Origin of the sequence: Marinitoga sp. 1135 (assembly GCF_013363245.1) — a bacterium.
In the GTDB taxonomy this organism is placed as follows: Bacteria; Thermotogota; Thermotogae; order Petrotogales; family Petrotogaceae; genus Marinitoga; species Marinitoga piezophila.
On sequence record NZ_LBEZ01000005.1, the window covers coordinates 1 to 57,671 of the forward strand.

A 57,671-nucleotide genomic window follows, 5' to 3' on the forward strand; every position below is an offset into this window, starting at 1 on the left:
CCAGGATCAAACCCTCCATCCAAGATTTCGAGTTCGATCTTAACTCTTTGAATCTACTTCCGCTGGGTGTCTCTGTTCACTTGTCAAGGAGCTTCTCTTCCTCTTCTCTTTTTCTTCCAGACGCTCTCACCCGCGTCCGAGTATATATATTACCACCTTCTTCCTCTTTTGTCAACTTACAGTTTCGTTAATTTCGTTAAGCATCAGTGAATCAATACCATTTTTTAGTTTATAATAACTTATCTTATTTTCTAAAATACTTTTTTATTGCCTCTTTAATCAATTAACCATTTGATTATATTTAACATCAAAATTCTATCATTACCATAACTATATCCATCATATAATTTATCTCCAGATGTTCCTGTACCATCATCTATAGGCGAAGAATCGCCAATTGCAACAAATTTTCCATTTCCATATTGTCCTGCTATAACATATGCACCCCAAGTATCTCTTTTATAATAGATAACTGCTTTGATATTTTTTTCATCCATTATATATTCCAAAGTTCCTGCCCATGCTCCTGTTTCTTTTACTCCTTCTGTTATTTCATGTTTTATTATTTTAGTTATTGGATCTTCAGAATACTGTTTTTCTCTAAATCTAAAACCTAATCTTCCAACAAAATCATCCGAATATCTTTCTTTACTTTCAATTGTATGCGTTTCTTTTAAAAAACCATTGAATATTTCCACAGCATCCCAACCATCATTATTTCTATCAGCACCTATATGATCCGCAATAAAAAATACACTACCTCCATTTTCTATATATCTTATTATTGCATCTTGTTCGTTCTTTGTAAATGGTATATTGGGTTCTGGAATAACATACATATCATATTGAGATAATATATCATAAGTTATACGATTATCGTCATCTCTTTGATTACTTCCATATTCATCATTACCCCATTGTTTTACCGTTGCACCATAATTCTTTATATCATCTGCAAAATCAGAAAAACCTCCTGTAATCGTCCAATCAGCATTTCCAGCTGTTTGCGAATGCGCATTATCAAAAAGTACTTTTTTATTGTTGAAATAATAATCAGAATCAATTTTATCTTTCACAAGACAACCTGATAAAACAAAAATTATTGTAAATAATACTATTATTAAATATACCGTTTTTTTCATATATTTCCTCCATTCATTTCTCTAAAAAAGAAAGCCCCTGAGGGCTTTCAAATTAATTATTTCTCTGTTACAAATGATGGGTCTCCAACAAATACTTTAAATCCATGATAGTAACTCAATATTCCTTTTATTTCATATGTTTTTCCTTCAGTAAAAGTAGGTACTTCAGAATATTTATAAACAATAATGTCAGCCTCACTATTATTATCTATATCAAATTCATAATGACCAAAACCATCTTTTCCTAAATATGAGCCTTCAAATACAACAAGTCTTTCTAAATTTTCATAATTATCTTCTGTTGGTAAATTATCTGCAGTTAATGTCACGGCTTTATCCCAAGGGATTTCACTATTTTTTTCAGCAACAACTATTTCTTCATCTGAACGAGTAACTTTAAAATTATAATCAAAGAATTCGTCATTTGTATATTCATCATAATACGGTCTACCTGTAACAGTAATCTTATCATTTAAATTGATATCTACATCTTCATCAACTTCTAAATAAAGCCCTAAACCATTTTCATTTACTGCCATCACATCACCAAAACTCGATGCATCATAAACAACTACCATATTTTCTATCTTTCTTAAAGGTACAATTTCTGAATTTCCTGTATCCCAACCATCTGTCTGATCTTTGTAATGTTCTTCAATTTCTTCTCTTATATCTTCTACTGTTGAAGCTTCTAAAGTTATTTCTTCTTCAGAACCTTCTTCAACTAAAGTTACCCAAGATTCATCTCCTACAAATACTTTGTATCCATAATTTTGCCCTACAACTCCTTTTATAGTATATGTAGAATTCAAAGTTAAATTAACCGGAAATACTTTATAAATCCATACTTCTTCTCCATTTACAATAAACTTTTTATTACTATAATCATCATCACCAATATATTTTCCTGTGAAATTAACTAAATTACCATAGTCATCTTCTTCTAACGCTGATGTAACAATTTTAGCTTTATCAATAGGAACTCCATAATTTGATTCTACAACAGATATTTCCCCTCCATCAACATTAACAGACATTCTATAATCTGAATATTTATAATAAGGAATACCCTTTATTTTAATTTTATCTCCAACATTAAATTTTCCACCAAATTCATCTTTATCTAAATAATAAATATCAATACCATTTTCTCCATTTTCATCAACAACATAAATAATATTATATTTTGGGTCATTACTTGAAATAGTTAAAAAAGCTATAATTCCTTCTGTTTCATATATTGTATTATGAGAATTAAAATCTGTCCAAACATCTTTATTTTCCAAAATCTTTGCTCTTAATTCTGCAAGTGTAAGTGTTGTATCTGTCGATTCTTCTTCTACCTTCTCTTTTGTCAAACAACCTGTTAATAAAAAGATTCCAAGAATACCTGCCAATAAAAATACCAATGTTTTCTTCATACCTCTACCCCCTTTGTAAGATTAATTTAAAGTTTTAAAAGATTATATTCATTAAAGATCTTTCTGTAATAATAAAATCTGTCCATGTTGTAAAACCCAATACTATTCTTTGATTTCCATCGGCTCTACCATTTATATCTTCAGCGGCAATTTTTAATGAGATGTTTTCTCCTATTAATTCCACACCATAATTTACTATGTAATCTGTAAGTATTCCTTCATCTAATGAATTTCCCTGCGCAAAGACTTCCATTTTCCATGGCTTTGGTAAATAATATCCAAATCTTACTTCATATAACCATGTTTTTCCTATAGGATTATTAGTTGCTGCATCAACATCTAAATAATATTGATTATCACCATTTTCATCCATATTGTAATATACTATTCCCTTTAAATAATATGGATAATAATTTACCTTACCCCCTACAACAACTTTTGGTATTGGTAAAATTTCAATTATTTTATCAAAGTTGCTTACAATTTCTGAAAATTTTTCAACATTTGAATTTACAGCATATCCAGCACTATAAAATAATTGTGTTATTAATTTTCTATTCCATCTAATTGAGTTGTATCCAGCTAATGATACTGAAAGTTTGTCGTGCTTATTATCCTGAGAAAGATAGAACATATATTTTTTATATCTTTCATCTAACCCCAAATATGCATAAATTGATTTATCTTCTAAACTATATGCTCCTCCAAACTTCAAATCGCCTATCGGTTTTATATATCCCCCAATTGCCATTTTCATAGGATCTAAATCATATTTACTATCTCCTAAATCGTCTCTAAACCCTCCAATTCTAAAAGAATAATATCTTCTCATATCGTAAGGATAATCTTTAAATTTAAACTTTCCAAACATTAATAATGCATCATATCCAACCTTATATTGTAAATAATAATATCTTGGAAGTTTAAAATCTAATGTTTCATCTTCGTTATAATCAATGGACATAGTAGAAGAAGATAAAGTAATATAATCATTGAAACGCAAAGAAAGATTATCTGTTAATCCAATATCAAAATATGCAATTGGAAAAACATCAACAAAATTCCTGGAATCATCAAGATTCATTGTATATATCCCCAACATAGAAAACTTTGTACCACTAAACGCCCCGAAAATTGTAATAAATGAAATAACAATTAATAAAAACAATACACTTTTTTTCATTGAACAACCTCCTCTATTTTGTTGTTGCTAATTTACTTTATTTACCTTATTGACATTCATCATTTTTATGATATAATATTCAGGCAACATGAATTTAACATTACATTATACCACAAAATTTTAAAAGGAGGAATGTTAAATTGATAAAAAAGCTTCTTATATTTACTGTTATTCTGTCATTATTACTTGTAACTATCTCTTGTTCCAAACAATCCACATCTGAAATTTCTTTTGAAAAAAGTTATTACGTCTCAAGAATTATTGATGGAGATACTATAAGAGTATTTTATGAAGGTGATGAAGTATCTGTTAGATTCATAGGTATTGATACACCAGAAACACACAGTGGCGATAAACCGCTTGGCGAATTAGGTGAAAAGGCTTATTGGTTTACAAGAAATAAAATCAATACTGAAAACCTTAATAAATCACGTGTTTTTCTTGAATTTGATTCTGATAAATCTGGATATTATGGAAGATTATTAGCTTATGTGTATTATAAAGATAAAGAAGGGAATTTGCATTTTTTAAATAAGGAAATAATGGAAAATGGCTATGCAAGACCTCTCTTTTATGACGACACCTCAAAACATAAAGAAGATTTCATCAAAGCATACAAAAGTGCTTTTGAAAATAGAAAAGGTATTTTTTCTTTTTATGATTCAAAAGATAGAGAGGTTTTAGACACACAGTTATCAAAAGATGACATTGGAAAAATTAGATGGGTAATATTTAATGTAAAAAATGTAAGTAGTTCAGGAAGTTTCTTAAAAATAGAATCCCAGGATAGTAGTTTTTATGTAACTATAAGAAGAAATGAATACAATGCTTTTTTTGATAGTTTAAATATTTATGATTTAAAAGATAAAAAAATAAAGGTTTATGGAGAAGTCTGGAAAGATAAATATGGAAAATTTGAAATCCTTGCACGCGCTGAATTTGAATTTGTCGTAATAAAATAACCAGTGCAATTAAGCACTGGTTATTTTATTATTATATTATATTTCTCCTAAAAGTTTAGCTCGACTATAACAGGCTATAGTTTTTGCATCGGTAATTTTATTTTCAAGTATCATTTTTTCAAACTCTTTTATCTTTATCTTTTTTATTTCAAGGAATTCATCCTCATCTGGATTTACCTGTGTGTTTTTTAAATCTTTTACAAGATATAAGTGTATCACTTCATTTGAAAAACCCGGAGTTGTATGAATATATCCAAGATATATCCATTTTTCTGCTGTTTTTCCTATTTCTTCTTCGAGTTCTCTTTTTCCGCATTCAAGAGGTTCTTCCCCAGGTTCATCAAACTTTCCAGCTGGCACTTCAAGCAATGTTTGGCTTATTGGAAATCTATATTGTTCCACAAGATATACATAATCATCTTCCACAGGAAGCATTGCAACAGCCCCTGGATGTACAACTATTTCTCTTGTTGATTCTTTTCCATTTGGAAGTTTTACCGTATATTTTCTAACATCGAGTAATCTTCCTGTAAATACTTTTTCTTCATTTATTGGTATTTCAGTTAAATCCATTTTAATACCCTCCTATTAGTTATAGCAAGATAAATTCATTATTGTTCTTCAATAAGTTTCAAAAGAGCCTTTGCTGCATATACTGGCCCATCATCCTCAAAACCTGAAACACCTAACTGTGTTTTTATTTCCCCAACCTTAACTCCTGTTTTTATCATTTGTTCTATGAATTTTTGGGCTATTTTTTCATGTACTTCTTTTCTTTGTATTGCTCCAAATGGATTGGCAAAATAACTATAGGTTAATCCTACTTCTGCTGTTGTTCCTTTTGCCATTCTTGCACCTTTTGAAAGTACCTCATACGCTGAATCGCAATCCTCAAAGAATGAAATGTATTCATCATTTTCAACTTTAGTATAATTATTTGCATATAAGAAATAGTCTATCTTTGTTGGCATAATAATTTCCTTATAATTTGAATATGGCACTATAACTCTTGCATTTGTTTCATTTGGATTCATAAATATACTTCTATCAATTGCAGAATATGCATATCCGGGCTGTAAATCATCCAATCTTACAAAAGCCCCTGTTTCAGTTCCATATGCGACCACATTTCCGTTATCATCTATTTCCAGTGATCCCATATCATCAATTAATATATTAACCTCTGAAACATATTTAGATAATCTATTTAACGCATCAAGCGTTTCAGATTTTCCAGCACCGCTATCTCCCATTAACATTACATTTGCTTTTTTACCGTTTCTCAATACAATTTCTGCAAGTGCTCCGTGAATAGGAAGATTTCCTGAATCTATTACTATTAAATTATGAATTGTAAGTATCATCTTTTTCATATATCCAAAATAATCTATATAATCATCTCGGCCAACCATTCCAACATATGTTCCATCTTCTTCTTTAAAAATAATGCCATTTCTATATTCATCTTTTTCAAAATATTTATCTTCAAGTCCATAAAAATAAATTCCATCGGGTTTTCTTCTTTGAACTATTCCATATCCAGCTAATTCAAAAAGATTTGTTAATCCTGCAGCCATAGCAAGAAATTCTTTATATACATATACAAGAATATATTTCTTACCCACATGAATTGGAAATGCAAACCAATCCTCAGGATTATCAAATTCTATATTTTTCAAAATTGGTTTATCAAAGACTTTAAATAATCCTTTACGCTTATTTGACTTAGTATAAAAAATCACAGGCGGTTCAAAGACAACTCCCCAGACAAATGGTGTTTTATATAATGATTTAGAACCGTTTAATACTTCAGATTTAAATTGCGGATAATCAACAGAAAAGGCTACCTGAGCACCACTTGGCAATTGTCTTAAAACTTTTAACCTTTCATCAGATACGTTTATCAAAATCTGTCTATAAAAGTTAGTAACAAGGCTTTTGAAATCTGTATTATTCTTCACAAGTATCATTTCTTTATATATTTTTTGAATTCCATTTGATACATAGGCAGTTTTTTGAATCATAAACCTGTGTTTATTTCTCCAGAGATTATAAATACTTTCTACAAATTTTATAATCTGATCCTTTTTATCGCTTAGTTTTGGGAAGCTATAAAATGGCGATGAATCAATTTCATCAATTTTTTCAGCGGAAAGAGCAAATAGCATTTTTATAATTTGGTCTAAATCATATCTTTCTTCAATATCTACAGCATCTTCATTTTTCAAAAAAGACATAAAAAAGGTCAATAAACTTTCGTTTCTTTCTTCAAGATCTTCGAGATATTCAATAAGCAGTTCTTTCAAAATTTTACTATGAACAATCTGAGCATTAGACGAATATGATACACTACCGTCAATTAAAACTGTTCTTGGCATAAAATCTCCCCCTTTTTCTGGATTATTATTTATATTATACCACAATTAATTATTCTGCAATAGTAATTTTAATTTTAAATACAAGAAATAGTGGTAGAATATATAATAGAAATTATTGATAGGAGGTCTTGTGAATGTTTAGAATTCTTTTAAAGGGTAAGATTCACAGAGCTACAGTTACAGAAAAAAATATTCATTACGAAGGCAGTGTAACAATCGATGAAGAATTAATGGAATTAGCAGATATTGAAGAAAACGAATTGGTTCAAATAGTTGATATAAACAACGGCGCTCGATTTGAAACATATGTTATTAAAGGAGAAAGAGGTTCAAGAATCATTGGTTTAAATGGGGCAGCTGCAAGAATGGTTGAGTTAGGGGATAAAGTAATTATAATGGCTTATGGTTTATATGAAAAAGGAGAGAATTCAAAACCAAAAATCGTTGTTGTTGATGATAATAATAATCCAAAAATTTTAAAGGATCACGAAGAACCAAAAACGGAGTGTTAATAAATAAATGAAAGTACTTGGCATAATTGTAGAATATAACCCATTCCATAATGGGCATTTTTATCATCTGGAACAGGCAAAAAAATTAATAAATCCCGATTTTACCGTTGCTGTAATGAGTGGAAATTTTGTGCAACGGGGGGAACCTGCTATTTTGAATAAATTTTCAAGAGCAGAAATAGCCTTAAAAATGGGAATAGATATTGTATTTGAACTTCCATTTTTATATTCAATTCAGGATGCTGGCGGATTTGCTCTTGGCTCCATTGGAACTCTTAATAGAACAGAGGTTGTAACAGATATTGTTTTTGGAAGTGAATCCTCTGATGTAGAAACTTTAAATGTTATAGCTGATATACTACATAATCAACCTGAAGAGTATCAAAAACTTTTAAAAATAAAATTAAAAGAAGGATATTCATTTCCAAATGCAAGAAAATACGCACTTATTGATTATTGTATAAAAAACAGTTTATTATCAGAAGAAAAAATACTTATAATAGAAAAATCCAATGATATTTTAGGTGTTGAATATTTAAGAGCTTTAAAAGAATATAATTCAAAAATCATTCCCCATACAATAAAAAGACAGGGTGCAGATTACAATGAAGATAAATTCAAAGGAAAGTTTTCAAGTGCTACAGCTATAAGAAAATTATGGAATGAAAAAAAATATGATCTTATAAAAGATGCAGTTCCAGATATTACTTTTCAAAAAATATTGGAAGAAGAGAAAAATGGAAGGGCACCTATTTTTCTTGAAGATATGGAAATCTCTTTTATTTCGCATCTTAGAACACTTGATAGGGACAAATTAAAAAAATACCATGGTATAAAAGAAGGGTTAGAGCAAAGAATCATCGAAGCAGCAAAACATAATTATACTATTAAAGGATTATTTGAAGATGTAAAAGCAAAAAGATTCACCTATACAAGAATCAAAAGAAGCATATTAAATATTTATTTTGGAATAGAAGAGAAATTAATTACAGAAGCAAATAAAAAAGGGCCACAATATCTAAGAGTTCTTGGATTTACTGAAAAAGGAAGAAAATTACTTTCAATTATGAAAAAAAAGGTAAAATACCCTATTATTACAACACCTTCAAATTATATTTCTATAATAAAAAAAATCGAAAGAGATACATCGAATAATAAAAGAATGTGGAATATAGACAAAAAATTATATTTTGAGATGATAAAATACGATTTTAAGGCTACTAACGTTTATTCTTTATACTATAAAAATAAGGAATATTCTACTTTTGAAAATGATATGAAATTTGGAGCACTATATTTGAAAGGAGATAATACGTGAAAAAATATATTCTTATAATTTTAGTTTTATTACTTTCATTAATAGTCTTTCCTATAAAAATTTCTTTTTATTATACTCAAGATGCATCAAATGTGTATATAACAGGTGATTTTACGAATTTTTCACCTGTTCCTTTAAATAAAACCCAAACAGGCTTATGGAAAACTACATTTAATTTATCAGAAGGCATTTATAAATATCTTTATATAATAGATGGAAAAGAAACTCTGGATTATAAGAATATCAATACAAAATATTTTAATGGAAAAATTTATTCATTATTGATTATAAAAAGAGAGGGTGAAAAAATAGTGGCAGTTGGTGATGGAATAATAAATCTGGCAAAACATGAATTAAAAAGGAAATATATTAATCCTGTAAAAAAAGGCGAAATATATTTAGCTGTTGAAGTTAAAAAAAATGATGTTGAAGATGTAATATTCGTTGGCAACGGAGAGATTTTAAATAAAGAAATAATAGATTTTTCAGATACATTATTATATAGATTTCACATAAAAACCCCTTCAGATATATTAAAATACCATTTTCTCATAAAAGACGGAGAAACAACCATCCAAATTCCCGAAAATAATTTTTTCTTTGATTTTGAAAATCCTGCTATTAAATATTTTGACGTGCCAGAATGGGCAAAAGGAAGAATATTCTATCAAATATTTCCTGAAAGGTTTAGAAACGGCAACAAAGATAATGACCCGATATATACAAATAACTGGAATGGACCATATACTCAGGAATCACTTGGTTCACATGGTTTTTACGGCGGGGATTTACAGGGAGTTATAGATTCTATTGATTATCTTACAGAACTTGGTATCGAAGGAATATATTTCAATCCTATTTTTGAGTCAGTTTCAAGTCATAAATATGATACAAAAGATTATTTAAAAATTGATCCGCATTTTGGCGATGATAATTTATTTGCAAAACTTGTAAATAAACTTCACGAAAAAGATATTAAAATTATTCTTGACGGTGTTTTCAATCATTCGGGTGATGAATTCTTTGCCATGGAAGATATTTTCAAAAAACAGGATAATTCAAAATACCTCAATTGGTATTATATAAAGAAATTTCCTGTAATAAAATCACCTGAAAGTTATGAATGCTGGTGGGGATATCCAGATTTACCAAAATTAAACATAGACAATCCAGAAGTAAAAGCTTATTTTTCAAGAATAATTGGCAAATGGATGGAATTTGATATTGACGGTTGGAGACTTGATGCTGTAGAACAAATTAAAGACTCATTCTGGGAAGATTTTTTTAGGCCTTTAGTAAAAGGAATTAATGATAATGCACTTATAAGCGGTGAATACTGGAAAGATTCCACACATTATTTTGAAAAACCCGCATTTGATACAGTAATGAATTATCTGTTTAGAGATGCTGCTATATTATATGCAAAAGGTGGAAGCGCATCAAATTTTATAAAAAATACCAATGACTATTTAAAAAAATATCCACCTCAGGTATGGCATATATTATGGAATCTTCTTGATAGCCATGATACACCAAGAATTTTGCATGAATTAAACGGCGATGTGCAACGCTTTAAAATAGCTGTAGCCTTACAAATGACATTTATTGGAGCACCTTTAATATATTATGGAGATGAAATTGGACTTGATGGTGGTGGAGACCCCTGGTGTAGAAAGCCTTTCCCATGGGATAAAAGCAAATGGAACAAAGATATTTTAAACTACTATAAATCATTAATAAAATTAAGAAAAGAAAATCCTGCTTTGCGATACGGTGATTATATTATATTAAAGAAAAAATTAGGCACTTTAATTTATAAACGAGTTTATAATAATAACGAGGTAATCGTTATTACCAATTCGAGAAAAACACCTGCAAAAATAAATCTCGAACTTAATAATGAATATATAGATTACTTTACAAAAGAAAAAATTACCAAAATCAATAAAGTAAATGGATTGGAAATAAAAATCTTAATAAGGCAGTGAAAATATGTATCACTATTATGAAATAGCCGTATTTGAAACATATACATATAACACATATACATACAAATCAACAAATCAACTAACACCCGGCCAACGGGTGTTAGTTGATTTTAGAAATCAGCAAAAAATAGGCGTTATACTTTCAGAAACCTCTGAAAAACCTTATAATGTAAAAGAAATAGAATTATTACTCGATGAAAAACCTTTAATCTCGCAAAAACATATTGAATTAATAAAAGAAGCTTCTATAAAATTTTTAATGCCAATAAGCGAGATTGCAAAAATTGTTTTTCCGCCAATTTCTTCTGATAGAACTCGCATTAAAATAATACCAAAATCGCCTTTAGCTCCTATTGAAAAACCTATTTTTATAAACGAATTTTATAAAAAATTCAAAACAAAAAAGGAAGCAAACAAAAAATTAAAACAATTGCTTGAAAATCATATAGTTTCTCTTGAATTGTACTATAAAAGAAAAATCGAAAAAAAAGATAGGTATATATCCTTAAAATTAGACTTAAATCAATTACTTGAACAAAAAGTTTCTCAGGCTGGAATGAATATAATAAATTTTCTTCAGGAAAACAACGGTTGTGTAATAGAAAAAGAATTATATCAAAATAATATAATAAAACCTGGGTCTACCGCATTAAAAACATTAATAAAAAAAGGAATTATTTCTTATACAGATTATAAAAAGGAAACACCTTTTAAGGTTTCACTTACTGAAAAACAAAAGGAAATACTTGAAAAAATACTATATTCAAATAAAAATATAGAGTTATTATATGGAGTTACCGGAAGTGGTAAAACAGAAATATTCTTTGAAGCTATGGAATCATACTTTAAAAACGAAAAAAAAGTCATGATATTATTACCAGAAATTTCTTTAACCCCACAATTAATCTCAAGAATAAATAATAGATTCCCTGATAAAAAAATAGGAGTTTATCATTCTGGTATTTCTCCTGCAGAAAAAATCAAAACATGGTATGAAGCTGTAAATGGTGAAATTGATATACTTGTTGGAGCAAGAAGTGCTGTATGGATTCCCCTGAAAAATCTGGGACTTGTTATTGCCGATGAAGAACATGATCAATCATTTTATCAATTTGATCAATTATCCTATGACGCCATAGAAGTAATATATTTAAGATCAAAAATAGAAGATATAAAGGTTATATTATCTTCAGCAACTCCAACAATACGTGAAATGAAAAACGCTTTTGAAGGTAAGATAAATCTACACAAACTTCAAGAACGTGTATTTACGCAAATGCCGGACATAGAAATTATTGACATAAAAAAAGAAGAAAAGGTTAGCTGGATTTTTACAAAAAAGGTTATAAAAGAAATTAGTAAAACGCTAAGCAATAACAAAAAAGTGCTTATCTTTTCTCCCACCAAGGGATATGCAAACTATTTGATCTGCACAAATTGTGGTGAAATAATTAAATGTAAACATTGTGATATTTCACTAACCTATCATAAACATACCAAAAAGCTTAAATGTCATTATTGTGGATATGAAACAAATGTACCACCAGTATGTCCAAAATGTGGTTCTCCAACTCTTCAATCACGAGGATATGGAACAGAACGCGTGGTAAATGAAATATTGAGATTTTTCCCTTCAAGAAAAGTAGTTAGAATTGATAGAGAAATTATAAAAACTCACGAAGACTTAGAAAACGCTTTTAACGAAATAAAAAAAGAAGAACCTATGATTATAGTTGGAACAAAAATGATAACAAAAGGATTGGATATTAGTGACATAAAATTGGTAATAGTTTTAGACAGCGACAGATACTTGAGCTTTCCAGAATATACATCATTTGAACATACCGCATCATTATTAATTCAGGTTGCCGGTCGTTCTGGAAGAAGAGAAAAAGGAAAGGTTATAATTCAAACCTTTAAATCTGGAGAAGATTTTTTTGATGCTGTCAAAAATCATGATTATGATAAAATCATAGATTTAGAACTAAGCAATAGAAAAAAATTCAATTATCCACCTTTTTCTCAATTAATTATCTTTCTCTTTTCAAATGAAGATAAAAATAAAGCTTATAAAGAGGCCTTTGATTTTTATGAAGAAATAAATGACTTATTTGACAACTCAATTGAAATTCTTGAACCAACAGAACCGTTAATTCCTAAATTGAGAGGATTATATAGATATCAGGTTATTATTAAAGATAATATTAATGATCAAGAAAAATTAATGGAAATAATAAAAGAATATGGTAAGAAATGCTATATATACGTAAATCCTCCTACAACTTTATTATAAATAACAAAAAAGGGCAGAAAATCTGCCCTTTTTGCTTTACATTATATTTAAGGAGATTGCAATATGTTTAATACTGATGCTGCATTCATCTGACCTGTTTGACCTAACAACATTGTACTCATCTGTTGTAAATTTTGAGTTTTCATGTATTCTGCCATACTTCTTGCCATTTCCGTATCAGCTATTCTGCTATTAGCAGCTGTTGTATCTTCTACATTTCTTAAAACATTATTTGCAGCTGCTTCTAATCTTCTTGTATATGTTCCAACCTGAGTTCTGGTTCCATTCAACTGTTCCAGAGCCTGATCCAACGTTTTAATTGTAGTATTGATATCATCTGTTGTATCCAATTTCAAATCATTTAAATTAAGTGCTTCAGGCCTTAAATCTGCAATCTGTGCATTTAAATTATTACTTCCATTCTGATCAAGAGTAATATTAACATTAAACTCACCATTTAGCAGTTGTTTATTATTAAATTGTGTATTTCTTACGGTATCTCTAATTTGCATTTTTAACTGCTCAAATTCCTGCTGAATGGCATCCTTTTCTTCAGCAGTTAACGTCCCATTTCCTGCTCTCACAGCCAATTCTCTCATTCTTCCAACAGTTTCCTGAATCGAACCAATTCCCTGATCTGCAACATTCATTGCACCAATACCATCATAAATATTTCTTGCTGCTTGATAACCTGATCTAATCTGATTATCCATTTTCTGAGCAATAGCCATACCTGCTGGATCCACTCCAGCATTAATCAATCTATTACCACTTGCTAATTGTTGTGACTTTTTTAATAACAAATTAGATAGTGTCGATAATTGATTTGTTTGATTTAAATAATTATTACCAATTCTCATATGGGATCCCTCCCTTTAATTTCTTCCTATACCCTTAGACTAATTATACCAAAAAAAGTTCAATATTAACATAAATTTTACTTAAAACTTTATATATTATGTTAGGTATTATAAAAAAGTGCGCATAAATGCGCACTTTTTTAGTATTTAAATCTTTGAACAAAAGAATTCATTTCATCTATCATATCTTCGAGATTATCAATTAAAGCATCAAAATCTTTTATTTTAACCTTCTGTTTTTCCATCATTCCAGAAACTTCTTCAACCTCTTCAGTTATATTCTGTATTGAAACTGAAATTGCCTCTATTGCTTTTGTTATTTCAGAAGTAGAAACTTTCTGTTGATTTGAAATATTTGCAGTGTGTTCAACCATTTCAGAAATAGAATTAATCTCTGTCAAAATATTTTCCATTTGCATACCTATATTCTTTACAGATTCAACTATGGTATTTACTGTTTTAGTTATATTTGAACTTTCTTCAAGTGCTTCACTTGCATCATCAACTAACTCTTTTAAATTTTCTGTTATACTATTTGCCGAAAGGTTTGATTCATCTGCCAATTTTCTTATTTCATCAGCAACAACAGCAAAACCTTTTCCGGCTTCTCCTGCTCTTGCAGCTTCTATTGCAGCATTTAATGCTAATAAATTAGTTTGCTTTGATATCTCTGTAATCTTACCAACAATATCTTCAATTTCTTTACTCTTGTCAAATAGCTTTATAATCATAGAATTACTTTTTTCAATTAATTTTTCAATACTTACAATATCATTTATCATAACCTGTATATCTTTTTTACTGTTTAACGCATTATTTGATATTTCAAGTGTTTTATTATTTAAATCCTGAGCAGCATTTGAAACCATATCTGCTCCAGATGTAATCTCTTCAATATTTGCAGTTGTTTCTTCTGCAGATGATGCAACAACTTCGAGATTTTCTTTAATTCTATTAAACGATGTAAATGTTTCTTCTGAAATCTTGCTTAACTCACCTGCTGAAGCATCAAGATTATCCTCTACGCCTCTTAATGTTTTTGCATATTTATTAAATGATTCAAGTATATTTTTTATTGTAGCTTTTAACTGATTAAATAAGTTAGCTATAAGACCTATTTCATCCTTACGCTTAATATGCAACTCATCTCTTAAATCGCCCGTAGTAACCTTTTTAACATTAGTTTCTATTTTCTTTATTGGTTTAGTCAATGAATTTGAAACAACAATTGAAATAATAACCGCAAATACTATAGTAACTAAAATAATTGAAATTAAGATACTCTTTAATTTATTTACAATATGAAATGCCTCAGATTCGCTTTCTTCAATAATTAAATACAATTTTTCATTTTTAAGTTTAATCTCACCTTTTACACCAACCACAGATTTATTCTCAAAATTCTTATATGTAACCAATTTCTTTTCCTGGCCTGGAAGCAATTTATTATCTATAATACTTCCTGTTTTCAATCCATCAATTGAAGTTATAAGCATATTGTTTGCATTTACAATATAGATATTTAAGTCCTGAGAATTATTTAATTGTGCAAAAATATCCTTTACAACTTTTTCAAAATTCACAGCTATAACAATATAACCATACCTTGCATATCTATAAATAAATGGCTTACCAATAAATAAAATAGGCTTATTTTGTTTATACTTATAAATTTCTATATTGGAAAAATCTATATAAGTCTTTTCATCATTTTGCTTTTTTAATGCTTTATATAACTTTCCAAGAGCAGTATTTGAAAGTTCGTTATTCTTTTCGAGATTCTCTGTAAATTCTTCACCTTTTTTTAAGGAATAAATTATATCTCCTTCTTTGTTTATTAAATAAATATCTGTGATATACTGTGAAAAAGCAAATTGAACTAAATTTGGATGATATTTTCTATGCAAAAGATTATAATCAGAAATTGAAAATTCATCATCGCCATATTTTTCAAGATTATCTTCATCAACAGAAGTCAATTTATATCTTTCTTCAATTTTATATGGATTGGATGTTGCATAAACATCTTTTAAATTTTTTATATCTTCAAACCCTTTAAAATATGAATTCATACTTTTAATCATAATTGGAAGATACTGGAAATTTTCGATGCTCTTAATTGCATTTTTATATTTATCAATAAGCATGGAAATTTCAAAATTTCTCGATTCCAAAATATTAACAAAATTTGTTTCTATCTGTTGTGTCATCATATCCTGAGAATTTTTTATGGAAAAGTATCCCAGAATAAATAAAGGAACCAATATTCCCAGAAGAAAAATCAAAAGTAATTTATACTTTAAATTCAATTACATCACACCCTTCCTGAATTTTTTATTCTACATTACGCATTATACAAAAAAAACCGCCTTTCTAAGTTAACCTAATGATAACTATTTTTTAAGAGAAAATATATTTTTTCAAACAATTCGATTACCAAACTAATTTATGAAAAAGTTATATAAATGCAACAAAAATAAAACGATATAAAAATTATATTGGTATATATGAAATACAGTAAAATTATGATATAATATGAATATAGAAACTAACATGGATATAAGGAGGGAGAATTATGTCTGTTGAATTAAAAGCTGTAAGTTTTAGTGTTGATGATGAAAAATTTGCTATTGATATTAATCACATCGACACAGTTATCGAATATCAAAAAACAACAAAAATTCCTGAATCCTCAGATTTTATTGAAGGAATTGTTAATTTCAGGGATGGAGTAATTCCTATAATTAACTTAAGGGTTAAATTTAATTATCCACAATTTGAAGATAAATTGAAAGCCAAAGTTCTGGTAGTTAAAATTGAAGATAAAAAATATGGTTTAATGGTCGATGAAGTAAAAGAAGTTATGACAATAACTCAGGAACAAATTGAAGAAGCACCAGAAGTTGGAGGAACAAAAGCAAATTATATAACAGGTATTATAAAAACAAAAGACAGTATGATTTTCTTAATCGATGTTGAAAAAATACTTACAGAAGAAGAAAAAATCGAAATAGAAAAAGCAATAAAATAATTATTTTATTCTAACTGCAAAGATATCCGGTTCTCCATTTTTATAATACAGAGAAAATAAAACTATATCATTATAAATTGACGGATAAAATGCGTCATCAGAGATTCCAAGAGTTATTGGAATCTCTTTTTTGGTTTTATTGTTATATAAAATTATAGTATAGTAACCTTTATACAATCTTGAAAAAACCAGATTATCTTTATTTCCAAAAGGGTCAACTTCATTTAAATCTGTATCAATTAATGGATAAATACCTTCTTTTCTCTTTTCATATATTCCAAATTGCCCGCTTTTTGGATCTTCCATTTGAAAAATAAGTTTATTATTCAATATTCCTGGAATATATTTTGTTGTACCTTCCAGGTTTGTAATTTTTTCTAACTCATTGCTTTTTATAGAATATTTATATATTTCCGTCCAGATTTTACCATTTAATTCTTCAATTGAAAAATACACATTTCCATTTTCGTAATATGGACTATATGCATTAAAAGATTCATTTGAAATTCTTTTAATTTCTTCTGTATCCGGATTATACATAACAACATCCCATTTTCCATAAAGAGAAGTTTGAAAAATAAAAGTTCCATCTTCAGTAATATTCGGAAAATACTCTGAAGAAAAATCAAGTGAAACATTAAAATATTTCTCTTTTTCAAAATCATATCCCCAGATATTTCTATTTCCAATATATCTATCTGAAATAAAAATCAGTTTATTTCCATCTTTTGACATCTTAGGATATTCGTCTATCCCGTCCCAATAAGTTAATTGTAAAATATGCCATCGTTTATCTTTCTTATAACGTGCAAATGAAATTTTCTCTAAAACCCTTACAACAAAATTATTCAACCATTTATCGTTATCCTTTATTCTTTCAGATAAATCAATTTCTTCATCTTCAAAATTCGCAACTATTCTTATAATATTTTGAGATGCATCATCTGAAATACCTATTTTTAATGCCACATTATCCAAAGTCATATTATTTGTATCTTTTTCAATAGACTTTGTATAAACCCTATATGTATACGATAACTTATCCTTCAACAAATCAAAAACACGAGAAGCAATCCAGGAATCTGAATTGCTCTCTAAAATTGCTATTTCTTTTTTAAATGAAATCTGTGAAAATCCTAAAACTACCAGACTAAAAAATACAATTAATAAAAATTTCTTCATATATTATCCCAATAATTTTTTAACAATTTGATTAACCTTTTTACCATCAGCTTTTCCTTTTAATTCTGCCATAGCCTTTCCCATTACCTGACCAAACTTTGCTCCTTCGCCAAGTTCTTCTATAACCTTTTTAACAACCTTTTCAATTTCTTCATCTGACATTTCTGGTGGTAAATATTTTTTCAGTATCTCTATTTCATATACTTCATCATCAACTAAATCTTCTCTACCAGCATTTTTATACTGTTCAATAGAATCCTGCCTCATTTTTATTTGTTTTCTGATTAATGCAAGAATTTCTTCATCTGTTAATTCTTCTCCTTTATCAACCTCTGCCTTTTTTATTTCTGTTTTTAAAATTTTTATAGCGTTTAATGCTTTTGTATTTTTCTCTTTCATATATTTTTTTAAATCTTCATTTAATAACTTTTTCAATTCCATCAATACCAACCTCCACAAATATTATTTATATAGTTATTATATCATATTTATTGAATTTATCAACCTCATCTCCATTAACTAAACTTGACACTTTTAAAAAAACATGATATAATTTTCGAGAAAAATGACTGATGGTCAGGTGAAAATATGCCAAGAAGAAATTTAAGCGAAGAAGAAATACAAAGAAAAAAAAGAATAATAATGCATGAAGCAAAGAAACTTTTCTTTGAAAAAGGTTTTGAAAATACATCGATGTCTGAAATTGCTAAAGCTTCCAAAATGGCAAAAGGTACTATTTATTTGTATTTTTCAAATAAAAAGGACTTATACTTTTCTCTTGTATATGAAGGCCTTGAAATACTTGAAAAATTAATAATTTCATATATTCAAAAAGAAAAAAATGCACTAAATAAAATTTTATCCATGGGTAGAGCATACATTCAATTTTATAGAGAATATCCAGACTATTATAGCTTTGTAATAAAATATGAATCTGAAAAAGCAGATCTCGACCCTGAAGAACCAAAAGTTGTATCCACTTATGAAAAAAGCGAAAAAATATATGACATATTAAAACTACTTATTTTAAAAGGCCTTGAAGATGGCTCTATTAGAAAAGATATAGATAAAGATAAATTAGCTGCATTACTATGGCTACAAACAATAGGTATAGTCCAACAATATGAATTAAGAAAAAAATTATATGAAAACTGGAATGAATTTGTAGCAGAATCAATACTGGATTTTTATATTGATTTTATGAAAAAAACATTAGAACCAAGGGATTAATCCCTTTTTTCTTTAAAAAATAAATGACCACCGGTCATCAAAAAGGGGTGAGAATATTTTCAAAGGTTTAAAAATAGGAGAATTAACAACAAAATATCCGCTTGTACAGGGAGGAATGGCTGTAGGAATTTCACTGGATAATCTTGCAGGAGCAGTAGCTAAAGCTGGAGGAATAGGTGTAATAGGTACAGCAGGAATAGGATTATTTGAAAATATGAAAAATTATAAAGAAGCAAGTAAAATTGCTTTAAAGAAATTTATTAGAAGTGCTAAAGAAAAAGCTAATGGTGGAGTAGTTGGGGTTAATATTATGGTGGCACTAACTAATTATTCTGACATGGTAAAAACAGCTATAGATGAAGGAATCGACATTATATTTTCTGGAGCAGGATTACCATTATCTTTACCTTCATATTTAACAGAAAAAACAAAAACAAAATTGGTTCCTATAGTATCTTCTGTAAAAGCTGCACAGGTAATTATAAAAAGATGGGTTTCAAAGTATAATTATATTCCCGATGCAATAGTTCTTGAAGGTCCAAAGGCAGGAGGACATCTCGGTTTTAAAAGCAAAGAGGAAATCTTTTCAGAAAAAAATTCGCTTGAAAATCTTGTTCCACAATTAAAAGAGTTTTTGATTTCTATTGAAAAGAAATACGGAAAAAAAATTCCATTAATTGCCGGTGGAGGTTTATTTTCAAAAGACGATGTAAAAAAAATTTTAGATCTTGGAGCAGATGGCGTTCAAATGGCTACAAGATTTATTGCAACAGAAGAATGCGATGCACATGAAAATTTCAAAAAGGCCATTATCAATGCAAAATCCGATGATATAACAATAATAAAAAGTCCTGTAGGAATGCCTGGAAGAGCTATTAAAAATAATTTTATTGTTGCTGTTGAAAACGGTGAAAAGAAACCCTTTGAATGCAGATATCATTGTATAAAAACCTGTGATTTTAAAACAACGCCTTACTGTATAGCAAAAGCTTTATATAATGCAGCAATTGGTGATCTTGAAAATGGTTTTGTATTCACAGGCGCATCGGTTGAAAAAATAACAAAAATAGAAAAAGTTGAAAATATTATTAAAGAATTATTTGAATAACTTCAAGGAGGTATAAAAATGGACAGAAAAGAATTATTTGAAAAAGTAGCAGAAATTATATCAGAAAGTTTAAGTATTGACAGAGAAAAAATCACAGAAGATGCTGTATTAACAGATGATCTTGAACTTGATTCATTGGAATTGGTTGATTTAACAATGGACTTTGAATCAGAATTGGGGATATCAATTGATGATTCAGAATTAGAAAATATAAAAACAGTGGGAGATATTGTAGAAATATTATCAAAAAAAGCTGTTTAATAAATTAACCATTCTGGAATCCTCAAACAAAAAGCCCACTTTTTAAAAGTGGGCCTTATTTTTTTAAATATCCAAGAACGACTTCTCTAAAATCAGGAGTTCTTCCAATATCTTCATTGGTTTTTACCAGAATACCATCATCAAGTGGCATAATTATTTCCATTTCTTCTGTCATTTCGCTTTGCTTAACTATTTTATGCGCATTTAATGCCTCCTGTATATCACCCTCAAATGTAGTTTTTCCGGAGTTTATAATTGCAAATCTACTTGAAATAAGTTCCACTTCTTCTATATGATGGGTTGACATTATTACTATATTCTCGCCATTAGAAACAAATTCTTTCAGCAATTTAAGTATTTTGTCTTTTTTTACAGGGTCTATATTCTGTGTTGGCTCGTCCAATATCATTATTTTTGTATTTGATGCAAGCATGAGAATTATATAAAATAATGTTTTCATCCCAGAAGAATAGGCATTGAGCGGCTTTGTAATAGGCAAATTAAACTCCATCATCAATTCCTTATATCTTTTATCATTCCATTTAGGATAAAGGATTTTCCACAATTCTGCATAATCATAGGGGTATAACCCCTTAAACACCACTCTGTCTTCTAACAAAACAGAAATATTTCTTTTTCTAAATTTATTTAATGTCTTTCCATCAATTAAAACCTTTCCATTATCAGGTTTTAAATCACCATATATACATTTTAATGTTGTAGTTTTTCCAGCACCGTTTGGACCAACTAAAACATATATATCTCCTGAATTTACTGTTAAATTCACATCTATTAATGCCGGTTTTGGTCCATATGATTTCTCTAAATTTATAACCTCTATCATAATTTCACCTCTATTATTTTAAGGTATTAAATAAAAACCACGCTACAATTATTAATATTATCCCTATACCCAGCAGTGTAAAAATTTTATTCTTACTTCTTGTATAATTTGAAGAATCGGTAAAATGAAAAATAAACATAGACGCAAAAAACAAAAATACTGAAATTATATTTATAAAAATATTTTTTTGCATAACTACACTATAATCGCTTATAACACTATTTGATTTCAAGAAGAGATCTATAACCCATATTACAATTGGAACATATATTCCTCCCAGTCCTTTTATTGAAGATAAAACGCTTAACCCATAAAAAAAAGCAAAAAAAAGCAAAGAAAGCATCAGTGTTTTTAAATCGTTATTTTTGGTAATTCCAAAATATATTCCCTTAGATAATAAAAATATACTGGCTCCAAAAATATAATAAGAAAGGTATATCTCATACTTTGATACTGGCAAAGTTGAAATGAGAGCATAATTTTTTGTTTCTAATTCCCTGGTTAAAATTGTTGATGCGAAAATAACAGCAAACAAATTACCAAGATCTCCCGGTAGAAATAACAATGCAGAAATAATTATTATTATATATGGTTTTTGCCTTAATTCTTTTTCAAAAACAAAACGCAATGTTCTATACATTTAAATCACCTCATTTTTTTAATATTAGCATAAACTCAAATGGTGGCATAAAATTGGTAATTATTAGCAAAATCATAATAAAAAACAAAGCAAGATACAACCATTTACCTTTTTCAAAAACCATAGAAAAAGCAATAACAGCAAGAGCTTCTATGATAATTGGCAATATTGGAATTGTAGCGAAAAAAACACCTATTAACGATATTACCAAAGCAATTACAACCCATAATAACCTCATAAAATCTCCCCCTATTTTTGAATATTAAAAACTTCCTGAAGTTTTAATAACCCAAAAAGTTTTTGAATTTTATCATCCATATTTATCAATAGCAATTCCTTACCATGTTCTTCCAAACGTTTTTGATAGGAAATCAATTGTCCTATTCCAGTGCTATCAATAGTCATAAGATTTGAAAAATCTATTATAACCCTGTTTATATCTTTCTTATTCACAAATTCATTCATTTCATTATTAAAGTCATGAATATCATAAAGGGTAAATTCACCAATAAGCTTTGCTGTAACCAATTTATTCCTCTTAACTATAACTATTTGCATAATCTCCCTCCACAAATATTATTTTCTATACTTTTATTATATCACATAAACAACTTCATAACCTTTATATAAATTTAAAATCAGATAATATTAGTGGTAATAATAATAAGGTATTATTAATAGAAAATTCAAACGGAGGTGAAACAGTGAAATTCTATATTAAGACATTTGGATGCCAGATGAATGTAAATGAATCAGAAATTATGACTGGTATCCTGGAAAAAGAAGGCTTCGAATGGACAGAAAATCCACAAGAAGCCGATGTTATTATCTTAAACAGCTGTGCTGTACGTGAAAAAGCAGAAAATAAATTATATGGCGCCATTGGAAGTTACGGAAAGTTAAAAAAGAAAAAAGAAGACCTTATTATTGCTGTAGGTGGTTGTGTTGCCGAAAAGGAAAAAGAACATATTATTCAGAGATTCCATGAAGTAAATTTCGTTTTTGGAACAAGAAATTACATGAATATCAAAAAATTCATAGATAGAGCAAAACGTTCAAAAAAACGTTTTGTTGATTTAGGCGATGAAATTGATAAAATATCAGCTGATTTACCAAAACATCCATACAGCAAACATCATGGCTGGATTAATATAATATACGGTTGTAATAAATACTGTACATACTGTATTGTTCCATATACAAGACATCTTGAAAAAAGTAGACCCGTTGAAGATATTATAAAAGAAGTAAAATACTATAACGATAATGGATACAGAGAAATTACCTTTTTAGGTCAAAACGTTGATTCTTACGGAAAAGATTTTGGAGACGGAAAACCAAAATTAAATATATTAATAAAAGAAGCTGCAAAATACGATTCCATAGAAAGAATATGGTTTTTAACTTCATATCCATCAGACATTACAGACGATTTAATCGAAGAAGTTGCAAATAATCCAAAAGCTGCAAAAAATTTCCATTTACCTGTACAGGCTGGAAGCAACAATATCTTAAGAGCAATGAACAGAAAATACACAAGAGAATATTATCTTGAATTATTGGAAAAAATTAAAAAAACAGTTCCTAAGGTTACCATCTCAAGTGATATAATAGTTGGATTCCCTGGCGAAACAGATGAAGATTTCGAAGAAACTGTAGAACTTGTAAAAAAAGCACGTTATGAACGATTAAACCTTGCTGAATATTCACCACGCGAAGGTACAATTTCAGCAAAATACTATGAAGACAATATTCCAAAAAGGATTAAAAATAAAAGATTTCAATATCTTATGAATATTCAAAAACAAATTAACCACGAAGAAAATGAAAAATATCTCGATAAAGTTTTAACCGTTATACAGGAAAATAAAACAAAATCGGGAGCATACTTAGGAAGAACGATAAATAATAAAGTTGTAATATTCCAAAGCAATCCTGAGCTTTCCGGAAAGTTTGTAAAGGTTAAAATCAATAAAATTTCAGCTGGTCCATTATATGGAGAAGTTGTGGCTATCGAAGGAAGCTCCGAATTTAATAAAATAGAAAGTTATATATAACTTAAAGGTCCCGTTCGGGACCTTTTTCATAACTCGAATATATTGTTAAACAAAAGCGTTAGTAATAGTAACATTTATATTTTATCATTTATGTACATTATTTTTTGTGGGAGGGAAAATTATGGAAGTTAACGAATTGATAAGAGAGGCTGCTAAAAAACTTGAAACACCATTTTTGGTTCTTGATATTGAGCAGGTAAAAAAGAATTATATTAGATTAAAAAATTCCATGAAAAAGGTTGATATCTTTTACGCCGTTAAAGCAAACTCACACATTGAAATCTTAAAGGCATTAAGGGATCTTGGTTCATCATTTGATGTAGCTTCTGTGGGAGAGATAGATAAATTATTATCCATTGGAGTTAGTCCAAAAAGAATGAGTTTTGGTAATCCGATAAAAAAAGAAAAAGACATTGAATACGCCTGGAAATTAGGCATTGAATATTTCTCCGTTGATAGCGAAATGGAAGTTGAAAAGGTTGCACGTAGAGCTCCAGGAGCTAAAGTATATGCACGAATAGCAACAAGTTCAAACGACAGTGATTGGCCTTTATCTGGAAAATTTGGAACAGATATCGATCATGTAATATCAATATTAAAGTGGGCAAATAGAAATGGACTTGTTCCATATGGAATAAGCTTTCACGTTGGTTCTCAATCATATAACAAATATAAATGGCAGGAAGCTATTCTTGAAGCAAGTGTTGTATTTAATAAATTAATGAAAAATGGAATTGAATTAAAAATGCTTAATTTAGGTGGAGGCATTCCTGTAAAACATACAAAACCAATTCCAACAGTTGAGGAAATAGGAGAGGTTGTGGACGAATCAATACAGGAGTATCTATGGAAACATAAAGATTTGATGATTATTACAGAACCGGGACGTTCAATGGTTGGCGATGCAGGTATACTTGTCTCAAAAGTTATTTTAAAAAGCAGAAAAGGTGCAAAACAATGGGTATACCTTGATGTTGGCGTTTTCCACGGATTAATGGAAACAATAGAAAACTTTCAATACGAAATTCAAGTTGAAGGAAAAAGTTATGACAAAACTGGAGTATTCACTCTTGCAGGGCCAACCTGTGACAGTGTAGATACAATTTACGAAGATATTTTATTACCTGCTGATATAGATTATGAAGATATTGTTTATTTTATAAACGCTGGTGCATACACCGTTGAGTATGGTTCTTCATTCAACGGTATAGAACCACCAAAGGTTTATACAATTGATGAATTAAAAGAATTGATAAAATAATAAGACAAAATAATATGAATAGGTGAAATATATGGTTAGAAAAGACGCTTACATACTCTTGCGAGAATTTGAAAAAAAACATTATATTCCTCAAACATCATTTGAATACTTCAATAAAATATATTCAAATGAAGATATGGCATTATTAAAAAATCTCGTATGGGGAACCATTAGAAATTTAATAAAAATTGATTGGTATTTAAGCTTTTTAGTAAAAAATCTTAAAAAAACACCCCCAGCTTCAAAATGGATGTTAAGGTTGGGCGCATATCAGATTTTAAACGGTTTCAAGGAATATGTTGCTGTAAATGAAACGGTAAAAATTGCAAAAAATAAGAGAATAAGGGGATTTGTAAATGCCACTCTGAAAAATCTCATAAGAAAAAAAGCTGAATTAGCTCTTAAAGAACCAATATGGGTAAAATACTCTATTCCAGAATGGCTTTATAATTATCTAAAAAAATATTTCCCGGAAGATTATGTTATGGAATTTATGAAAAAAAGTTATTCTGTAAATCCCACTACATTACGAACCAACACATTAAAAACTAACAGAGAAGAATTAATCTCATTATTAAAAGGGATTAATATAAACAGTACAGAATCAAAACATTCACCATATGGAATAACAATAGATAAAGCGGGAATGGCCATTGAAAAAACTGACTTATATAAAAATGGATATTTTTATATACAACATGAAAGTTCTCAAATAATACCTTTAATACTTAATCCAAAATCTAATGAAAGAATTTTAGATATGTGTTCCGCACCTGGCGGAAAAACTACAGAATTAGCTCAAATTATGAATAATTCAGGAATAATAGATGCATTGGATATAGATATTGACCGTCTTGAACTTGTCGAAAAAAACGCAGAAAGATTGGGAATTAAAATAATTAATACAAAACTTATCTCAGGTGATGAATATATTGCTGAAAAATATGATAAAATCCTTTTAGATGCGCCATGTTCATCGGCTGGCACTTCGTCAATACATCCTGAAGTTTTGCACAGGATAAATATTGATGATTTTGTTAATTATTCCAATATACAGAAAAAATTACTGGAAAATGCCATTGAAAATCTTTTAAAACCTGGAGGAACATTGGTATATTCAACATGTACAATTTCAAATGAAGAAAATACACAAAACATGAAATACTTATTTGAAAAATATAATAATATAACCTTTGAAAAAATAGATTTATCGTTGTATAATATAAAGGGCTATTATGATGGCTATGGATATTATTTTTATCCTGATGAAACATTAATTCCATTCTATGTGTGTAAAATTGTAAAAACTAATTAAAAATAACCAATTTCCATTTAACTTAATTATTAAACACGGGAGAGGACTTGATATTATAAAAGAAAGGGGAATTACTATGAGCAAAGTGGCAATTATTACAACTGGCGGTACTATAGCAATGGTTCACGATCCATTACTTGGCGTGATTCCTTCAGATGAAAGAAATAAACACCTAAATGAAATCCCACAACTTAAAGAAATTGCAGAAACAGAGCTAATTGAATTTACCAACATACCAAGTCCTCACATGACTCCAACAGTAATGTTTGAATTGTCAAAATTCATAAAAGAAATAATAAAACGTGATGATATTACAGGTGTTGTTATTACACATGGAACAGATACACTTGAAGAAACTGCATATTTCTTAGACCTTGTAATGAATGAAGAAAAACCTATAGTTCTAACAGCAGCTATGAGAAACTGGAATGAACCAAGTACAGACGGACCTGCAAATTTAATCTCTTCTGTAAGAGTTGCAAAATCAAAAAATGCAAGAAACAAAGGTGTTCTTGTATGTTTAAATGATGAAATACATTCTGCAAGAGAAGTAACAAAAACATATACAAGCAATGTTGCAACATTTGATTCACCTGGCTACGGACCATTAGGTATAGTAGACGAAGATGCTGTAATTTTTTATAGAACATCTTTATTGAGAATGCATCTCGACACAGAAAGGGTTGAAGAAAAGGTTGCACTTATAAAAACATATACAGGTGATGACGGTTCAATATTAAGGGTATTACCTGAATTGGGATATAAAGGCGTGGTAATTGAAGGCTTTGGAAGAGGAAATGTCCCACCAAAGGTGGCTGATAATATAGAATGGATAATAAAGGAAAAGAACATCCCGGTTATTGTTGTATCAAGATGTTTTAAAGGAAGGGTTTTAGGAGTTTATGGCTATCACGGCGGTGGAGCAGATTTGAAAAACAAGGGTGCAATTTTTGGAAATGAAGTATCCGGTCAAAAAGCGCGAATAAAATTAACAGTTGCTCTTGGAATTACAGATAACATAGAGGAATTAAGAAAATACTTTGAATTCAATGGAGATGATTAACATGAAACTAAGTGCCAATTTAAAAGGGGCTTTATTTTCAGCATTTTACTTTTCTCTGTTTATAAGCATAGCCTTTATTTCAAAAGATGTCTTTACAATTATTATATTCACCATAGGATTTGTTCTTGCCATAAACCTTATGGCAAAAGCTTTGCACAGGATCAAAGTCCCCATGAAATTGGCAAATATAATTTCCTTAATCGCTTCATTATTCTTTTTATATTTATTGTTGGTATTATTAATACCAACGGTAACAAGAGAAATAAGCAATTTTATCGTATTTCTAAATGACTTTTTCCAGAATGCTCAATGGAAAATACTTTTACAAAATCAACCGGAATCCATTGTGAATAATGTAGAAGAATTTATGAATTCACTTCAACCCAAAGCTATAGAAATGCTATCGAGATTTATAGAAGTTATTCCAACATACGGTCAAAAAGCGTTTACATTCCTGTTCTTTTTAACCATTGGAACCATTTATTTCACTTTCTACTTTGAATCATTTAAAGCAAAATTGCAATATCTTTATCCAAAATCATTAAGAGACACAGCCAGTAAATTTTACAATGAAACCTTTAATCAAATTGAACACTACGTTGTTGCTACTTTATTAGCATCGGCTTTTGTTGGAATATCTGCATTTTTTGCAATGTCTATACTTGGAATAAAATATCAATTACTTTTAAGTTTCTGGGCAGCAGTAACAAATTTTATTCCTGTTATTGGGGTTATTCTTGAATTTATCCCTATGATTATTGTTGGGGTATCCAGCGGACTTACTACAATGCTAATATTTTTACTAACAATGTCCATAATACACGGAATTGCATTTATTATATTTATTAGCATAATGAAAGATTATGGGAGGGTTAATCCTGTTATTACAATATTTTCATTATTAATTTTAGGTTCTATAATCAGTTTAACTGGAGCTTTAATTGCAGTTCCAACTGCAATGATAATCCGTGTATTCTGGGATGTTTATATAAAACCTGAACTCGAAAGGAGCTAAAATGCGGGGGAAATTATTTATTATTATTTATTTATTATTATTTATTATCTTATCCTTTTCAACATCGATTGAGGATATAAAAAATCTATCAAAAATGCCATCTACTTTAGATGATGCATGGGCTGAATTTGTAAAATACCTGGCAGAAAATCCAGGTGATCCTTCTATTGGAATTATTGGAGAAGTAATATCTGCAAAACAGTATTTTTATAACAAATATAAAAATTCTCCTTTTATAGAACCTTTAATTGAAGAGAGGTTTAACAAATTTTGCAGTTCTCTTGGACTTTATAACTCAACATTCTCGGAAGATGAAACAAATTTGATACTAAAAATATTTCCACAAATTCCATTGGTTGTCAAAAGAACACTGGAAACAGGAATTATGGAATCAAACGCATATAAATACCTCTACAAATTAAATGGCCTTGAAAAATATGTAATGCCATTTTCTTATACTGGTTTTTTACAACTTTTTGTTGATAAATCCATTACATCACCGGTATTTTTGGATAAAGATATGGAAAAATTTGTATCAAAATTTGTACCTCATTCAAAATTACAGGATATAAACAGTATATTAAATAATTCCACTTATTTTCTCGATGAAAACAATTATCTTGGTGGTTTTAAACTTCTGGATTTCTTAAAAAGAGAAGGTATAATCGATTCAAAAGAATTAAAAACTTATTCTTTGCTAAAACAATATTTCGATTTAAAAAAAGAAATAGGGCAATTAGCTTCAAACATATATCTTGTAGATATCGATAAACTAAAAGATTTTACAATAAACGTACTTGATTTAACCAATAAAGTTATTAATCTCGATATAAAAAAAGAGTCTTTATACACCCTATTAAATGGTGTTATAAAGACTATTAGAATACGTATTGAAAGCTCAAATAAAATCATTTTCGATACTGTTCCAGAAAATCTCGATAAATTAATTGACAGTTCTTCTGATCCATTAAAAAGCGAATTATTAAAGTTAAAAGAAGTAATTGTTGCAGCATCAGCAAGTAGCAAGGCTAAAAGTCAAAATAATAACACAACAGAATCTACTACATCTCAAAAAGGAAATGAAAACAAATCAACCGTCGTATCCAAAAACGATAATAATACTAACTCAACAAAAAAGCATAGCTTAATAACTTATATTATTTTAATTGCAATTCTCGTTATAGTATCAATATTAACAATTCCATATTTCTTCGTATCTCATAAAAGTATAGAATTCTATATGAAATTAAAAATGTTTAAAACAGCTCTAAAACTTGCTGAAAAGCTCGTCATAAAAAATCCTGATGATTATAAAGCTTATATATTAATGGCACGCATATTGGAAGAATTAAATGAAGTTGATCAGGCAATGATGGCATATAAAATGGCTCATAAAAAAAGACAATCTCAAGATTCCTTAAAATGAGCATCTAAAAATAAATGAACAAAAAATCCAAATACTAAAGCTGTAGAAATATATACACTTTCAATATCTATGCTATAATAATTTTTGGTTATTAATGCATAAAGTATTATTCCCAAAAATATTCCGGTTATGGGGCTATGCCATTTCCCACGATGCTTTGTTATTTTATTAAACAAAATACCCATAATTCCGCCTGCTAAAATTCCCAGAATAATATATATTGTCTTCAGAACATATAATCTCATATGTAAAAAAGAGAGAAAATCATAATAATATGAGATCTTAAAAACAATTTGTATTCCTATGCCTACGAGTAAAATTCTAAAAAATTTATTTATCAAAGAAAAATTATGATCCACATCAGGAAGATCGCTCCCTAAAACAAAAATAAAAAATCCTGATAAAATAACCTTTAATGAAGAAATAAAATCAATACTAAAAAAATCAGCAATTAAAGAAAAAAGCAAGAAATATAGAGGATATAATATTATTCCTGTAATAACATGCGTTCTAAAATTTGGCAATATAAAAACTCCTTTCTATGGTGGTGATTAAAATGAATATTTTAGGAATAGATGCTTCAAACAAAGGAATAATTATAGCATTAAAAAAAGATAACAAAATTTTTGTGAAAGAATCATATGAAAAAAATTCCGGTACATATATTATAACCCTGATAAATGAAATTTTAAAAGAAAATAATTTGACAATAGATGATATAAATCTTTACGGATGCACAATAGGACCGGGTTCATTTACCGGAATACGAATCGCAATTGCCGCTATCCAGGGATTATTATTTAATAGAAACAAAAAAGTGGTGCCAATTATTTCAACTGAAATTTTATTCAAAAGCTCTTCTCATTTAACTCACCAAAAAATCGCCATATTAAAAAGAGCTCGTGTTGACGCTGCTTATATACATATTTTTAATAACGGTATCTCAGAATTTGGTCCTGAATTAGTTGAAATTTCAAAAATCCCTGAAATAACCGATGGTGCAATTCTTTTAGGTGAAGAAGCTGAATATTTCAAAGAAAAATTAAAATTGCCAAATATCTTAGAATATGCTAAATATAATCCTGAAAGCCTTATTGAACAAATAATTGAAAACAATGAAAAATCTGTTTCCCCTTCAGAACTAAAGGTTTTATACTTACAAAAACCCTTAGCTGTTGAAAACTTTGAAAAGAAACATAATATTTCCATAGATAATGAAATATATAATTAGGTTGTTCATACGAACAACCTAATTTTTTTCAAGATCTACATCAATTGAAATTGTATTATAAAAATTACAGTAAAAAAATTCCACATCAAACTGAACTTTCTTCTTTAAATTATCCTTTAAAAAAACCCTAAATCTGTTATTTTTAATATAAACCTTTTTTCCATTATAAAAAACTGATACACTCTCAGGTTGAACACTTTCAGAATTCCAGAAATATATCCTTGGATTTTTCAATAAAAACTCTGCATAATCGTTATTATAACCAAGAAACTCTATTTCTACAGATGTATTTGATATATTTTTTGGATTATCAATTACTTTAATTTTTGAACTTCCGGCAATCTCTTTTCCTTCAATCTCAGCGCTATACACAATTGTATATTCACCGGAATTTTTAAATTCATTTAAAAATACTGTATTATCAAGATAAGAATATTTTATTTCCCTATAATCTCCCAGTACCTTAAAACTTAAAAAATCTAACTCTGGCATTTCAATTAAATTACCATATTTATCATACATTTTTAAAGACTTTATGTGCAAAATTTCAGGAATTTCTGTATATATTATATCCTTATCAAATTCTATTTTTAAACTATATACTCTATCTGGAAAAACTCTTAAAATTATTTCCTTCATTCTAACTTCTTTATCTTCAACAAATATATTAATAGTATATTCTCCTGATTTAAATACCGGAGGTATCCATATTTTTAACATTCCATTCTCATCTGTCTTACCTGAATACACCTTCTCATTATTATTAATACTATAAAATACATGAATCCCTTCAGCTGGAACCGTTTTATTATACGCTTTTACATAAAAAGATATCTTTCTTCCAGCAATTACACTTATATTATCCGGAGTATCAATATATGTGAAATTCTCATTTCCAAACTTTATCAAGGAAAATTTCAATCCAAAACCAAAGGAAACATTAATTTTATCTTCTTTATAAATATCCGAAAAAAACAATAAATTCTTATATCTTAAATTAATCCCTGTATATACCCCTTTATTAAAAATATATCTAAAATAAGGTTCAAGATATACGCTTTTTAATACCATCATACTCCCAACAGTAATTTGAGGATAAAAATTATTATCGTACAAAAATCCTCCTCCAATATTTAAAGGAATATTACCACCATCAAACCCAATATGCAATAAATGCATATTGGGATTAACAATATCTTTTGAATAAAAAGTATAATCATATTCTGTATAAATATTACTCAATCTTCCAAAAATTACTATTCCTAATATCAAAAATGCCGCAATTGCTATTCTTTTCATTTTATCCTCCTTATTTTAACTTTTTATTCGGGAGTGCTCCAACCTAACAAATTGGAATCTGTCTTTATAATATATGAATTTCCGTTAGTCTTATCATCAAAAGACTTCGTTTTTCCAAATATAATATATCCGCCATCAGAAGATTCTATAATTCCATTAGCCACATCTTCTCCTGTTCTTCCAAAAATAACCTGTTTTTCTATATTCATTGAATCGTCTGTTTTTAGTACTTCTATATCACCATCTGTTGTATTTAACAATATAACAAAACCATTATTACTCTTTAAAAGATTTCCATTCTCAGAACCATAACTATTTTCTATAATTGGACTGTACAACTCATTTCCCCTATAACTTATCTGTTTAAGAACAATATTCGTATCCTTATACCCAAAAATCCAGAAATCTGGATCTGTATCCACAATAGATACTATTTTATCCATATCATCAAATTCTTTTTCAAATATTATCTCACTAAACGCATTATCTAACTTTGCTATATATCCTTTGCTGCTTTTACTTCCAGCTACTATATATCTTTCATTACCATCTTCATCGGTAATTTTAATAACATCATATAATGTTGTATCGCTAATTGTTGTAGCAGCAATAGATATTGAATAATCTTCGTTGAATTCCACCAATATAGAGTCAGAATTATATGTTCCTACGATATCTATTTTATTATCAGAATTAATATAAATACTCTGAACTTCTGAAATATCCACAGTTGTGGAATATGGATTAGTTGCTGGCGGATTTGTAGTTCCTGAAAGATCTGATGCAACCTCTTCAAAACTTATTTTATCATTACTATCTTTACCAACAACAACTATATGATTTGAAGTATTTTCAAATAACTTACACGGCTCTGATAAATTCACATTATAAGTATCTATACTATTACCATTAGAATCTACTTTCTTTAATTCATACGAGGAATCTATTTTCTCTAAATAAACGAAATTTCCATCGCTTAATTCAATCATATCAAGTATTTCTTCTACTTTATCTGAATCACCAGATTCTTTTGTGTATATATTTGTATCAACAGTTGGTGTATTATACTCATATGTACTTTCACTTATATCTCCTTTATCATCTATAGCTCTAACTTTGAAACTATAAGTCTTAGCTGGAGTTAATCTTTCCATAAAATATTCAGTATCGCTAATATTATATGCAACTGTGCTATAATCACTTGCTCCCTCTTCCTTTTTCAATACATCATATGTTATACTTTGATTTTCAGGATCTCTTGAAGACCATTTTAAATTAAATTCCAGTAAATCTTCATCTATATTTTCGATTTCCGGTGTTACTGGAGGACGATTTACCGTAAATTTCAAAATTTCTGATGATGTTTCTCCACCATATTTATCCTTTGCAATTATCTTCCAGTAATATGTCTTTCCGTTTTCAAGATTAGAATGATTATAATATGCTAAACTTTGATCTGCTAACTTTAATAGAGAATCTATTGCATCACCAAACCATATTTCATATGTCAATTCTCCAGAAACAGCATCACTATCACTACATTTCCATTTTAATGTTACATTTTTATTAATTCCAACCTCATTATTCTGAGGACTAAATGCTGTTTTATCAAATTGAGGCAATGCATTAGTTTTAAATGAAACAACATTAGATTCAACCTCTGCTCCTTTTGAATCTATTGCCTTAACTTTCCAATAATATGTTTTATTGGAATCAAGATTATTAACAACTAACTCATTATTTTCCGTTTCGCCAAAATACTTTAAAGAATTTGAACTTTCGCCGAGATAAATTTTATATGTTAAATCATCATCATCTGGATCAAAAGCAGTCCATGTAAATTTGCTACCATTTGTAAAATGATTAACTGTGCTATCAGGATATAATGAATCATTATAAATAACAGGACTTCTTGTAGTTTTAAATGAAATCTCCTTAGTGGTTTTTGCTGATTTATTGTCCTCTGCTGTAATTACAAATTTATATTCGGTATTCACTTCAAAATCCAGTTTTATATAATTTAACGTTCCAAGATCTTTTGTATAATAAGGCGTTCCTTCGCCATTCTTATATACCTCAATTTGATATTCAAGCAAATCCCCGTCTGGATCCTCAAAATCCCAGCTTATTTCAACATCATTAACAGCCTCATTTGTTGAACCATCTGTAATTCCTGTTATACTCTTAAATACAGGAGCATGTGTGGTGGTAAAACTTCTAATATCAGTTTCTGTTACACCATACATTTCATCTTCAAGTTTTAATTTCCAGTAATATTTTTCACCTGGATCTAAATCTTCTGTTATTGTATATTCTCCACTCATTGATTGTCTCTCTATCTTCACAGAATTATTGAGATTATTTTCATCTTTTCCATAATAAATATAAACATCAACATACGAAGAATCATTATCTTCAGCTATCCACATTATTGTTGGATTCAACTTAACATTATTATCATCCGATCGCGGAGAATAATCCATAACTTTAGGATTAGCATTTATTTTTAAATTAATACTCTTACCTTTTAATACCATTCCTTTATCATTAATTGCTTCCACATAAACTGTATATGTTTTTCCATCTTTAAACTCAACAATTGCGCTATTTGATGTTAAATTATCTGCTAATATTTCTTTTTCATCTAAATATTCACCCACTATTCTGTATTTAATAGAACCATTATATGGATCGCTACTTGGATTCCATATCAACTTTAATTTTGATGGATATTTACTTTCATTAAATGTATATTTTTTATCTGGTTCATAATAATCATAAATATCTATAATATCAGGAGAGTTTTCTGGAGCCTGAGCTGTTATAAATGTTGCTACATCAGAAACTGCTGTAGCAAATTTACTATCCTCAGCCACAACATACCAGGAATATTCTGTATCTGGTTCAAGATCCTTAACCTCTTCAAGACTATACTCTTTTTCAGTTGTGGTACCTTCCAGAGTATCATTAAGATACACATAATATAACAAAGAATCACCATCAGGATCAGAAGCATTCCAGCTTAAATTTTCTGATGCGGCTACACCTTCAACTCCAGATGGATCAAGATTTGATACTGTTGGTTCTTGAGATGTGGTAAATGAAAACTCATCAGAAACATTTGTTGCAAATTTGCTATCCTCCACCTCAATATACCATTTATATTCACTATCAGGTTGCAATAACAAGTTTATAGATATATTTGTATCTGTAGTTTCTTCGGTTAATACAACATTTTCCTCTGAATCTTTTACAACAACCTTATAACTCATATCTTCATCATTATTATCAGGATCTTCTGCAGACCATGACAATATTGGTTTTAAAGAAATGTTATGAGCTCCATCGGCAGGAGACATTTGGGAAATATCAGGCTTTTTAGTTGTTTCAAAATACAATTCCCCTGAATCAGTAAAATCACCACATGTGTCATAGGCTATTACTTTCCATTTATATTTAGAATCAGAATCCAATAAATCTTCTATTTTATATTTTGTATCTGTAACAGTAGCTATTAATGTAAAATCTTCCGAACTTTTAGCCAGATATACCTGGTAATATGAAAGATTGGAATCTTCAAATTCCCATTCAAGCTCAGGTAATAAAGAAATATTATTTTCATTATTTACAGGAGTTGCATCTTTAAAAACAGGTTTTGCATTTGTCATAAATGTTGCTACAGAACTTATAGTAGATGCTCCTGTATTATCAACTGCTTCAACCCACCATGAATATTCCTTATTATATTCAAGATTATTCAAAACATAATAATACACACCTTTATTTTCATCATAATCCTTTGAAGATGCTGATTTCTCAAATGGATGAACAATAAAGGTTAAATTACCGTCTGGATCATATGTTTTCCAGGATAACGTTGCATTTTTAGTTGGATAATCTATTGTTCCAGATTCTGGTTTTAAATCATACGGTTCCTGCGGATCAACATTCATTCTAAATTTTATTCTCTCTTCAACCTCATTTCCTTTACCATCATTTGCTTTTAACAAAATACCATACCACATTCCTTTTTCCAGAGGAATGTTAGATGTATCCAATGATTTTTGATTTGTTGTTGTCTCATATATACATCCATTATCAAAATCAACATATTTTAAAATATCGCTTTCATTTATCTTCTTTATTTTTATATTAAACGAAAGAGAATCATTATCCACATCTGTAGCCTTCCAGGTTATTGAAAATCCTTCTGGAACACCTACTTCATTATTTTCTGGATATGTAATTTCTATTTCAGGTTTATACGATGTTGTAAATGTTGCTATTGGACTCTCAACATTTTTCACTGTATCAATAACATACCATGAAATTTCTAACCCCGGCGGAAGATTATCTATTATATAGTACGAATTTGATGTTGAAACTCTTACAACATCATTATTATCAATAGAATTATTTGGAGAATAAACAACTTCAAACTTTGAAGGCTTTGAATATTTCCACTGTAACTTTATATTGTTAATATTAACGCTTTTACTTCCTGGAGCTGGGGAAATAATTTGAAAAACATATGACTTTACAGAAAATTCATATGTTTTATATGACCAAATATCATTGGTATCATAGGCAACAAGCTTTAAATAATATGTTTTCCCATAATCGAGATTTTTTAATAAAAAACTATTAACAGATGCATTAAATTCATTAATCTGTGTTTTATCTTCTGGAAAATCTGGATCCTCTGAAAAATACAACATAATTTTTTTTATACCGTTATTATCACTAACCTTCCATTTCACTTCATACTCCGTTGTTTCAATAACATTATCTTCCATTAAAAATTCAATTTTTGGAATATCAGAAGTTTTAAGCTCATATATATCAGAATCTGTAAATTGACCTTTCTTTACCGTTCTAATCTTAAAATAATAGGTTGAATTATCCTCAAGACCTTCAATATTTATAGATGTATTCTGTGTTGAAATAGTCCCTGTAAAATTATCTTTTGATTTACCATAATAAACTTCAAATGTAAATTCATCTGATGACGCATTACCTTCAAGATGCCACGACAACAAAAAACTCGTCGGCAAATTATCCCGTTGTGAAGGATAATCCAGAATGGCTTTAGGCGGTTTAACAAAAAAACAGCCATTTAGCAAAAATAAAATTACTACTATTAAAAATATATAAAGAATTTTTTTCTTAAATATTTTACCCATATATAAATCACCCCTTATTATTATATTCGTCAATATATCATTCTACATTACATAACAAATTTCTTAAATTTCCAAAATAGTTTCTTCCTCAACAAATAATATTAAAATCAAATTACAACCAGCCGCATTTATATCCTTATCTATGTAACCGATTACATTTAATTATATTAATTTTTTCAAAATTTGTGAATGAAAAATTTTTCATTCATATTTAAATTTACAATTTATTAACTTGAAAAGAATTTAAAATTAGTATATAATTTATTGTCGGATATATCACAAAAAGGGGGTTAAAGGATGAAAAAGGGTAAAGTGGTGTATTTTATTATTTTAACGACGGTTATTCTCTTAACCTTTACATCATGTCTTAATGTTAAACCTATTTCAGTTTCAGTTAACACAAGCGCATTTAGTATCAACGGAATTGTTCCAGTAAAAACACCTGTTGATGTAAAATGGACTGTAAAAGGATTGGATGATTTCACATCAAAACTCGTTGTAACATTTAATGATTCTGTAGTTTTCGAAAAAAGCGGAGCTAACATGACAACTGCCACTATACCTGAGGACAAACTCATAAAAACGGGAACATACAAATATTACGTTGAAGTTACTTATGATAAAAAGTCCATAAAAACCGATGAAATGATTTTCAAGGTTGTCCCAAGTATTAAGGAAATTAGAGTAGTAGGCGGAGGACTTATTCCTGCAGGAAATTCAAAATTAATAAAATGGGATACATTTAGTTATGTTGAAGATAGAAATTATGAATATTCAGTTATGGTATTAGAACCAGGGAAAAAAGAATATACAGAAGTAGCCACTACAACAAACGATTATTATGAATTACCTACAATTTCTACAGCCGGTGAATATAAAGTAAAAGTTGTTGCTAAAGAATTAGATGATATTAAAGTTGAAAGTCCTGAAGTATCATTTTATGTTGTTAGCGATTCAGAAAGTTTTATCTCTACGAAGTTTGTTGAATATAGTTCAACAACACCATGGTATATAGAAAAAATCCCAGCAGAAATCTCCAAACAGGCAACAGATATCCTCTTAAAATTCTTTAAATACTCAGAAGAAGATATTGATAATACAACAGAAACAATCAGTGAAAGGAGCAAATTAAACCTTATAGATATCGATAAAGATGGAATCTATGATCAATGGAAAGAAGTTTCAACATATACAGAACACGACTGGATTCAAATACCTTATAAACTATTTGAATATGAAACATTATGGATTGTTGATAAAATTGTTTATAAAGAAGATGCTATTTTTATAAAATACGCTGGTGCTGCAGGTAAATATGCAGGATATGGAATAGATATACCTTTAGCAACTGTTGGATTTGATTTAAATACATATTATAGCGTTTATATGCTTACAGTAAATTATAAAGCAAAAGACTATAGACAATTTATTTTAGAAGAAAGATATGATTCTGATACCAAACCTGTATTTAAACTAAAATCAGATGCGAGCAAAGTTGCTACTGGTTCAGAATTCAAGGTGACAATAAATGCTACAAATGTTGCCGAATTCGCAAAATCAAATGATGTAAGATATATGCAATTAGCTGTAAAATACAGCAAATACTTAACCTTAGAAAATGTTGAATTCCCTGATTTCATAGACAGTGATAATGGCTATGCAGATTTTTCTGCTTATAAAGTTTCAGATAGTGCAACATCTGTAATCCTTTATAAAGGCTTCACACTTGATACAGATGAAACAGAACCAGCAAGCGAAAACTTCGCTGTATTAACCTTTAAAGTAAGCAATGACGCAACTGGAACGCTGAAAATTAATCTTGCTTATGAAGGCTATCTTGATGATTATGATACATATATTGATGTTCCAAATCCTATATTCAAAGACAAGGATAATGTAAATGTGGATGGATTTATTGTAGATCATACAGATCTTTCCGTTACTGTAAGCGGAGGTGATGAAGAATGAAAAAATTAATTATTCTTACAATCTCATTATTAATGATAATAAATATTTTTGCACGAAATATTGTAGATGAAATGAAAAGCAAAGTTCCGGAAATAAAAAGCAATGTAGAAAATTTAAATTTAAAATGGATTCCAGGAACAAATGAAGGCTTTTATTCATTCTTTGAAAGATTTGATGGAGTTACATTAGAAGATGTAAATAAAAGATTAGCCGCTTATAAGGAATTACCAGACGCCATTAAAGAAAAACTTTTAAACCATTTTAAAACTTTAAACAGTTTCCCTGGCGGAAAAATATTACCAGATGAGTTAGTTACAACAGACGATAGAATAATGTCCTCTCTTATAATGATTAAACCAGAAAATATTTCTGATAAAACTTTCTATAGATTAGAACCTATAAGAGATCAATATCTCCATGGTAGTTGCTGGGCATTTTCTACAGCAGGTATGATGGAAAGTGATTATGCAGTTCAGGTTTTGGGAGAAACAACAGATGGAAATAAGAATAATTTGGTAGATTTTTCAGAAAGATGGGCAGCATATCATAATATAGACTGGGATGTATATTTCTACTCAAATTATGAAATTGTCCAGGATAGAAATTCATTGGAAGGTGGACTTGTTTATTTTTCATCATATAATATGATCAGATATGGTATGATAGAAGAAAAATATGCTCCATATTCAGATGTATTCTTAACCGATGAAGAACAAATCCCACTTCCACCACAGGCATATGGTGCTCCAAGATATAAGGCAAATAAAACCATAATGATTCCTGACGCAATTTCTTCAAAAGAATTAGGTTATACTTATGATGATTATATTAATATGATAAAAACAGCATTAAAAAATTATGGTTCTTTAGCAGTTTCATACTTTGTTCCTGATGATTTTTATTCTTACACAAAAGGAATTTATACACCAACAGTTTCACCTTCTGGAGGTCATGCTGTAACTTTAGTTGGTTGGGTTGCTGCTGAAGATCTTGACGATGTAGTTCTTGCTGAAAAGATTAATCCAGAGGCAACACCAATTCTTGAGACAGAAGTTTCAAGCTATACTTATTATGACCCAACAGTTGAGGCAACATATACAGCAGATTTATTCTGGATTGTAAAGAATTCTTGGGGATATAACTGGGGTGATGGAGGATACTTTGTAATTCCAGCTATAACAAAAGAAGCATATGATAATCCTAAAAAAGATGAAGACGGAAATTATATAATACAATGGTGGAATATCAATTCAAGACCAATGTATGCTTTAGTATTTGATTCAGAAGCAAAGCATAATACCGTAGATCTTGATATTAATGGCGACGGTACAGTTAATCTTGACGACTTTAAGGCTTTAGTTAACAAAGTCGGCTCAACAGATGCTGATGATATTTCAAAATGTGATATTGGATATCCAAAAGATGGTAAAATAACAGGCGACGATGTTTCAACATGGATTTATCTTTACAATAAATCTAAAGAATAATAATACTTAATTCCGGGGCCTTTCGCCCCGGAATATTCTATTGGAGGGATTTAAATGAAAAAAATTATTATTGGATTATTATTTACTCTTTTAAGTATTAATTTATTTGCCAATATACTCATTCATGAAAGCTCTTTCTTTCCAGAGAATGGTTTTAATGTTATAAATAATGACAATTTTCATATTGAAATAATTAAATTATACGAAGATAATAATTCCAAAGCTTTTTTAATAAGAGCTGATAAAATCTATTTTGATCCAGATTATAAATTTGTATTTAAATTGAAGATAATAACAGAGAATGAAACTTATGAAAAAAACTTATATCCTGACAGAACAGATAAAAAATCATTAAAATTGTCTCCACAATTGATTATAATGCCATCAAAAGCTAAAATCTATTTAAATGATATTCCTTTAGAAAAATATTATGCATTTCCAGATGCAAAAAGCTTATCAGAGATATTAAAAGATATAAAAATCCACACTTTTTATTTTTATAAAAAGGTTTCCGAAGATAAATACATACCTGTTAAAAACTTTGAAAAAAATGAGGAAGTATATTTACTTTTTGCCGGTAATCCACAATTCACAAATAAGGCTATTATTAATATAAACAATGGAAAAATGAATATATTGACATATCCAGAATTTAAGATTTTAAGTGGAAAAAGCTATGTTTTTCAAAAAATTGGAAAATTAACAGAATCAAAGTATATAATTACTCTCAAATACGACAAAAGATCATATAGCTATGAAATAACAATAAAATAACGGACCAGCAACGGTCCGTTTTTATTGTGATTCAACTTTACTTATATTCTCCACCACGTGGTGCAATATCAACAACCAGTATAATCAATTCATCGTTATGCATACTAAAAATCACACGATAATCTCCAACTCTTAATCTCAATAATCCTTCAAATTTTCCACGGAGAGTTTTCACATCAGGTATAGCCACATTCCTTTTTCCATCATAATAATCTATCATATCTCCTATGGCATCAAATATACGATTTTTCATTCTGGTATCAAGTTTTTTGAATACTTTTTGAGCTCGTTTTGTTAATTTAACGGTGTATTTCATAACTTTCAACAACCTTTAGATCATCTTCGGTCAATGTTTCTAACATTTCAGTTAGCTCTTTATTTTCTTGATCATCACATGCTGGCACATTAGCCATCATTTTAAAATATACTTTATTGTACTTATTAGTTTCGAGAAAACTGTTAACAGCTTCACGTAAAATAGCACTTATACTTTTGTTTTGTATACGTTTCAATTCTTGAAGAATCTTCCATGTTTCCGGATCAATCATTATGTTGTGACGTTCTAAACTCATATAAATCACCTCTATTGTGTATGGTGTGTAATTACACATAAAGTATATCACATACAAATAAAAAAGTCAAGGTAAATATAGATTCTAAATTGTAATAAAAACGGACCAGCAACGGTCCGTTTTTATCGTTATTCAACAAGATATATTTTAGCTTCTCCTGGATTTAATGTTATATTCAACCATGCCCCTTCATCCCATTTGAATTCACAGCGCCTATAATTTTCCAGTAAAAGGCTTATTTTATGATGTCCTCGCCATGTATGATACCCTAAATCATATGCAAAATTTACAGACTTATCAAAATTAAGGTTTACAGGTATTAATAATCCTTTATTTCCATCCCAATAGAATATTGAAAATACTTTATCCATATGATCGGTATATCTGAAGTTGGATATATTTGCAATTAAATCTGCATGTTCTTTCTTTATTTTTCCCAATGCCACAAGCAATCTTACCATATGCCTGTCTGTATCCCAGTGAAGTGCATAATAATCAAAGAACGCAAGTTTTCCATAGAATTGATCTGTAGGTTCTAAGTATTTAAATCTTTCTTCTTCTGGTTTCTCAAAGTCAAGCCCTAAATTCATTGGCTGTTTTTCAAAAATTTCGCTTCCTGAGTTTATAAATGTTATTCCATTTGGCATAAATGTATTAACAACTGCAGAAAGTTTTGAGAATAATTCTCCGCCATCTCTTGTTACTGCCCTTGGAGAATCAGGTGTTTCCGCTGTTGCAAATGATGGAACAGATAATGCTGGCATTATATCTCTTGTTGTTTTTATAAACCAGCTTTCTTTATGTCTTGGCTCTGCCCACCATGTATTCCCAAGAATCGCATCATATCCGCTATTTTTTGCCTTTATATGATTATCCATTGATAATTCTTCTGCTATTATTGCAAATGAAGGATCATAATTTTTCGCATTTGATATAATCTGATGTTCTAATTCTTTTGGAAGTGCATGTCCCATATCAAGTCTTGCGCCATCTATACCAAAATTTTTCTGGAAATATGGCATTATATTGGAAATCATTTCCCATAATCCCGAATTTATTTCTTTTCCAGGAAATTTGCTGGATTTCACAACGTCATATAACACATATGGTGGTTGTTCCTGCGGATTTTCAAGATATTTTTCTGATTCTTCTGGATGACTCATAAATAATCTTAAGAATGTAACGTCATCCCATGTTGGTTGTGGATCATTTATCCAGTCAGAAAAACCTGGAACTGTAATAACCTTAAATTCTCTTACTATTTCTTCAAGAAAATCTGGATTATTTTTGTTTTTCTTTACAAAATTTTCCCATTTTTGCGGGTCTGTAATATTCGGTGCCCATCTAAATTTCTTTAAATGCCTTTTTACTTCTTCATTTGAATATAATACAGGCAAATTTTCAGCTGACGGTTGTTCAAAATCCAATCCTTCGATTTTTGGTGGTCCGTATGAGGATAATTCCTTTATATCAATCCAATAGAACCAATCTGGATGTTCAAGTATTAAATCATTATCCCTCGCAGCTGTTCTTGGAATAAAGTCAAGTATAACTCTCATGCCATACATATGCGCTGCTTCAACAAAGGCTGAAAATTCCTCATCTGCATTGAATTTTTCAAGAATAGGATCATGATAATCCTTTTCAACGTGATGAAAACTCTTTACTGCATATGGAGAACCTACTTCACCTTTTTTAAATTTATTGCTTGATTGTGTAATTGGCAATAAATATATGGCATCTACATTGTATTGTTTTAAATATGGCAGCAGCGCTATCATCTTTAAAAATGTTCCACTTTCTTTAAATCCTAAATCATCAACAGGCATAAAAAATGGGGCATCTGCATCATGTTGATATGCTGTTGTCATTCTTACATGAGCACTATATACTATGGCTTTTTTTATCCATTCGCTGGATTTTTCTCCTGTTACTAAAGATAATGGTTTTGAATAATCAATATTCTCATCTGCATTTTTCATAATTTTTTCAATTACTCTTGAAAAATATTCATAAGGATTTACTACAAACTTTCTCCCCCTGATTTTCACAATTCCTTCATAATCATCAGGCATCCATCTTTTTGGTATGGCATAATTTGTCTTTCCCGAATCTATTTTTTCCTTTAAAAAAAGATAAAGATTCTTTAAATTTTTCATCATAAACCCTCCCAATAAAAATTTGAATATATAAAAAAATGGCGGAGGCGGTGGGACTCGAACCCACACGAGGATATTATCCTCACCGGTTTTCGAGACCGGCTCCTTAGCCAATTCGGAACACGCCTCCGTTACATTTATATTATATCAGAAATAAGTTATTTATATTTGAAGGTATAATTAAATTTAAAATGTTAATTGCCTTATATCATAAATAATTAGCATCGAAAACTTAAAATTGCCTTTTTTAATGTTTGAAAAAAACTTCATATTTATTATAATATAATTTGTTTAATAATTCAATAGATATGGAGGAATAAAATGGAAGAAAAAGAAATTGTTCAAAAAACCAATCTTTTAGAACCCATACTTTTTGTTATTATTTCCCTTATCATTTTTATTCCTGTAATGAATATTATGGGGGTTAGCAACTTTTTTAAAACTCTAATGTCTACAGCACATGATCTATTGTTGAATACTGTTTTCTTTATTATGGCAGTTGCTGTTTTAACAAGCGCTTTTGGTAACATCCTTTCAGAATTTGGCGTTGTATATCTATTGAATAAATTATTATCAAAATTAATGCGCCCTCTTTACAACCTTCCAGGTGCAGCTTCACTTGGAATTTTAACAACATATCTATCTGACAATCCAGCTATTTTATCCCTTGCCCAGGATAAGCAATTTGTAAAGTATTTTGAAAAATGGCAGATTCCCTTATTATGTAATTTAGGGACTTCTTTTGGAATGGGTTTAATAGTTACTACATTTATGATTGCTCAATCTTCTAATATGGGAACAAATCTTGTAGGTCCTGTATTATTAGGGAATTTGGGCGCTGTAATTGGAAGTATTATAAGTGTAAGAATTTTTTCAATTTATACTAAAAAATATTATAAAAATAGTGAAAGTTTTAGCGGAACGGAAAATGTAAATTACTGGAATGCAACAAAAGGTGGTTATGTTTCACGTTTAATAGATGCTTTGCTTGAAGGTGGAAAAGTTGGGGTTGATCTTGGACTTTCTATAATACCTGGCGTTTTAATTATAAGTACAATGGTTATGATGTTCACAAACGGTCCAAAAGATCCTTCAATTGGATATCAAGGTTTGCCTTATGAAGGTGTTCCTGTTTTACAGTGGATTGGCGAAAGATTGGAATTTATACTAAATTTCCTTTTTGGATTTAAATCACCAAAGTTAATCGCATTTCCTTTGACATCTCTTGGTTCAACAGGTGCCGCATTGGCTTTAGTGCCAAGATTTATTGAATCAAACTCCATAACCGCAAATGATATTGCGGTTTTAACCTCAATAGGAATGACATGGAGCGGCTATCTTTCAACACATATTGCAATGATGGATTCTTTAAAAGCAAGAAAACTTGCAAGTAAAGCTATTCTTTCTCATACAATTGCCGGTATCCTTGCCGGGTTTATTACTCATCTTTTATATATGCTAATTTTCTGATTTTTTATTTTCAAAAGCTTTCGTAATTACAAAAGCTATTAAAGCAAAAATAAAAAATATCAATAATGTTATGGAAATTCCTTCCAGAGAGTCAATAATAGTTCTTAAAATTTCAAGTATCCATCTCTCAGAGGTTAGGGAGATGGATTTTTTTAATTATACCTCTTTTAAATGTAAATACTTCATTGAGAATGAATTAAATTTTTCTTTCTATTATAGAAATCAAATTGTAACATTAAATTTTCCAGGTTCTCACATTTTGTTCAATAGAATTCATGAAAAAAAAGAATTTTTATAGTATACTAGACATGTATTTTTTATGTTAATTCATTAAACAAGGATTATATCTAAACTAATAAAAGATTATAGCAAAAAGGGGATGGAGCTATAATCTACGATATTTTTTTATTTTTTATAGATTTATAAGTAATCCGCCGGAGGTGTCTGTTTTGTTTGATAGCATACAAAAAAAATTATCAAAAGCTTTTAAAAACTTAAAAGGACAGGGAAAATTATCAGAAAAAAATATAAAAGATGCTGTTAGAGAAGTAAAAATGTCTCTTCTTGAGGCGGATGTTAATTATAAGGTTGTAAAGGACTTTGTTGAAAGAGTAAAAGAAAAAGCTCTTGGTAAAGAAGTTCTTGAAAGTTTAACCCCTGACCAGGAATTTATAAGAATTGTTAGAGATGAATTGATCGAATTAATGGGTGGAAATGAAAAACCAAAGTTAAATATTTCAAAAAGACCTGGTTATATAATGCTTGTAGGGCTTCAGGGAAGCGGTAAAACTACACATGCAGCAAAACTTGCTAAATATTTTAAAAAACAGGGAAAGTCCCCTTTACTTGTTGCTGCTGATACTTACAGACCCGCAGCTATTGATCAATTAGTACAGTTAGGCGAAAGCATTGGTGTTCCTGTATTTACCGGCGATAGAAAGAATGCTGTAAATATAGTTAAAGAAGCTATGGACTATGCAGAAAAATTGTTGCATGATATTGTAATACTCGATACTGCCGGTCGATTACATATAGACGAGGAAATGATGAATGAATTAGTTGAAATAAAAAAACTCATTGAACCCGATGAAATCTTAATGGTTGTAGATGCAATGATTGGTCAGGATGCTGTTAATTCCGCAAAAGAATTCAATGATAGGCTTGAATTAGATGGATTTATTGTCACTAAACTTGACGGTGACGCAAGAGGCGGGGTTATCATTTCCATTAGACAGATAACTAACAAACCTATTAAATTTGTTGGTGTTGGTGAAAAGGTTGATGACCTTGAACTCTTCTATCCAGATAGATATGCAAGTAGAATTCTTGGAATGGGTGATGTTCTTTCATTAATTGAAAAGGTTGAAACTGAAATTGATAAAGAAAAGGCTGAAGAGGCTGCTAATAAGTTTCTTGAAGGAAAATTTGATTTAAATGATTTTCTTGAACAGATTCAACAAATAAGAAAATTAGGTCCTCTTTCAAAAATTCTTGAAATGATACCAGGAATTCCAAAAGAAGGTATAGATTTTAACAAAGGTGAAGAAGAATTGAAAAAGATTGAAGCTATAATAAATTCTATGACAAAAGAGGAAAGAAGAAAGCCAAGAATTATAAATTATTCAAGAAAACAGAGAATTGCAAAAGGTAGCGGAACTACTTTACAGGATATAAATAAGCTTCTTAAATCTTATGAACAGATGAAAAAGATGATGAAGCAGGTAAAAAAGATGAAAAATAAAAAGTCTTTATTTGGAAAAATGCCATTTGGATTTTAATTAGAAAATTAAAATAAAAAACTAAAAAACTCAGGAGGTGTATTTTTAGCATGGTAAAGATAAGATTGAACAGGATGGGAAGAAGACATAGACCTTTTTACAGAATTGTAGTAGTTGATTCAAGGGAAAAAAGAAGTGGAAAGTATATTGAATCATTAGGATTTTATGATCCACTAAGAGAAAACGACACTTTCAAAGTTGATGTTGATAAAGCTGTAGAATGGATTTTAAAAGGTGCACAACCAACAGAAACAGCAAGATCAATATTATCAAAAGCTGGAGTAATGAAAAAGGTACACGAAATAAAATTTGAAAAGAAAGCTTAATGCCACAGGAGGCATATAAATGAAAGAATTATTAGAAACCATAATTAAAGGAATAGTAAAAAATCCTGACGCTGTTAAGATTACTGAATCAAAAAACGGTGATGAAATAATATTTGAAATACATACAGATCCAGCAGATGTTGGACAAATTATAGGTAAAGACGGAAGAACTATTAAATCAATAAATACATTATTAACAGCTGCTAAAAAGGACGAAAACACTAAATTCCTTTTAAAGGTAATCAGGTGATAAGATGAAGAGGTTAGAAGACCTCTTGAAGGATAGAATAGCTATTGGTGAAATATCCAATACTCATGGATTAGATGGAAGAATGAAATTATTTCCTCTATCAAATGAGGAAAGTTTGTTTGAAAATTTAACAGATGTATTATTATACAATCCTAAAACAAGAAAATTTCTGTATGCAAAGATAACCGAAATAAAAAAAGCAAATAAACTGTATATTATCAGGATTGCTGGTGTGGAAAATATAGCCAGCGCACAAAGATATAAGGATTTTGTAATATATATAAATAAAAACGAATTACCGGAATTAAATGATGATGAATTCTATTATTTTGAACTTCTTGGCAAGAATGTTTATTATGAAGATGGAGAATATATTGGAAAAATAAAGGATATTCTCGAAACAGGTGCCAATGAGGTTTTGATCATTGAAAATCAAATAAACAAATATGAAAAAGACGAAACCTTATATCCTTTATTAAAAGAAAATCTCATTTCTTTTAATAAAGAAAAAGATGATATTACAGTAAAGAGATTGGAATGGTATGAAGATGATACCGAAGATAGAGATTGATGTTGTTACTATCTTCCCTGATATGTTTAAAGCACTAACTGACTTTGGAGTTATTTCAAGGGCTATAAGGGATGAGATAGTACATTTCAAGGCACATAATTTAAGGGACTATACAAAAGATAAACATAAAGTAACTGATTTATATGCATATGGTGGCGGTCCTGGAATGGTAATGAAACCAGAACCATTCTTTGAATTTTACGATAAATACATCGAAGAAAAAGGAACAAAACCATATATCATTTTAACTTCACCGCAAGGAAAACATTTTGATACTGGTGATGCAGAAAGATTAGCACAAAAAAAGAATTTAGTGTTTTTTTGTGGAAGATATGAAGGTATTGATGAAAGAGTTATGAATATAGTTGATGAAGAACTTTCAATAGGCGATTTCGTCGTAACTGGTGGAGAGCTTCCAGCAATGTTGATGATTGATGCATTATTGCGTTTTGTACCGGGTGTTGTTGGGGATATAGAAAGCGTTAAGAATGATTCTTTCTACAATACTTTGCTCGATCATCCCCATTATACAAAACCCCGTAATTATAGAGGCATGGAAGTTCCCGAAGTTTTATTAAGCGGGAATCACAAAAAGATTGACGAATATAGAAAAAAGGAAAGTCTATTAAGAACAATTTTAAAAAGACCGGATTTATTTATAAAACATGACCTTGATGAATTTGAAAAAAGGGTTCTTGTTAATATAATCAGGGAGCTGATTTCTAATGAGAAATAATGTTTATGTAGCTTTAATTCATTATCCTATATTAGGACGTGAAGGCCAGATCATCTCAACAGCTATTACAAACCTTGATATCCACGATATAGCAAGGTCTTCAAGAACATATAATATTAAAAATTATTATGTAGTTTCAAACCTACCAGCTCAACAACAAATAGTAAAAAATGTTCTAAAATATTGGACAGAGGGTTTCGGAAAACAATATAATCCTAACAGACATGACGCTTTATCTATTGTAAAGCTAAAAGGATATCTCGAAGATGTAATAGAAGATATAGAAAAAATAGAAGGTAAAAAGCCAAAGCTTATATTTACTTCAGCAAAGATCAGAGAAAGAACAAAGAGTTTTAAAGAAATTAGTGAGATAATATTTAATAATGATGAACCGCATTTAATACTATTTGGAACTGGTTGGGGCATGCCAGAGGAAATCAGGTTAATTTGTGACTACGAACTTGAACCTATCAGGGGAAATGCAGAATTTAATCATTTATCTGTTAGAGCAGCTGTAGCTATAACCCTTGATAGATTATTTGGTGAAAAATAAGAATAAAAATATACTCAAGGAGGGTTTAACATGGATCAGTATATCAGAGCCATTGAAAAAGAATATATAAGAGAAGACATTCCAGAATTCAGACCAGGAGATACAGTAAGAGTTTATGTTAAAGTTGTTGAAGGCGGAAGAGAAAGAGTACAGGCTTATGAAGGCATTGTTATAAAAATCAAAGGTGGCGGAATGGGAAAAACATTCACTGTTAGAAGAATTGGAGCTAACGGTATAGGTGTTGAAAGAATATTCCCAATGCACTCACCAGCAATTGAAAAGATTCAGGTTGTAAGAAAAGGTAAAGTAAGAAGAGCAAAACTTTACTACTTAAGAAATATCAGAGGTAAGATTAAGATCAAGGAGAGAAGGGACTGATCTTGCCTAACGACGATTTAAAGAAAAAAATAAAAAAGGAAACCTATGAGTGGATTAATGCACTCATATATGCGGTAATATTCGGAACAATTATACGTTTATTTGTATTTGAAACAATGATGGTTCCAACTCCTTCTATGGTGCCTACCATAAAGGAGTTGGACCGTTTATTCATTGAAAAAATTACATATGATTATAAAGAACCTCAAAAAGGAGATATAATAGTTTTCTGGACACCTTTTGTTGATAAAAGTGCAGAAAAAAAACTTGGTCCATTTGATAAATTTATGGATTCATTTGCTCCAAAGGAATTTAATGGTCATGTAAAATATGTAAAAAGGCTTGTAGGTACTCCAGGAGATACATTAGAATTAATTCCTGATACTGAAATATGGGAAAAAATAAAAAATGATAAAGATTTTCAACTCCCATATTGGCTGGAAAAGATTATAAATTATTATGGCGGTGCCGACAAAGTTCCAAAAAGTGTAAAAGATTCAGTGGCAAGATTATATGTTAATGGAAAGATTCCAGAAGGATTTGAAAACAGATATTATTATATAGACGGTATTTTTGCTTCAAAGAATTATTATAAATATATGGCATATCCTGAAAGATATAGCAGCGATATATATCGTGAGTTCACTGAATTAAGAAAGCCTATGTTTGATCTTGGTGCTTTTAGATATTACAATAAAACGTTAGATTACACTGCATATTATGAAAAATATCTTGCAAAAATAGACTATAATAAATATTTCATTGAAGAAAACGGCCATGTTAAGATTATACTTCCAGAAGGATTCTATTTCTTTATGGGAGATAATACAACAGAAAGTTTTGATAGCAGATATTTTGGGATAGTACCAGGAAAAAATATCATTGGAAGACCTTTTTTAAGAATATGGCCATTAAGCAGATTTGGCTCCGTAAAATAAACCAAAAACCGCCCATTAAGGGCGGTTTATTATTGGCGGAGACGGTGGGACTCGAACCCACACGGGGCGTCAACCCCATCGGTTTTCAAGACCGACGCCTTAGCCAATTAGGCTACGTCTCCGAGAATTATTATACCACATCAGGAGGTATTAGTCAATGAATTTTATGTTGAGAGTTCTTGAAAAATATGAAATTTTCTTGAATGAAAATTCATATAAAAAGCTGGAATCCTTTATTGAGTTAATAATAAATTACCCCGTTAATCTTACAGCAATAAAAGATAAAGAAGAGGCTTCAAAACATTTGATAATTGATAGTATTTTTCCTTTTGAAAAATATTATCAATTAAAAGATAATATGAAAATGATTGATATTGGCACAGGTGGTGGCATCCCTGGAATTCCTTTAAGCATTATATATAACAATGTTGATTTTACTTTGCTCGATAGCATTGAAAAGAAAATAAATGCCGTGAAATATTTTATAAAAACTCTCAATATCAATAATGCAAATTCTGTTAATTCTCGTGTAGAGTTATTTTCCAAAGAACATAGAGAAGAATATGATTATGCAACTGCCAAGGCTGTTTCAAGAAGCGATATACTTCTTGAGTATGCAGCGCCTCTTTTAAAGATAGGTGGAATGTTATTCCTATATAAAGGTCCAACATATATTACTGAAGAAAAAAAATATCTTGAAATTGCAGCAGAAAAAATAGGATTTAAAATAGAAAAAGAAATTAATTATCAATTGTTTGATAAGGAAAGATACTTTATCATATTGAAAAAAGAAATAGAGACGCCTAAAAAATATCCACGAAAAGTTGGTATGGCTGTAAGAAAACCTTTGGGAGGTATTTTATGATCAGGCTTATTATTGATACTTATCATATGGGTTCCTGGAATATGGCTTGTGATTTAGCTATTGCAAAACACGTTGGCAAAAAAGTACAGCCAACAACTATTAGACTATACAGCTGGAATTTAGCAACGCTTTCAATTGGAAGGTTTCAAAAAATAGAAGATATTGACATTGACTATTTAAAGAAAAAATATATCGATCTTGTTAGAAGACCCACCGGAGGACGTGCTGTTTTGCATCACAAAGAAATAACCTATCTCTTTGCGGCAAATATAGATCATCCCAAATTGCCAAAAAGCGTTGTGGGTAGTTATAAAGTAATAGCCGAGGCATTAATTAAAAGTATGGAAGAATTAGGAATAAAATGCGATATGGAAAAGAATAAGAATAATCATAACAACACGCCTGCATGTTATGATGCACCATCTATTTATGAAATTACCGTAGATAAAAAGAAATTCATTGGAAGTGCTCAATATAGAAATGAAAGTTATGTATTGCAACATGGTTCAATTCCACAAATCTTTCCTTTAAGGGATTATGTTAATCTATTTAAAATGCCTGAAGATAAAAAGGAAAAACTTTATAAACATCTTGAAAAAAGGGTTATTGATATTAATACGCTTATTGGAAGAACTGTAGATTGCGAAGAAATGGCAAATGCATTCAAAAAAGGGTTTGAAGACGTTTTTGAAGAAGAAGTTGTACTTGGAGAGTTATCTCCTTCTGAGATTGAATTAACCAAAAAACTCGTTGATAAGTTCGAAATTAATTTAGATGATTAAAGGCGCGGTGAAATTCACCGCGCCTTTAATTTTTATATTTTAAATTTCTTTATGTTTTCTTTTAATGCTTCTGAATGCTGTTTTAATTCCTGAGAGACTGAATTTAATACCTTTGCATCATCTTTTTGTTCAAGTGAGAATCTTGTTATTTCACTTATTTTATTGGATATTTCAAGTATTGTTTTCATACTTTTATCCATTGCTGCAGCCATTTCTTCTGTTGATGCACTTTGCTCTTCAGAACTTGCTGTTAAGCTTTCAACTCTTTGATTAATTATTTCGATTTTTTCAAGTATTACATCAAAGTTTTCATTAACTTTTTGAGTTCCAGATTCTATTTGATTTATTATATCTACTGTTTTTAATGTGGCTCCATTAACATCCTTTACCCCATTTTGTACATGAGATAATATCTGGGCTATCTCTTCAGTTGCTTTTTTACTTTCTTCAGCTAATTTTCTAATTTCATCAGCAACAACAGCAAAACCTTTTCCTGCTTCTCCTGCCCTTGCAGCTTCAATTGCTGCATTTAATGCCAACAGGTTTGTTTGCTCTGTTATTGTATTAATTGTTTCTACAATTTCACCTATATTCTCCGCTAATTTCAACAGTTCTTCAACCTTATTTTCTGTAACTTTTGACTGATTTACAGCTTCTTCTATAATTTCTGCTATTTCTTTTAAGCTCTTTGTGCCTTCTTCTGCATTTTGTATTGTCTCACTGGCAATTGCTGATAACTCCTGAGCATTTTCTGATACCATTTGTGCAGAAGATGCTATCTCTTCAACACCAGAGGTTATTTCTTCCATTGCTGAAGCTACATCATTTGTATTTTTTTCTATTTCTGCTGATTCATCATGGAAAAATACAGCATTTTTCTCTGTTTTTTGTGCAACTTCTATTAATTTCCCTGAAGAGCTATCAAGCTCATATCCTGTTTCAATTACTGTTTTTAGCATACTTTTAAAGTTATCCATCATCTGTTCCAATCTTTTAAATACATGGCTCATTTCATCTTTACCATGATCAATTAATTCTACTGTTAAATCGCCTTCAGACATTCTTTCAAGGCCTTCAATGAGATGATTTATTCTCTTAAGAAGTGCTTTTGTAATTATATATGCAAATATAATTACAAGAATGAAAGTAATAAAAATAGTTAATATTATAGTTCCTCTTATTTTAGAATTTAATGTATCTATTTTTCTTGTATCTACTAATACACTTAAAACACCTATTAAATTACCATTTGGTTCCCTTAAAGGTAATACTAAATATGAAATTCCTTTTTTATCGCTATGTATTAATTCATATTTTTTATCACCAATTTCATTGAATATCGGTAGAATTTTATCCTTATTAAGCGTAAATTCATCACTTGTTGTTGCATATAACCCATCTTTTGTATAAACTGCCATATCTGTTGTTAGCATCTTTTTAAATAAATCCAATGATTCTTTTGAAAATGGAATTCCAGTTTGAACAACACCTATAACATTTCCATTATCCATTATTGGTACAAAAGTTCTTAATCCAAATCCACTTTTTCCAAAATCAAATCCATAGTTTGCTTTTCCCTGTAATGCCAGTTTTACACCTACAACTTCACTTTTGTTATCTCCAAATTTTCCAGGATGATGTCCTCTATAAAATACCACTCCATTTTTATCCTCAACTTCAAGAACCTTTATTCCAATAGGTTTCAGAGTTTCAAATGCTGTTACTAGAATTTCTTTTGCCTTTTCTCTATCTTCGTTTTTTAGTGCTTCTTTTAATTCAATATCCAGTGCATATTTCTTTGCAATATCCGATAATTGTTCAAATTCATTTTGAAAAAACCTTGAAACTGAACTTTCAATGAGTTCATAACGTGATTGGGAATTAAAATGCATTACTTTCTTATTTCCATTTAATACAACAAGAAAAAGCGCAAGAATAGGTAAAAGACCAATAATCAAAAAATAAAGTAGATATCTATGAAACATCTTCATGGCAACATCCTCCTTTTATTTATATAGAATATAAATATGAAATACATATAAATTATACTATTTTTTTCTCTATTTTACAAATATTCGTATATCTAACTATTTTAATTTTTAAATTCACCTCCCCTTGACTTAGTGTTAATATTTTCCTATAATTTAATTATGGAAAAATTAATCCAACTCACAAAATTAGGGGGAATTTTATGCTACCAAAAGTTATTGCTTTGATTATTTTCTTTTTTACTTACTATCTAATTATCTTTGGAAAGGGAAATAAAGCTGTTGTTGCATTTAGTATGGGATTATTAATTTCACTTGTAAAGGTTTCTGATACTCTCAGGGTTTCAAATGCCGGTGATTTTATCGATTTTAACACTCTGGGAATTTTGCTTGGAATGATGATTATTGTGGGAATTTTAAAAACAACAGGTTTGTTTCAGGCTATCGCTATATACATCGTCAAAAAATCCAACGGAAATGTTATTTCTATCTTTATTTTTACAATGCTTGCAGTTGCTATACTTTCAAGTTTTCTTGATAACGTAACGACTTTAATTCTTTTTTCTCCTGTAATTATTTATATCTGTCAGGAAATTGAAGTTAAACCAGAAACCTTTCTCTTTCCTATGATATTTTCTGCAAATATTGGCGGTACAGCCACAATGATAGGTGACCCACCAAATATCCTCGTAGGAAGCGCTTCAGGAAAAAGCTTTCTGGAATTTTTAATTGTAATGTCCATTCCTTCTTTTATTGTTCTCTTTTTATCTATAATATACTTTTTGAATATTCATAAAGAACTTAAAGATGTTGAAAAAAGCAAACTGGATAATCTTATGAAAGCAGATCCTAATAAGGCTATTGTAAATTATCCTCTTTTAAAGAAAGGTTTAATCGTTTTTGCTCTGGTAATTGTTGGATTCTTTATACATGAATATCTCGATTACGAAGCAGCCTTAATTGCTTTAACCGGCGGTGCAATTATGTTATTAATATCAAAAATGGATTTTGACGAAATATCGCATGAAATAGAATGGGATACGTTGTTTTTCTTTGTTGGATTATTTGCCATTGTAAAGGCCTTAGAAGATGTTCATGTTATAGAGGATATAACAAATCTAATATATAACTTTATTTCACATCCATATTTATTGCTCTTAATAGTATTATGGAGTTCCGGATTTTTGGCAGCATTTATGGGGGCAGTTCCTATTGTGACAATATTTATTCCTATAATCCGTTCTTTAATTGGTACATTTCCACATAGTGAATTGTTATGGTGGGCATTGGCATTAGGAGCAAGTTTTGGAGGGAATGGAACTATTAGTGGTGCAGCTTCAAATATGGTTATTGTTGGAATGATTGAAAGTAACTTTGATAGAAAGATTAAGTTTTTCGATTTTATGAAAATTGGAATGAAGGTTGCTGTCTTTGGACTTTTAATTTCCTCATTATATCTATACATTTTAATGAATTTATAGTTTTTAGATTTTATTATAATTTTTGTAAAGTTATGGTATAATATTAGTGAAACTAATTTTACATAAAGGGGGAGTTTTGATGAAAAAGTTGTTTTTGGTATTGGTATTATTAATTACTTCCGTTTTTTTAATTGCTGAAGATACTGTTGTTTTAAACTTAATTGAGGCATTTTCAAGTCCATGGAGAACTCCTACTCTAAATAAAATCATAGAAATGTTTGAAACATTAAATCCTGGTGTAAAAATTAACGTAATATCCCCACCATATGAAACTGCTTATCAGAAAATTAATTTAATGGTAAGTACAGAACAACCACTCGATATTGTTGAAATAGGTGACTGGAATTTAAGTACCCTTGCAGCAATGGGAAAATTGGAAGATTTAACGCCAT

General features: G+C 29.4%; 52 protein-coding genes and 2 tRNA genes (1 of these 54 running past the window's edge). 32 read left to right on the plus strand and 22 right to left on the minus strand.

The window, feature by feature from the left end:
* Positions 1-275: 275 nt before the first annotated feature.
* From XO10_RS03720 to XO10_RS03730, 3 genes are read right to left on the minus strand one after another with little or no spacing between them, the layout of a single operon-like run.
* The gene (locus tag XO10_RS03720; protein ID WP_175421139.1) at positions 276-1,142 is read right to left on the minus strand and encodes a hypothetical protein; all 867 of its coding nucleotides are present in this window, start codon (positions 1,140-1,142) and stop codon (positions 276-278) included.
* Positions 1,143-1,198: 56 nt separating this feature from the next.
* Entirely contained in the window at positions 1,199-2,563 is a 1,365-nt protein-coding gene (locus XO10_RS03725) for a hypothetical protein (protein ID WP_175421140.1), read from the minus strand.
* Between the two features lie 34 nt (positions 2,564-2,597).
* Positions 2,598-3,746, minus strand: a complete 1,149-nt coding sequence (locus XO10_RS03730; RefSeq protein WP_175421141.1) for a hypothetical protein — start codon at positions 3,744-3,746, stop codon at positions 2,598-2,600.
* Positions 3,747-3,886: 140 nt separating this feature from the next.
* On the opposite strand from XO10_RS03730, the gene XO10_RS03735 reads away from it, so the two are divergent.
* The gene (locus XO10_RS03735) at positions 3,887-4,708 is read left to right on the plus strand and encodes a thermonuclease family protein (RefSeq protein ID WP_175421142.1); all 822 of its coding nucleotides are present in this window, start codon (positions 3,887-3,889) and stop codon (positions 4,706-4,708) included.
* Positions 4,709-4,744: 36 nt separating this feature from the next.
* Here XO10_RS03735 and XO10_RS03740 read toward each other — a convergent pair whose 3' ends face one another.
* Positions 4,745-5,281, minus strand: coding sequence for an NUDIX domain-containing protein (locus tag XO10_RS03740; RefSeq protein ID WP_175421143.1), 537 nt, complete (start codon positions 5,279-5,281; stop codon positions 4,745-4,747).
* A gap of 38 nt (positions 5,282-5,319) precedes the next feature.
* Complete coding sequence (locus XO10_RS03745; RefSeq protein ID WP_014296243.1) at positions 5,320-7,086, minus strand: ATPase; 1,767 nt, start codon at positions 7,084-7,086, stop codon at positions 5,320-5,322.
* 134 nt (positions 7,087-7,220) lie between these two features.
* Between XO10_RS03745 and panD the strand changes: the two genes are divergently transcribed.
* The 4 genes from panD to priA are packed head-to-tail and all read left to right on the plus strand — an operon-like array spanning position 7,221 to position 13,197.
* Positions 7,221-7,598, plus strand: a complete 378-nt coding sequence (panD, locus tag XO10_RS03750; RefSeq protein ID WP_014296244.1) for an aspartate 1-decarboxylase — start codon at positions 7,221-7,223, stop codon at positions 7,596-7,598.
* 7 nt (positions 7,599-7,605) lie between these two features.
* The gene (locus XO10_RS03755; protein ID WP_175421144.1) at positions 7,606-8,916 is read left to right on the plus strand and encodes a nucleotidyltransferase; all 1,311 of its coding nucleotides are present in this window, start codon (positions 7,606-7,608) and stop codon (positions 8,914-8,916) included.
* Positions 8,913-10,904, plus strand: a complete 1,992-nt coding sequence (locus XO10_RS03760; RefSeq protein ID WP_075780399.1) for an alpha-amylase family glycosyl hydrolase — start codon at positions 8,913-8,915, stop codon at positions 10,902-10,904. The genes XO10_RS03755 and XO10_RS03760 overlap by 4 nt, the downstream gene beginning before the upstream one ends.
* A 4-nt stretch (positions 10,905-10,908) precedes the next feature.
* Positions 10,909-13,197: a primosomal protein N' gene (gene priA, locus XO10_RS03765; RefSeq protein WP_175421145.1), complete on the plus strand. Its 2,289-nt coding sequence runs from the start codon at positions 10,909-10,911 to the stop codon at positions 13,195-13,197.
* 47 nt (positions 13,198-13,244) lie between these two features.
* On the opposite strand, the gene XO10_RS03770 is transcribed toward priA, so the two are convergent.
* Positions 13,245-14,057 (minus strand): flagellin, encoded by an 813-nt coding sequence (locus tag XO10_RS03770; RefSeq protein ID WP_014296248.1) that lies wholly within the window; start codon positions 14,055-14,057, stop codon positions 13,245-13,247.
* 140 nt (positions 14,058-14,197) lie between these two features.
* On the minus strand, positions 14,198-16,366 hold the full coding sequence (locus tag XO10_RS03775) for a methyl-accepting chemotaxis protein (RefSeq protein ID WP_175421146.1): 2,169 nt from the start codon (positions 16,364-16,366) through the stop codon (positions 14,198-14,200).
* Positions 16,367-16,632: 266 nt separating this feature from the next.
* Here XO10_RS03775 and XO10_RS03780 point away from each other — a divergent pair, with 266 nt between their 5' ends.
* Positions 16,633-17,088 carry a chemotaxis protein CheW gene (locus XO10_RS03780; protein ID WP_014296250.1) on the plus strand — a complete coding sequence of 152 codons (456 nt, stop codon included), beginning with the start codon at positions 16,633-16,635 and terminating at the stop codon, positions 17,086-17,088.
* Here the strand turns inward: XO10_RS03780 and XO10_RS03785 are convergent, their stop codons facing one another.
* Entirely contained in the window at positions 17,089-18,270 is a 1,182-nt protein-coding gene (locus tag XO10_RS03785) for a PD40 domain-containing protein (protein ID WP_014296251.1), read from the minus strand.
* A 3-nt stretch (positions 18,271-18,273) separates the two neighbouring features.
* Positions 18,274-18,711, minus strand: a complete 438-nt coding sequence (locus XO10_RS03790) for a GatB/YqeY domain-containing protein (protein ID WP_014296252.1) — start codon at positions 18,709-18,711, stop codon at positions 18,274-18,276.
* A 147-nt stretch (positions 18,712-18,858) separates the two neighbouring features.
* Here XO10_RS03790 and XO10_RS03795 point away from each other — a divergent pair, with 147 nt between their 5' ends.
* From XO10_RS03795 to XO10_RS03805, 3 genes are read left to right on the plus strand one after another with little or no spacing between them, the layout of a single operon-like run.
* Positions 18,859-19,500, plus strand: a complete 642-nt coding sequence (locus XO10_RS03795; protein WP_014296253.1) for a TetR/AcrR family transcriptional regulator — start codon at positions 18,859-18,861, stop codon at positions 19,498-19,500.
* Between the two features lie 19 nt (positions 19,501-19,519).
* Entirely contained in the window at positions 19,520-20,608 is a 1,089-nt protein-coding gene (locus tag XO10_RS03800) for a nitronate monooxygenase family protein (protein ID WP_175418201.1), read from the plus strand.
* Positions 20,609-20,626: 18 nt separating this feature from the next.
* Positions 20,627-20,869, plus strand: a complete 243-nt coding sequence (locus XO10_RS03805) for an acyl carrier protein (RefSeq protein ID WP_014296255.1) — start codon at positions 20,627-20,629, stop codon at positions 20,867-20,869.
* A 55-nt stretch (positions 20,870-20,924) separates the two neighbouring features.
* On the opposite strand, the gene XO10_RS03810 is transcribed toward XO10_RS03805, so the two are convergent.
* From XO10_RS03810 to XO10_RS03825, 4 genes are read right to left on the minus strand one after another with little or no spacing between them, the layout of a single operon-like run.
* A complete protein-coding gene (locus XO10_RS03810) occupies positions 20,925-21,713 on the minus strand; it encodes an ATP-binding cassette domain-containing protein (protein ID WP_014296256.1) in 789 nt (262 codons plus the stop codon).
* 13 nt (positions 21,714-21,726) lie between these two features.
* Positions 21,727-22,353 carry a hypothetical protein gene (locus XO10_RS03815; protein WP_014296257.1) on the minus strand — a complete coding sequence of 209 codons (627 nt, stop codon included), beginning with the start codon at positions 22,351-22,353 and terminating at the stop codon, positions 21,727-21,729.
* Positions 22,354-22,363: 10 nt separating this feature from the next.
* Positions 22,364-22,591, minus strand: coding sequence for a hypothetical protein (locus tag XO10_RS03820; RefSeq protein ID WP_014296258.1), 228 nt, complete (start codon positions 22,589-22,591; stop codon positions 22,364-22,366).
* Positions 22,592-22,602: 11 nt separating this feature from the next.
* The gene (locus XO10_RS03825; RefSeq protein WP_014296259.1) at positions 22,603-22,911 is read right to left on the minus strand and encodes an STAS domain-containing protein; all 309 of its coding nucleotides are present in this window, start codon (positions 22,909-22,911) and stop codon (positions 22,603-22,605) included.
* A gap of 146 nt (positions 22,912-23,057) precedes the next feature.
* Here XO10_RS03825 and miaB point away from each other — a divergent pair, with 146 nt between their 5' ends.
* The 6 genes from miaB to XO10_RS03855 all read left to right on the plus strand — a co-directional run bounded on the left by miaB (position 23,058) and on the right by XO10_RS03855 (position 30,490).
* Positions 23,058-24,410 carry a tRNA (N6-isopentenyl adenosine(37)-C2)-methylthiotransferase MiaB gene (gene miaB / locus XO10_RS03830; protein WP_175421147.1) on the plus strand — a complete coding sequence of 451 codons (1,353 nt, stop codon included), beginning with the start codon at positions 23,058-23,060 and terminating at the stop codon, positions 24,408-24,410.
* 121 nt (positions 24,411-24,531) lie between these two features.
* Positions 24,532-25,671, plus strand: coding sequence for a type III PLP-dependent enzyme (locus XO10_RS03835; RefSeq protein WP_014296261.1), 1,140 nt, complete (start codon positions 24,532-24,534; stop codon positions 25,669-25,671).
* Positions 25,672-25,702: 31 nt separating this feature from the next.
* The gene (gene rsmB, locus XO10_RS03840) at positions 25,703-26,986 is read left to right on the plus strand and encodes a 16S rRNA (cytosine(967)-C(5))-methyltransferase RsmB (protein WP_014296262.1); all 1,284 of its coding nucleotides are present in this window, start codon (positions 25,703-25,705) and stop codon (positions 26,984-26,986) included.
* A 76-nt stretch (positions 26,987-27,062) separates the two neighbouring features.
* Positions 27,063-28,049 (plus strand): asparaginase, encoded by a 987-nt coding sequence (locus XO10_RS03845; RefSeq protein ID WP_014296263.1) that lies wholly within the window; start codon positions 27,063-27,065, stop codon positions 28,047-28,049.
* Position 28,050: 1 nt separating this feature from the next.
* Complete coding sequence (locus XO10_RS03850) at positions 28,051-29,064, plus strand: AI-2E family transporter (protein ID WP_014296264.1); 1,014 nt, start codon at positions 28,051-28,053, stop codon at positions 29,062-29,064.
* Between the two features lies 1 nt (position 29,065).
* Positions 29,066-30,490, plus strand: coding sequence for a lipopolysaccharide assembly protein LapB (locus tag XO10_RS03855; RefSeq protein WP_175421148.1), 1,425 nt, complete (start codon positions 29,066-29,068; stop codon positions 30,488-30,490).
* Here the strand turns inward: XO10_RS03855 and XO10_RS03860 are convergent.
* Complete coding sequence (locus XO10_RS03860) at positions 30,472-31,014, minus strand: metal-dependent hydrolase (RefSeq protein ID WP_014296266.1); 543 nt, start codon at positions 31,012-31,014, stop codon at positions 30,472-30,474. The two genes, XO10_RS03855 and XO10_RS03860, sit on opposite strands and share 19 nt — an antisense overlap.
* A gap of 32 nt (positions 31,015-31,046) precedes the next feature.
* Between XO10_RS03860 and tsaB the strand changes: the two genes are divergently transcribed.
* On the plus strand, positions 31,047-31,721 hold the full coding sequence (tsaB, locus tag XO10_RS03865; protein ID WP_014296267.1) for a tRNA (adenosine(37)-N6)-threonylcarbamoyltransferase complex dimerization subunit type 1 TsaB: 675 nt from the start codon (positions 31,047-31,049) through the stop codon (positions 31,719-31,721).
* Between the two features lie 18 nt (positions 31,722-31,739).
* Here the strand turns inward: tsaB and XO10_RS03870 are convergent, their stop codons facing one another.
* Both XO10_RS03870 and XO10_RS03875 read right to left on the minus strand, forming a co-directional pair.
* The gene (locus XO10_RS03870; protein ID WP_175418181.1) at positions 31,740-33,020 is read right to left on the minus strand and encodes a hypothetical protein; all 1,281 of its coding nucleotides are present in this window, start codon (positions 33,018-33,020) and stop codon (positions 31,740-31,742) included.
* Between the two features lie 23 nt (positions 33,021-33,043).
* A complete protein-coding gene (locus XO10_RS03875; RefSeq protein WP_175421149.1) occupies positions 33,044-38,203 on the minus strand; it encodes a fibronectin type III domain-containing protein in 5,160 nt (1,719 codons plus the stop codon).
* A 297-nt stretch (positions 38,204-38,500) separates the two neighbouring features.
* On the opposite strand from XO10_RS03875, the gene XO10_RS03880 reads away from it, so the two are divergent.
* Genes XO10_RS03880 through XO10_RS03890 form a run of 3 tightly spaced genes read left to right on the plus strand, consistent with a single transcriptional unit; the run spans position 38,501 to position 42,432 of the window.
* Positions 38,501-40,171: a cohesin domain-containing protein gene (locus XO10_RS03880; RefSeq protein ID WP_175421150.1), complete on the plus strand. Its 1,671-nt coding sequence runs from the start codon at positions 38,501-38,503 to the stop codon at positions 40,169-40,171.
* On the plus strand, positions 40,168-41,658 hold the full coding sequence (locus XO10_RS03885) for a C1 family peptidase (protein ID WP_175421151.1): 1,491 nt from the start codon (positions 40,168-40,170) through the stop codon (positions 41,656-41,658). Before XO10_RS03880 ends, XO10_RS03885 begins: the two co-directional genes overlap by 4 nt.
* Before the next feature lie 54 nt (positions 41,659-41,712).
* Positions 41,713-42,432 (plus strand): hypothetical protein, encoded by a 720-nt coding sequence (locus tag XO10_RS03890; RefSeq protein WP_175418185.1) that lies wholly within the window; start codon positions 41,713-41,715, stop codon positions 42,430-42,432.
* 37 nt (positions 42,433-42,469) lie between these two features.
* Here XO10_RS03890 and XO10_RS03895 read toward each other — a convergent pair whose 3' ends face one another.
* The 4 genes from XO10_RS03895 to XO10_RS03910 form a co-directional block, all read right to left on the minus strand.
* A complete protein-coding gene (locus XO10_RS03895) occupies positions 42,470-42,748 on the minus strand; it encodes a type II toxin-antitoxin system RelE/ParE family toxin (RefSeq protein ID WP_175421152.1) in 279 nt (92 codons plus the stop codon).
* Complete coding sequence (locus XO10_RS03900; RefSeq protein ID WP_014296274.1) at positions 42,732-43,004, minus strand: ribbon-helix-helix protein, CopG family; 273 nt, start codon at positions 43,002-43,004, stop codon at positions 42,732-42,734. Before XO10_RS03900 ends, XO10_RS03895 begins: the two co-directional genes overlap by 17 nt.
* Before the next feature lie 128 nt (positions 43,005-43,132).
* Positions 43,133-45,163: an alpha-amylase family glycosyl hydrolase gene (locus tag XO10_RS03905; protein WP_175421153.1), complete on the minus strand. Its 2,031-nt coding sequence runs from the start codon at positions 45,161-45,163 to the stop codon at positions 43,133-43,135.
* Between the two features lie 39 nt (positions 45,164-45,202).
* A tRNA-Ser gene (locus XO10_RS03910) sits at positions 45,203-45,293 on the minus strand.
* A gap of 191 nt (positions 45,294-45,484) precedes the next feature.
* On the opposite strand from XO10_RS03910, the gene XO10_RS03915 reads away from it, so the two are divergent.
* The 9 genes from XO10_RS03915 (at position 45,485) to lepB (ending at position 52,163) form a co-directional block, all read left to right on the plus strand.
* The gene (locus tag XO10_RS03915; RefSeq protein ID WP_175418187.1) at positions 45,485-46,633 is read left to right on the plus strand and encodes a hypothetical protein; all 1,149 of its coding nucleotides are present in this window, start codon (positions 45,485-45,487) and stop codon (positions 46,631-46,633) included.
* Positions 46,634-47,082: 449 nt separating this feature from the next.
* Positions 47,083-48,411, plus strand: a complete 1,329-nt coding sequence (ffh, locus tag XO10_RS03920) for a signal recognition particle protein (RefSeq protein WP_175418188.1) — start codon at positions 47,083-47,085, stop codon at positions 48,409-48,411.
* Positions 48,412-48,461: 50 nt separating this feature from the next.
* Positions 48,462-48,737, plus strand: a complete 276-nt coding sequence (gene rpsP, locus XO10_RS03925; RefSeq protein ID WP_014296278.1) for a 30S ribosomal protein S16 — start codon at positions 48,462-48,464, stop codon at positions 48,735-48,737.
* 19 nt (positions 48,738-48,756) lie between these two features.
* On the plus strand, positions 48,757-48,987 hold the full coding sequence (locus tag XO10_RS03930; protein WP_014296279.1) for a KH domain-containing protein: 231 nt from the start codon (positions 48,757-48,759) through the stop codon (positions 48,985-48,987).
* 4 nt (positions 48,988-48,991) lie between these two features.
* Positions 48,992-49,558: a ribosome maturation factor RimM gene (gene rimM / locus XO10_RS03935; protein WP_014296280.1), complete on the plus strand. Its 567-nt coding sequence runs from the start codon at positions 48,992-48,994 to the stop codon at positions 49,556-49,558.
* Positions 49,548-50,294 carry a tRNA (guanosine(37)-N1)-methyltransferase TrmD gene (gene trmD, locus XO10_RS03940; protein WP_041638826.1) on the plus strand — a complete coding sequence of 249 codons (747 nt, stop codon included), beginning with the start codon at positions 49,548-49,550 and terminating at the stop codon, positions 50,292-50,294. The genes rimM and trmD overlap by 11 nt, the downstream gene beginning before the upstream one ends.
* Positions 50,284-50,847 carry an RNA methyltransferase gene (locus XO10_RS03945; RefSeq protein ID WP_014296282.1) on the plus strand — a complete coding sequence of 188 codons (564 nt, stop codon included), beginning with the start codon at positions 50,284-50,286 and terminating at the stop codon, positions 50,845-50,847. Before trmD ends, XO10_RS03945 begins: the two co-directional genes overlap by 11 nt.
* A 30-nt stretch (positions 50,848-50,877) precedes the next feature.
* A complete protein-coding gene (gene rplS / locus XO10_RS03950; RefSeq protein WP_014296283.1) occupies positions 50,878-51,225 on the plus strand; it encodes a 50S ribosomal protein L19 in 348 nt (115 codons plus the stop codon).
* Positions 51,226-51,227: 2 nt separating this feature from the next.
* Positions 51,228-52,163, plus strand: a complete 936-nt coding sequence (gene lepB, locus XO10_RS03955) for a signal peptidase I (protein ID WP_014296284.1) — start codon at positions 51,228-51,230, stop codon at positions 52,161-52,163.
* 33 nt (positions 52,164-52,196) lie between these two features.
* Here lepB and XO10_RS03960 read toward each other — a convergent pair.
* A tRNA-Ser gene (locus XO10_RS03960) sits at positions 52,197-52,285 on the minus strand.
* Positions 52,286-52,320: 35 nt separating this feature from the next.
* Here XO10_RS03960 and rsmG point away from each other — a divergent pair.
* Both rsmG and XO10_RS03970 read left to right on the plus strand, forming a co-directional pair.
* Positions 52,321-53,028, plus strand: coding sequence for a 16S rRNA (guanine(527)-N(7))-methyltransferase RsmG (rsmG, locus tag XO10_RS03965; protein WP_014296285.1), 708 nt, complete (start codon positions 52,321-52,323; stop codon positions 53,026-53,028).
* Positions 53,025-53,810: a biotin/lipoate A/B protein ligase family protein gene (locus XO10_RS03970; protein ID WP_014296286.1), complete on the plus strand. Its 786-nt coding sequence runs from the start codon at positions 53,025-53,027 to the stop codon at positions 53,808-53,810. The genes rsmG and XO10_RS03970 overlap by 4 nt, the downstream gene beginning before the upstream one ends.
* 32 nt (positions 53,811-53,842) lie before the next feature.
* Here XO10_RS03970 and XO10_RS03975 read toward each other — a convergent pair whose 3' ends face one another.
* Positions 53,843-55,801: a methyl-accepting chemotaxis protein gene (locus tag XO10_RS03975; RefSeq protein WP_175418189.1), complete on the minus strand. Its 1,959-nt coding sequence runs from the start codon at positions 55,799-55,801 to the stop codon at positions 53,843-53,845.
* 200 nt (positions 55,802-56,001) lie between these two features.
* Between XO10_RS03975 and XO10_RS03980 the strand changes: the two genes are divergently transcribed.
* A complete protein-coding gene (locus XO10_RS03980) occupies positions 56,002-57,279 on the plus strand; it encodes an SLC13 family permease (RefSeq protein ID WP_014296288.1) in 1,278 nt (425 codons plus the stop codon).
* A gap of 79 nt (positions 57,280-57,358) precedes the next feature.
* On the plus strand, positions 57,359-57,671 hold the start of the coding sequence (locus XO10_RS03985; RefSeq protein ID WP_175421154.1) for a sugar ABC transporter substrate-binding protein. The gene runs 950 nt beyond the window's last position; the window shows 313 of its 1,263 coding nt (coding positions 1-313); it begins with the start codon at positions 57,359-57,361; its stop codon lies beyond the right edge, outside the window.

What these genes read in the sequence shown, in the direction of transcription:
- XO10_RS03720 (WP_175421139.1), bottom strand. Translation starts at nt 1,142, where the DNA reads ATGAAAAAAACGGTATATTTAATAATAGTATTATTTACAATAATTTTT.
- XO10_RS03725 (WP_175421140.1), bottom strand. Translation starts at nt 2,563, where the DNA reads ATGAAGAAAACATTGGTATTTTTATTGGCAGGTATTCTTGGAATCTTT.
- XO10_RS03730 (WP_175421141.1), bottom strand. Translation starts at nt 3,746, where the DNA reads ATGAAAAAAAGTGTATTGTTTTTATTAATTGTTATTTCATTTATTACA.
- XO10_RS03740 (WP_175421143.1), bottom strand. Translation starts at nt 5,281, where the DNA reads ATGGATTTAACTGAAATACCAATAAATGAAGAAAAAGTATTTACAGGA.
- XO10_RS03745 (WP_014296243.1), bottom strand. Translation starts at nt 7,086, where the DNA reads ATGCCAAGAACAGTTTTAATTGACGGTAGTGTATCATATTCGTCTAAT.
- panD (WP_014296244.1), top strand. Translation starts at nt 7,221, where the DNA reads ATGTTTAGAATTCTTTTAAAGGGTAAGATTCACAGAGCTACAGTTACA.
- XO10_RS03755 (WP_175421144.1), top strand. Translation starts at nt 7,606, where the DNA reads ATGAAAGTACTTGGCATAATTGTAGAATATAACCCATTCCATAATGGG.
- priA (WP_175421145.1), top strand. Translation starts at nt 10,909, where the DNA reads ATGTATCACTATTATGAAATAGCCGTATTTGAAACATATACATATAAC.
- XO10_RS03770 (WP_014296248.1), bottom strand. Translation starts at nt 14,057, where the DNA reads ATGAGAATTGGTAATAATTATTTAAATCAAACAAATCAATTATCGACA.
- XO10_RS03780 (WP_014296250.1), top strand. Translation starts at nt 16,633, where the DNA reads ATGTCTGTTGAATTAAAAGCTGTAAGTTTTAGTGTTGATGATGAAAAA.
- XO10_RS03785 (WP_014296251.1), bottom strand. Translation starts at nt 18,270, where the DNA reads ATGAAGAAATTTTTATTAATTGTATTTTTTAGTCTGGTAGTTTTAGGA.
- XO10_RS03790 (WP_014296252.1), bottom strand. Translation starts at nt 18,711, where the DNA reads ATGGAATTGAAAAAGTTATTAAATGAAGATTTAAAAAAATATATGAAA.
- XO10_RS03795 (WP_014296253.1), top strand. Translation starts at nt 18,859, where the DNA reads ATGCCAAGAAGAAATTTAAGCGAAGAAGAAATACAAAGAAAAAAAAGA.
- XO10_RS03805 (WP_014296255.1), top strand. Translation starts at nt 20,627, where the DNA reads ATGGACAGAAAAGAATTATTTGAAAAAGTAGCAGAAATTATATCAGAA.
- XO10_RS03810 (WP_014296256.1), bottom strand. Translation starts at nt 21,713, where the DNA reads ATGATAGAGGTTATAAATTTAGAGAAATCATATGGACCAAAACCGGCA.
- XO10_RS03815 (WP_014296257.1), bottom strand. Translation starts at nt 22,353, where the DNA reads ATGTATAGAACATTGCGTTTTGTTTTTGAAAAAGAATTAAGGCAAAAA.
- XO10_RS03820 (WP_014296258.1), bottom strand. Translation starts at nt 22,591, where the DNA reads ATGAGGTTATTATGGGTTGTAATTGCTTTGGTAATATCGTTAATAGGT.
- XO10_RS03825 (WP_014296259.1), bottom strand. Translation starts at nt 22,911, where the DNA reads ATGCAAATAGTTATAGTTAAGAGGAATAAATTGGTTACAGCAAAGCTT.
- XO10_RS03835 (WP_014296261.1), top strand. Translation starts at nt 24,532, where the DNA reads ATGGAAGTTAACGAATTGATAAGAGAGGCTGCTAAAAAACTTGAAACA.
- rsmB (WP_014296262.1), top strand. Translation starts at nt 25,703, where the DNA reads ATGGTTAGAAAAGACGCTTACATACTCTTGCGAGAATTTGAAAAAAAA.
- XO10_RS03845 (WP_014296263.1), top strand. Translation starts at nt 27,063, where the DNA reads ATGAGCAAAGTGGCAATTATTACAACTGGCGGTACTATAGCAATGGTT.
- XO10_RS03850 (WP_014296264.1), top strand. Translation starts at nt 28,051, where the DNA reads ATGAAACTAAGTGCCAATTTAAAAGGGGCTTTATTTTCAGCATTTTAC.
- XO10_RS03855 (WP_175421148.1), top strand. Translation starts at nt 29,066, where the DNA reads ATGCGGGGGAAATTATTTATTATTATTTATTTATTATTATTTATTATC.
- tsaB (WP_014296267.1), top strand. Translation starts at nt 31,047, where the DNA reads ATGAATATTTTAGGAATAGATGCTTCAAACAAAGGAATAATTATAGCA.
- XO10_RS03870 (WP_175418181.1), bottom strand. Translation starts at nt 33,020, where the DNA reads ATGAAAAGAATAGCAATTGCGGCATTTTTGATATTAGGAATAGTAATT.
- XO10_RS03875 (WP_175421149.1), bottom strand. Translation starts at nt 38,203, where the DNA reads ATGGGTAAAATATTTAAGAAAAAAATTCTTTATATATTTTTAATAGTA.
- XO10_RS03880 (WP_175421150.1), top strand. Translation starts at nt 38,501, where the DNA reads ATGAAAAAGGGTAAAGTGGTGTATTTTATTATTTTAACGACGGTTATT.
- XO10_RS03885 (WP_175421151.1), top strand. Translation starts at nt 40,168, where the DNA reads ATGAAAAAATTAATTATTCTTACAATCTCATTATTAATGATAATAAAT.
- XO10_RS03890 (WP_175418185.1), top strand. Translation starts at nt 41,713, where the DNA reads ATGAAAAAAATTATTATTGGATTATTATTTACTCTTTTAAGTATTAAT.
- XO10_RS03895 (WP_175421152.1), bottom strand. Translation starts at nt 42,748, where the DNA reads ATGAAATACACCGTTAAATTAACAAAACGAGCTCAAAAAGTATTCAAA.
- XO10_RS03900 (WP_014296274.1), bottom strand. Translation starts at nt 43,004, where the DNA reads ATGAGTTTAGAACGTCACAACATAATGATTGATCCGGAAACATGGAAG.
- XO10_RS03905 (WP_175421153.1), bottom strand. Translation starts at nt 45,163, where the DNA reads ATGAAAAATTTAAAGAATCTTTATCTTTTTTTAAAGGAAAAAATAGAT.
- XO10_RS03915 (WP_175418187.1), top strand. Translation starts at nt 45,485, where the DNA reads ATGGAAGAAAAAGAAATTGTTCAAAAAACCAATCTTTTAGAACCCATA.
- rpsP (WP_014296278.1), top strand. Translation starts at nt 48,462, where the DNA reads ATGGTAAAGATAAGATTGAACAGGATGGGAAGAAGACATAGACCTTTT.
- XO10_RS03930 (WP_014296279.1), top strand. Translation starts at nt 48,757, where the DNA reads ATGAAAGAATTATTAGAAACCATAATTAAAGGAATAGTAAAAAATCCT.
- rimM (WP_014296280.1), top strand. Translation starts at nt 48,992, where the DNA reads ATGAAGAGGTTAGAAGACCTCTTGAAGGATAGAATAGCTATTGGTGAA.
- XO10_RS03945 (WP_014296282.1), top strand. Translation starts at nt 50,284, where the DNA reads ATGAGAAATAATGTTTATGTAGCTTTAATTCATTATCCTATATTAGGA.
- rplS (WP_014296283.1), top strand. Translation starts at nt 50,878, where the DNA reads ATGGATCAGTATATCAGAGCCATTGAAAAAGAATATATAAGAGAAGAC.
- rsmG (WP_014296285.1), top strand. Translation starts at nt 52,321, where the DNA reads ATGAATTTTATGTTGAGAGTTCTTGAAAAATATGAAATTTTCTTGAAT.
- XO10_RS03970 (WP_014296286.1), top strand. Translation starts at nt 53,025, where the DNA reads ATGATCAGGCTTATTATTGATACTTATCATATGGGTTCCTGGAATATG.
- XO10_RS03975 (WP_175418189.1), bottom strand. Translation starts at nt 55,801, where the DNA reads ATGAAGATGTTTCATAGATATCTACTTTATTTTTTGATTATTGGTCTT.
- XO10_RS03980 (WP_014296288.1), top strand. Translation starts at nt 56,002, where the DNA reads ATGCTACCAAAAGTTATTGCTTTGATTATTTTCTTTTTTACTTACTAT.